We start from the raw sequence: 56988 nt of genomic DNA, 5'->3' as shown, positions 1-56988 counted from the left end.
AACCAGCTGCCATGCAGCAGCCGGACATTCGGGATCTGCAGTCGCGCGGCGTTGCGGGTGGCCATTTCGAGCGCCGGCCTCGACGCATCGATAGCGACGACGTGCGCCCGCGGACGCTCATGCGCGAGCGCCAGTGCGATGGCGCCGCTGCCGGTGCCGAGATCCGCGACGCTGGCCGCTGCTTCTGCATCGATATGCGTCAGCGCGCGCTCGACGACGAGTTCTGTTTCCGCTCGCGGGATCAGGACATCCGGGCCGACCTCGAACAGCAGCGACCAGAATTCCTCCTGTCCGCGGATGTATGCAATAGGTTCGCCCTGCATCCGGCGCTTCACGAGTTGCTGATACGACCATCCAGCCTTCACCGGCAACACGCGCTCCGGAGCGGTGCGAAAGGCCGTGCGCGACAGGCCCGTTACATGTTCGAGCAGCAGTTCGGCATCGAGTCGCGCCGAAGTGGAGACCCGGGCGAGCATGGCGGTTGCGGTATGCAGTGCGTCGGAAACAGTCTGTGATGAATCTACGGCAGGCATCGGGCGTTCAAGGTCACGTACAATCGACATAGCGTAGCTCATCCTCGCGGCAGTCGCCGCGATCTGGCCAGCGACCAGTGACCAGTCGCCCTCTTGCGGAGTCCCCTTCCCATGCATGTTTATTCCAATGCGCTCGAGATGATCGGTCGCACACCGATGATCCGCTTGAATCGCTTCGATACGGGTCCCTGCGAGCTGTACCTCAAGCTCGAGATGATGAATCCCGGCGGATCGATCAAGGATCGCATCGGCCTTTCCATGATTCGCGAAGCAGAGAAACGCGGACAGCTGAAGCCTGGCGACACGATCGTGGAAGCGACGGCCGGCAACACGGGCCTTGGCCTGGCGCTGGTCGCGGCGCAGAAGGGCTATCGCATGATCCTGGTGCTGCCCGACAAGATGAGCCAGGAGAAGATTTTCAATCTGCGCGCGATGGGGGCGGAAGTCGTGCTGACGCGCTCGGATGTCGCCAAGGGACATCCCGAGTACTACCAGGACCTCGGCGCCGCGATTGCGAAAAAAATGGGTGCTTACTTCATCAATCAGTTCGCGAATCCCGACAATCCGAAGGCGCACGAAGAGACCACGGCGCCGGAAATCCTGGAGCAGATGGGCGGCAAGCTGGATGCCGTCGTGGTGGGTGTGGGTTCGAGCGGCACGATTGCCGGGCTCGCCGCCTATTACAAGAAACATGCGCCGAACATCGAGCTGGTGCTCGCCGATCCGCAGGGTTCGATCCTCAAGGAATATATCGATACCGGTAAAATGACGCAGAAGGGCTCATGGCTGGTCGAAGGCATCGGCGAGGATTTCATTCCGTCGATCTGCGATTTTTCGATGACGCGTCGCGCCTACACCATTCCTGATAGCGAATCATTCTCCACTGCGCGGGCGCTGCTGCAGCAGGAAGGCATTCTGGCGGGATCATCGACCGGCACGCTGCTCGCAGCGGCGCTGCGCTATTGCCGCGAACAGACATCACCGCAACGCGTGGTCACATTCGCCTGCGACACCGGCTCGCGCTATCTGTCGAAACTGTTCAACGACTTCTGGATGGAAGATCAGGGGTTCACACAGCGCGAAACCTTCGGCGATCTGCGCGACCTGATCGGCCGCCCGCACGGGCAGCGCGCCACGATCACGGTCGGTCCGGACGATGCGCTGACCACGGCGCACAACCGCCTGCGCAACGCCGGTTTCTCGCAGCTTCCCGTGATCGAAAACGACGAACTGATCGGCGTCGTGACCGAAGACGACATTCTGCGCTTCGCGTTCGGTCGTCCGCAGTGCTTCAACGACCCAGTGCGCGATGCGATGACCAAAGCGTTCCTGCGCGTCGACAAGAGCACCTCGGTGAACAACCTCGTCGCCATGCTGGAGGTGAGGTCATCCGCCGCGGTAATGGATGGCGAGACGTTCCTGGGACTGATCACACGTTCGGACGTGCTCAACTACCTGCGCCGGCAAATGAAGTGCTGAAAGCAGGAAGGTACGCAAAGGAGCGCATACGGGAGCACACAGGAGCAATGGTTCGGGAGGCAGGGGACGACTGATGGGACACTCGTACCTATGTGCTTCTATGTGCTCTTTGTGGGCCTCCTTTGCGCTCTTTTGTGTAATGCCTGAATTCCTCGGTTCTGGCCTGATGCCGACGGGTTGCTTGACAGGCATCGGGCTGGCGTCAACTCTGTCATCCTCGTTTCTTGCGTTTGCCATTCATCATGTCTGATTCCAATCGCCCGCTCGGTTTCGCCACCCGCTGCATTCACGCCGGGCAGTCGCCTGATCCGTCGACTGGCGCCGTGATGCCGCCGATCTACACGACCTCGACCTACGCGCAGTCGAGCCCCGGTGTTCATAAGGGGTACGACTATTCGCGCACGCGCAATCCGACGCGTAGTGCGTGGGAGCGCTGCATTGCCGATCTCGAAGGCGGCGTCCGCGGGTTCGCGTTCGCTTCGGGCATGGCAGCGACCAGCACAGTGATCGAACTGCTCGATGCCGGCAGTCATATCGTGTCAATGGATGATCTGTACGGCGGTACCTTCCGTCTGTTCGAGCGCGTGCGTCGACGCACGGCCAACCTCGACATCACATTCGCCGATCTGTCGAAGCCGGAAGCGCTGGCTTCTGCAGTGCGTCCGGATACGAAAATGATCTGGATCGAAACGCCGACCAACCCGATGTTGCGGTTGGTCGATATCGCGCAGGTGGCGGAGTTCGCCCGCAAGCGCGACATTCTCACGGTGGTCGACAATACTTTCGCGAGTCCGTGGATTCAGCGTCCGATCGAACTGGGCGCCGACCTCGTCGTGCATTCCGCCACCAAGTATCTGAACGGCCATTCCGACATGGTGGGCGGCATCGCCGTGGCAGCGAATGAGGAACTGGCGGACAAGGTTGGATTCCTGCAGAACGCAGTTGGCGGCATCAGCGGACCATTCGACAGCTTCCTCGCACTGCGTGGGCTGAAGACGCTGCCATTGCGGATGCGTCAGGCCAGCGAAAGCTCATTGGCCATCGCGCAATGGCTGGAAAAACACCCCAACGTCTCACGCGTGCTCTATCCGGGACTGCCAAGCCATCCGCAGCACGAACTGGCGAAGCGACAGATGAAGAACGGCTCGAGCGGCATCGTCACGTTCTTCGTCAAAGGCGGCCTGGACGAAACCCGCCGTTTCCTCGAACGCCTGCGCATCTTCACGATCGCCGAGAGCCTCGGCGGTGTGGAAAGCCTGGTCGATCATCCCGGTCTCATGACGCATGCGTCCATCCCGTTGGAAAAGCGCAAGGAACTGGGCATCGACGATTCGCTGGTCCGCCTGTCAGTCGGCATCGAAGATGTCGAGGATCTGATTCGGGATTTGGCGGAAGCGTTGGGATAGTTCTGAATTTAGGGGCCAACTGGCCAACTGGCCGCTGGCCAGATTTAATCCGGTGCATCTCCCCTACGCGGGGAGAACGGAACTCAAGCAGTCACCGACTCACTCTGGCCAGTCAGCCGGTTAGCCCGTTAGCCAGTTGGCCCGTTAGCCAGCTTGCCAATTCACATTTCCCTCTCGCTTGCCTTCCTCCCCGCCGGTCCGGGATGATCGGGAGACCATGCAAGATGCATGGCTCAATATAACTAAAGGCCTGGGAGGCTCCCCGATGGCGATTCATCCCGCACAACCTCAGACGATCGGCGGCGTACTGGACACGACGTTCGAGCTCTACAAGGCATCCGTCGGACGGGTCTGGATCCTGTGCCTGATCGGCGCCATTGCGGGCGCGTTGCCCTCGATCTATATGGTGACGCAGGGCGGCATTATCACCGATCCCCTGGCCGCCTTCGGCAGGGGCTCGAGCCCGGGTTACTGGCTCGCCAACCTCGTCGCGATCATTTTGTCGCTGTGGTCGATGGGCGCGCTGTATCTCAAGATCAATGCGATCGGCGACGACGCCGGGATGGGGCTCGGCGAAGCGTTGCAGGCATCACTCCGCAAGACCCCGCTGCTGTTCCTGATGGCCATCCTCTTTGGCGTGGCCGTCGCGATCGGCTTGATTCTGCTGATCGTTCCCGGCCTCATCCTGATGGTGAGTCTCATCCTGTGCTTCAACCTGATGATGATCGAGGGCCGCGGTCCGGTGGCCGCCCTGATTGGCAGTCACGGACTGGTGTGGGGCGACTGGTGGCGGACGGCTGCAATCCTGACCGTCGGTTTCATCATCGTCCTGGTGATCTACCTCGCGGTCGGACTGGTGCTCGGCGTGGTGGTGCCGTTGCTCGCGCTGGGGGCCAGCGACCCAATGCTGATCGGCCTGATCGGCGGCGTGCTGATCGGTGTGCTGGCCAGCCTGGTGCTCACGCCGTTCTATATCGCCATGCTGATTGCCGTGTACTGGGATCTGAAGCTGCGGAAGGAGGGCGGTGACCTCGCAGCGCGCGTGGGTGCGCTCGGGACAGCCTGATACGTGCGAGCCTGTCTCGTTACACTCGTGCTGCTGGCTGCGCCGGTCGCTGGATCCCAGGAAGAGGATTCCGCGGCCGGCGCTGTCGTTGCGTCCCGCGATCTGATTGCCTCCTGCATCGAGACCAGCAGCGGCGATGAAGTAGGTCTGGCCGAACTCGAAGAGGCCTGTCCCGGCCTCGAGCATGCGATCACGCAATCGGGCTATGTCGGCTTCATTTCCGAAAACGAGATCGAGCAACTCACCAGCCACGGGCTCGTGGACTTGCAGAGCATCGTGGAGCGCTATCGACAGCCGCCCGCCGCTGCTGCGACTGATGCCGATATCGCGAGGCTCGGTCCCATCCTCGACGCGATCGAGGAAGAGCAGCGTGTCGAGCGTCCGCTGACACTCTTCGAACGCTTCAAGCGTTGGATGAATGGCCAGATGCAGCGTCCGTCACCGGAGCAGGAGACGTGGCTGAATCGCTGGTTGAAGGACTTCGATGTTCCAGAGCGCATCACCCGCACGATCGTGTATGCGTCGATCCTTGTCATCCTGCTGGCGGCGCTTGCCGTCGTGGTGAACGAACTGCGTGCGGCGGGAATCTTCCGGCGTCGCGGACGTCGCGCCTCGGTCGTGCCGATCACTGGCGAAGGCACGTTCGATCTGTCGCGCGCGACGCTTGCCGATCTCGATCGCGTACCGGCAGCCGAGCGTCCTGCGCTCTTGCTGCGTGTGCTCGTGAATACACTCCTGAACACCGGCCGGCTGCGGACCGAAAAAAGTCTCACGCATCGCGAGTTGGGTTCACGCGCCGCGTTCGATGCGGTCGATCAGCGTCACGCCTTCAATCGGGTCGCCTCGCTCAGTGAGCGCATTCTGTACGGCAGTCGCCAGGTGTCGCCCGAAGAAATCGATGCCGTCCTCGACGAGGGACGGGGACTCGACCGGCAGCTCAGCACGCCGCGGGCGAAGCCATGAAGGACCGGTTGCTGACCTTCGCACTCGCGCTTGGCGCGCTGGCGCTGTTCTATACGGTCATGGCGCCGAAGCCGGCATCGCCGCAGGAACAGGTCACTCGGCCGATCACCATCGAGAAGGGCCCCAACGGCTACCTCGCCCTCATGCGCTGGCTCGATGCGATCGGCGCACGTGCAGTATCGCTGCGCGAGCGCTTCGGTCAACTCGAGCAACTCGACGGCGTTCCTGAAACAGGCAATCTGCTGATCGCTACAGCGCCGCAGCGCTATCCGATGCGCGACGCCGAAGCTGGCCCGTTGCGGGACTGGGTGTCGGCCGGCAACACGCTCTTCGTCGTGGCCGGGCTGTCCGATACGCCCGAGTGGTCGATGGGGCAGGGCATCGACGCCGGCTTCATGAAGCGGATGGGATCCATGACGGGTCTGAGCTTCGAACAGATCGTCGACATTCCCGACGTCGAGCCGGAAACGACCGGGGAGCCGGCCGAGTCCGAGGAGTCCGGAGAAGAAGCGGTTGAAGCGCAGCCCGTTACGCTCCCGATCAATCCGTTCCGGAAGCTGGAGCCGCCGCTGCAATTCGCCATGGTGCCGAATGGCGAGCATCCATTGCTGAGCGGCGTGAAAGAAGTGAGCGCGGTGTCGGAATACGCCACGGCGAAATGGCGTGTATCTGCGTCGAGGATGTCGGATCTGGTGCTGGAGCTGGCGAGCGATCCGCAGACCGGTGAGCCGGTGCTGTGGCTGATTCGCTATGGCAAGGGACAGATCATCGTCAGTGCTTACGGCAGCATCTTCGCCAACAAGCTGCTCGGCGAGAAGGACAACGCGCGCCTGCTCGCCAATATCGTGCGCTGGTCGGTCGGCCCGCAAGGGCGTGTCCTGATCGACGATGCGCACCAGGGGCTCGTGGCGTTCTACGATCCCGCAGCGTTCTTCGGCGACAAGCGTCTGCACGCGTCGTTGTGGTGGCTGCTCGGCCTGTGGCTGGTCTTCGTCCTGGGCTCGCAACGTTTGCGTGCGCTCGACAGTCGCTGGCAGCCGGTCGATGTGACGAGCTTCGTGCGCGCCAGCGGCGGATTTCTGGCGCGCGTGCTGAAGCCGGCAACGGCGGCGCAGCAGTTGTTCACGAATTTCTTCAACGACATGCGGCGCCAGACCGGGCAGCCGGTCAACGGCGCGCCGCTGTGGGATTGGCTCGCGGGGCGCAGCTCGCTTGCCACACACGATCTCGCGCAATTGCGCGATCTGCATGAGCGCGCTCAGCGGGGCAAACGCGTGGATCTGCCGAAGCTGCAGAATCTTCTGACTCAAGTACGTCAGCAACTCACCTGATCGACTCCTCGAACTCTCAACCGGAAACTCGCATGAGCAAGGCGCTGGAATCTTTCGAACAACGGCTGCAACAGGAACTGGGCGGGGTCGTGATCGGCCTGCAGCCGGTCGTGCGGGCACTCGCCATCGCGATCGTCGCGCGTGGCCATGTGTTGCTGCAGGGCGCGCCCGGCCTTGGCAAGACGTTATTGAGCAAGGCGTTCGCGACGAGCCTGGGCGGCGTATTCAAGCGCGTGCAGGGAACCTCGGATCTGATGCCAGCCGACATCACAGGTGTGCATGTCTACGACGCGGAGCGCAAGGATTTCACGTTCCGTCACGGGCCTGTCTTCGCCGACGTGCTGCTGGTCGACGAAGTCAATCGTGCCGGGCCCAAGACGCAGTCGGCGCTGCTCGAGGCCATGGAAGAACGGCAGGTCACCGTGGATCGTCACAACTATCCGCTGCCGCCGAATTTCCTGGTGGTGGCGACGCAGAACCCGCGCGAGTTCGAAGGCACTTATCCGCTGCCCGAGTCGCAGCTCGATCGCTTCATGCTGCGAGTCGATCTCGGCTATCCGCAGCGTGACGACGAGCTGGCGATTCTCGCGCGCTACGGCAATGTCGATGCGCATTCCCCAGGTACCGCACAGCAGTCGATCGATACCGCGGTACTCGATGCGGCGCGTGCGGAGGTCGAGGCGATTCATGTCGCGCCGGAGCTGTCGGGGTATGTCGTCGACATCGCGGCCGCGTCGCGCTCACATGCGCATGTGAGCCTCGGATTGTCGACGCGCGGCGTGCTGGCGCTGTTGCGTGCCGCGAGGATTTCCGCGGGCATGCGCGGCGGCGACTTCGTGACGCCGGACGATGTGAAGCAGGTTGCGCCGCTCGTCATTCCGCATCGACTCATGCTGGCGTCCGATGCGGTGCTGGAGGGCGTCACCGAACAGATGATCACGCAGCGGCTGCTCGATCAGACCGCCGTGCCGCGATGATGACGATGCCACTCGAATGAGCCTGCGCCAGAACGCTTTCCTGCTCGTGGTGATGACGGTCCTCGTCGCCATCATGGGCGCGTGGAGCGGTGATCCGATGCTCGCCGGCGCATGGCGACTGCCGCTCGGGTTGCTGCTGCTCGGGCTCGCGTATGAAGGCTGGATCACGACACGCGCCCACCTGAGTCTCACTATCGAGCCCGGACAGCGCGGCATTCTGGGACGATCGGAATCACTGCAGCTGAGCCTGCAGCATCGGCTGCATCGCGATGCCCTGGTGGAGCTGGCGCCGGATGCGCCGGCATTGGTCGAAGTCGATCCGACGGTGCAGATGTTGCTGGCGCCTGCCGCTGCACCGGCGCGAACGCATCTGCGCATCACGCCACGCCGGCTAGGCGAACACGTCTGGCCAGGCATGCGCACGCGTATTGCCGGGCCACTGGGGCTTGCATGGTGGCCGAAACGACTCGCCACGGATTTCAAGCTGAGTGTGATGCCCGAAATACTGCGCGATGATTCGCAGCACCTGGGTGCCGTGTCCTCCGGCGCCAGGCCGCGGCAAATCTCCGGTGCCGGTTCGGAAGTCCTGCAGCTGCGCGACTATCGCAGCGGTGATCCGCAACAGCTCATCGACTGGAAGGCGACCGCGCGCAGCGGCCGTCTCGTCAGTCGCGATTTCTCCGAAGACCAGCACCTGGAGATCGTGATTGCGATCGATGCCGGTCGTACCGGCGCGCTGCGCGCGGGCGATCTGGACCGTTTCGGTCACTATGCGAATCTCGCCGCACGCTTTGCCGAACACGCGATTGCGCAGGACGATCGGGTAGGCATCGTGTTATTCGCCGACCGGCCGCTGGCAGCCCTGGCTCCCGCGCGCGGCACTGGGGCGGTGATACGAATCCGGCAATTGCTTGCAGCATCGAAGCTGGCACAGGCAGAGTCGAATCCGCTCAACGCCGCCCTGCGCATTCGTTCGCTGGTGAGGCACCGCAGTCTCGTCGTGCTGCTGACGGATCTGGATGACGCGACCGTCGCGGGCCAATTGGCTTCGGCAGCACGTTTGCTTTTGCCAAAGCACCTGCCACTGATCGCTGGATTGGCGAGCCCGGAAGCAGAGGCGCTGCGACATGCACCTGCGCACTCGTGGCTGGATCCTTACGAAGCACTGGCCGCACAAGAGTACTGCGCGCGACTCGAGCGCAACGTGCTGGCCCTGCGTGCGCTCGGTGCGCCGGCGGTGCTCGCACGACCGGATCAGCTCGAGCGCGCGGTGTTCGATGCGTATGCAGGGTTTCGGCAGCGCCGTCGCGTGTGAGGAGCAGAGTGCGGTAGCACGTTGACCGCGCGCGCCTGTCGGCCGTGCGACCGGCGAGGCCGGGTCAAGTGTCTTGGCGAGACCTTCCGTTGGTTCAGCGCAGCGTTGAAGCGGTCGCCGCAACATTGGGCCCGTGGCACCTTTGCGTACTGATTCGCTGTCGCGCACCGCGAGGGCGTCCCGCCATCCTGACTTGGGAGTGCCTACCTGCGTTGCCTTTCCCAGCACTGAGCGGGTCCGCCAAGCCCCTTGCCCCGTCCTTCCGGCCGCAAAGAGCGCACTGCAGACCGTGGTTTTATCGGTTTCTTTTTTCTTCTTCGTGAAGCTGCAAACATAAGGTGGTCGCGCGCTCTCGCGACGGGAAGGATAGGGGAAGGGGCTTGGCGGACCCGGGTGTGGCTGGGAAAACCAACGCAGATGGCTACTCTTCAGCGCAGTGGCACGAGGCAGGTGCGGTGCGCGATAGCGAATTCGACAGATGACGCTGGCACTGCACACATGCTGCGGCGACCGCTTCAACGCCGGGCTGAACCAACCGAAGGTCTCACCAACACCCTTCCCCTGTCCTCGCCCGTCGCCGGCCGACAGGCGCGCGCGGACAGGATGTGACTCAGCGTGAACAGGCCGTGGAGTCTTCAGTGCTCAGCGGACGTCCGCACCGGCCGCCGACCAAACAGCCGCCCGGTCAGCGCCGCGATCATCACCACGCCATAACCGAATCCCACGATCACTCGATTGATCATCGGAAAATCGGGATCGGGCGAGAGATAGCCTTCGATGAAGCCGCAGCCGACGAGCAGTAACGCGCAGAGTACGAGCAATCGGCTGGTGCGCGCGGTGGCATGTTGGAACGATTCGCGTCGCGTGCCGTGCGTTGGCCGGATCAGCGATTCTCCGAGCATCATGCCCGCTGCGCCGGCAATGCAGATCACCGACAGCTCGACGACACCGTGGGCCGTCACGAACTTCAACAGTTCACCGGCCATGCCGTGCTGATGAGTGAACGCAAAAATGGCGCCGAGCATCAGGCCGTTCATCGCGATGATGTAGAAGGTGCCGAGCCCGAAGAAAATACCGACGACGAAGGCGGTCAACGCAACCACGATGTTGTTCGTCAGGATGCCCACCGACAGCACCGATGAAGGCGCGACGTTCAGCATGCCTTCCGTCCACAGCTTGCCGCTCTCGACGCCGTTGATCATCTCCTCGCTCGCCAGCAGGCTGATCAATTCCGGATAGGCCGTGATCAGCCACCAGCCTGCGGCTGCGCTGAGTGCAAACAACAGGCTGACCCACTGGATGGGCGAACGCAGTTCGTGCACGACATCCGGAATCTCTTCGCGGAACAGCGTGCGCAGGCATGCACGCCAGTCGTGCGGCTTGCGATAGATAATGGCGTGCAGCTTCGCGTAGCGCGCTTCGAGGGCGCGCGTGACCCGGCTGCCGGGAAGAATGCGGCGTGCGATCGACAGGTCGCGACCAAGCGCCCGGTACATTTCAATCGCGTGCAGAGCGTCCTCGGTGGAGTGATCGCGCTGACGTTCGAGCCGATCGAGTTGCGGCAGAAGCTGCTGCCAGGTCTCGATGCGCGAATTCAGCCACGCTTGCAGGCCGGCTTCCGTGCTCACGCGGCGTTCCCTGACAGCAATGCCTGCAGATGCGAGCGCAGTTGCTGCGAGTTCTTGAGCAACAACGCCTCGGCCGAGGTGGTGGCATCGACGCGCAGGATCAGCGAGCGGGCGATATCGACGCGCTTCGTCTCCTCGAGGACCCACCAGCGATCGAGAAGTTCGTGAATGAGATCGGCGGACTGCGGCGACAGTCCATTCGCACGCGTGTCGGTACGCAAGCCGTCGAAGGATTTCACGGCGCCGGCTTCGTCATGCACCAGCAGCGTTCCGGCCGCCAGGTCGCCGATGCGAACGTGCTGCTCGGTGAAAATCACGACGGCAAGACCCAGCAGGTACGCGAAGGGGAGGTTGTCCACGATCCGGAACACGTTGCGCAACAGCAGGGCGCCGGTGCTCGGGATATCGCCGGTTCGCGAGACGATGCGGACGCCGGCCATGCGCTTGCCCGGTGTGCTGCCGCGCATGACGATTTCGAGAATGGGGTGGTACAGCAGGTAGACGGCCGCCGCTGGCGCCCAGACGATCATCTGGCTCATGCCGCGTGAGCCGATGCTGTCGAACAGATTCGCTGTGCCGGCGTACAGGAACAACGCCGTGAACAGCCACGCCAGTGCGAGGATCAGCCGGATGTGCCAGTCGATGACGAACGCATAGCTGCGGCTGCCGGCGCCGGCGATGCGCAACTCGACGTCGACGCCAGTGACGCTCTGCAGGGTGATGGTGGGCGAGGAGGGCATGGTGTGATTGTGTAAGCGACGCGTCCGCCAGCGTTCTTCTTACCCTACACGTTACACCGGGGACCCCGCACGTTCCTACTCCACGATCCTGGCCAGCTGCTCGGCCTGATATTCCTGCTGCAACGGCTGGATTACCGGTTCCAGGTCGCCGTTCATGACGTCTGCGAGCTTGTAGAGCGTCAGGTTGATGCGATGGTCCGTCACGCGGCCCTGCGGAAAGTTGTATGTGCGGATGCGCTCCGAGCGATCGCCCGAACCCACCTGCGATTTGCGCGACTGCGCTTCTGCCTGATCGCGCTTTTCCTGTTCGGCCGCCATCAGGCGCGCCTTGAGCAACGACATCGCGCGCGAACGGTTCTTGTGCTGCGAGCGTTCGTCCTGGCATTCGACCACGACGCCGGTGGGGATGTGCGTGATACGGATGGCCGAGTCGGTCTTGTTGACGTGCTGGCCGCCGGCGCCGGATGCCCGGAACGTATCGATACGCAACTCGGCGGGATTCAGGTCGGCGTTCTCGACCTCCGCGAGTTCAGGCAGGATCGCAACGGTGCAGGCGGACGTATGAATGCGTCCTTGCGCTTCGGTGGCCGGCACGCGCTGAACGCGATGCGTCCCGGCTTCGAACTTGAGGCGCGAGTAGGCGCCGCGGCCGACGATGCGGCTGATGATTTCCTTGTAGCCGCCATGCTCGCCCGGACTGTCAGAGAGGACCTCGACCCGCCAGCCTTCCCGTTCGGCGTAGCGTGAGTACATCCGGAACAGATCGCCGGCAAAGATGGCGGCTTCATCGCCGCCGGTGCCCGCGCGCACTTCCAGATAGATGTTGGCCTCGTCGCGCGCATCCCTGGGAAGCAGCAGCTTCGCCAGTTCGCTGGTCTCGCTATCGATGCGTCCGCTCAGGTCCTTGAGTTCTTCCTGGCCCAGCTCGCGCATCTCCGCGTCGTCGCCATCCGCCATTTCCTGCGCCTGCGCGCGTTCGCCCAGCAACTGCTGATAGTCGCGGTAGCGCGCGACCACCGGCTCGAGCTTCGCGTATTCCATCGACAGGTCACGAAACTTGTCGTTGTCGGCGATGATCTGCGGATCGGCGAGCAGGCCGCTCACTTCCTCCTGCCGCTCGACGAGTCTTTCCAGCTTGTTGCGAATCGAATCTTTCATTGCGGGATCAGAGAAAAGGTTTCACACAGAGATCATAGAGATCACAGAGGTCAGAAGCAGGTGAGAACAGCTAGTTCATGTCTGTTCCGATCTCTGTGACCTCTGCGATCTGTGTGTGAAATCTTCCTTCTCGTCTGTTGCGGCAGCGGATGGGCTCGACACCAGGAGTGCCCTGGCCGCTGTCACCACTTCCACATCGCCGCGTTCGGCTGCGTCGCGCAACCGCTGACTCGGGCCGTGCAGCAGGCGATTGGTGAGCGTGGTGGCAAGAAAGTCGATCACTTCGCCAGGGTCGCGTCCGGCGGCCAGCATGCGTCGGGCCTGGTCGGTCGTCTGTGAGCGCAGCGCTTCGGCGTCGCTGCGCAGCTGGCGAATGGTCGGCACGGCATCGAGCGTCTTGAGCTGCTGCTCGAACTGCGCGATTTCGGCGGCGATCATCTGGCTGGCATCGCGGGCGGCCTCGCGTCGCGATTCGATGTTCTCGTTGACGACGTTCTGCAGGTCGTCGATGGTGAACAGGTACACGTCTTCGAGTTTCGCGACCTCGGCGTCGATATCGCGCGGTACGGCGATGTCGGCCATGAACATCGGTTTGCGACGCCGTTCGCGCAGCGCGCCGCGCACGGCGTCGTAAGTGATCACGGTCGTCGGACTCGCGGTCGAGCTGATCACGATGTCTGCTTCGGAGAGGTGGCTCGCGAGCGCTTCCAGCCCGATGGCGTAGCCATCGAACTCGCGGGCCAGCTCCTGTGCGCGATCGAGACTGCGGTTGGCGATGATCATGCGGCGTAAGCCGTTGGCGTGCAGATGCCGCGCCGCCAGCGCGATCGTCTCGCCCGCGCCGACCAGCAGGGCGGTGTGCTGGTCGAGATTCTCGAAGACGGTCCGGGCCATCGCGACGGTCGCGGAGGCGACCGAGACGGCATTGGCACCGATGCGTGTTTCCGTGCGCACGCGCTTGGCGACGGAGAACGCAGTCTGCAGCAGGCGATTCAGGTACGGGCCGGTGACGCCGTGATCGAGCGCGACGCGATAGGCGTCCTTGAGCTGTCCGAGGATCTGCGGCTCGCCCAGCACCAGCGAATCCAGGCCGCACGCGACCGAGAACACATGTTCGATCGCCGTCTTGCCATGCAGCTGATACAGGGAATCCCGCAGGTCGAGTTGCTGCGCCGTCAGGTCATGCCATTCGCCGAGCCAGGAGGCCACTTGCGCGCCTGGTGTGTCGGTGAAGTGACGATCGGTAAAGCAGTACAGCTCCGTGCGATTGCACGTAGAGACGATCACGGATTCACGAACGCCCGGAACGGCGTTGAGATCCCGCAACGCTTCCGCCAGATCCGTCGCCGCGAAGACAACTTTCTCGCGGATTTCGACAGGAGCGGTGCGGTGATTGATGCCGATGACGACGAGTGTCATGTAGAGGTGTCGTGAAACGGCCGCGATTGTCCGCCGAAGGCCGGCGGGATGACAAGCTTTGAGGGGGTTCCCTGATATAGTGCCAGCACGATGCGCCAGACAGCTGAAATGCACGAACTTTCTTCCGCCCGCAGCGGTATTCGCGCTGTGACCGCGTTGTCCATCGCCTTGCTGCTGGGCGCCTGTGCAGGCACCGGCAAACAGGCGCCTGACGATACCGAGGCGCTTCCGGACGATCCGAATGCGCTGATGCTGGGCGCCGAAGTGGCGCTGCAGCGCGGCCAGTACCTGGCAGCGTCGAGCGCCTACGTCAAGGCAGCGCAGAATGCCCACGATGAAACGCTCGCCGAGCAGGCCACCAAGATTTCTTTCGAACACCACCAGTGGACGCTGGTGCTGGCCGGCGCCGAACGCTGGCTCGAACTGAATCAGACCAACGAAGAAGCGCGTCGCTACGCGGCCTTCGCGGCGTTGCATCTATATCAGATCGATCGGGCCGCCGAACACCTGACGTTCCTGCTCGATTCGGCATTCATCAATCCGCCGGCCGGCTTCCTCGCGCTGTTGCCGCAGCTGGGCAACGAGGGCTCACCGGCCGCAACCACCGCCGTGCTGCAGAAGCTGGTGCTCAAGTATCCGGACCTGACCGAGGCGCATTACGCGCTGGGTCGCGCGGCGCTGCATTCCGAGAATTTTGCGCTGGCGTTCCAGCATGCACAGAAGGCGCGTGAACTCCGTCCTTACTGGTCGCCGGCCGGATTGCTGCTGGCGCAGGTTCAGCTGATTCGCGGCGAAAACGACGCTGCGCTCGCCACGGCGAAGGCGGTGGTCGATCAGGACGGCCAGGATTCGTACCGGCTGGAATATGCATTGATGAAGCTGCAGGCCGGCCAGGAAGAGGAAGGCCGCAAGGATCTCAATGCCCTGACCGCCAGCGAAACGGTTGCCGGCGTCGCCGAGCGCGCGCTGGCCGATATCGATTTTCAGCTCGGTGATCGCGATGCCGCCGCGCAGCGCTACGGCAACCTGCTCTCGAGCGGCCGGTTCGTCTACGAATCGCTGTTCTATCTCGGCGCGGTGGCGGAGTTGCGCGACGCGCCTGATGAAGCGATGCAGATCTACAGCCGCGTCACGGGCGGCGATCTCGCGATGGCGGCGCAGACGCGCGTGGCGCGGCTGAAGCTGCAGAAGGAAGGGCTCGATGCGGGGCTGCGGCATCTCGAAGAATTCGCGAGCACCCGGCCGCAATACACGCTCGACGCCATCACTGCACGCGCCGGTCTGCTGTCGGCGAGCGGTGATTCGGCCGGCGCCATCGCCTTGCTCGACAGTGCACTGAAAGAATATCCCGACGCTGCGGAGCTGCGGTTCGCGCGCGTGTTCCAGCTCGAAGGTGCGGATCACGTCGATGAAGCGGTCCGCGAGTTGCGCAAGCTCGTTGCGGACCGTCCCGGCGATCCGGTGGCGGAAAATGCACTCGGCTACACGCTGGTCGATCGCACCGGCAAGTCCCGGGAAGGGTTGAAGCTGATCGATCAGGCGCTGTTGCAAACGCCCGATAGCGGCGCCGTCCTGGACAGCATGGGATGGGCGCTGCATCGCGTGAAGCGTGATGCAGAAGCGCTGAGCTACCTGCAGCGCGCCAAGCTTCGCATCAGCGATCCGGAAGTCGACGTGCATCTGATCGACGTGCTGATCGCGCTGGGACGCAAGGACGAAGCGCAGGCCGTGCTCAAGGAAGCGAGCGGGCGGTATCCCGATAACGAAGATCTGCAGTCGCGTCTCAAGTCGCTGCACGAGTAAGTTGCTTCATGCGATGCGCAATCCATCGTTGCGCGGTGCTGCTGGTCGTCATGACCGCGCTGGGCGCGTGCGTCAGCCAGCCCGCGCGACCACCGATTGAAATCCCTGCGAATCTGCAGGAGCTTGCGCGCTGGCAGGCGCGCGGCCGCATCGGCGTGTCGGGTGCGGACGGTGGCGGCTCCGGCTCGTTCGAGTGGCAGCAGGACGGCGATCGCGCGGATATCCAGATTCGCGGCCCGGTCGGCATTGGCAGCGTGCGGCTGCAGGTGCAGGGCGACGAAATGGATCCGCAGGTGAAACTGCAGACGGGCGACGGCGTCACGCTGGAATCGCAAGCCGCATGGGACGAACTGGAAGCGCGGCTCGGCGCACCCGTGCCGGCCGGTCATCTGCGTTTCTGGATGCTGGGGCTGGCGGCGCCTGGGGACCACGCATGGGATTCGTCCGCGGCGCAGGGTGAGAAGGCGCTCGAGCAGGACGGCTGGCGCATCGCGTACCAGCGGTATTCGAGCGAGGCGGGCACACCGCTGCCGGTGCGAATGAACGCCACGAGCGGTACGACGCGAGTACGGATCGTCGTGGATCGCTGGCAGCTGGGACAGTGAACGCTGAATCGCCCAGAGAGCCGCTCGGCCAGTCGCCTCCCTGGCCCGCACCCGCCAAGCTCAATCTCTGCCTGCATATCGTCGGGCGTCGCGCTGATGGCTATCACCTGTTGCAGACGGCGATGCAGTTCATCGACCTGTACGATGAGGTGCGATTCTTCGTGCGGCCGGCCGGCGTGGTGGAACGGTTGGGTGGGTTGTCCGACGTGCCAGCGGATCGCGATCTGGTGGTTCGCGCCGCCCGCTTGCTGGCGAGCCATGCGCAGTCCGCGGCGGGCGTTGCAATCGAACTGCAGAAGCGGATTCCTGTGCAGGCCGGCCTCGGCGGCGGCAGTTCCGACGCAGCAACGACGCTGCTCGCGCTGAATCATCTGTGGGGCACGAATCTCGCGTTGGATGAACTGGCGATGCTTGGTTTGCAGCTCGGTGCCGATGTGCCGGTCTTCATCCGGGGTCATGCGGCCTGGGCCGAGGGCGTGGGCGAGCAGCTGACCTCCATCGAGCCGCCGGAAAACGTGTTCCTGGTCATCAAACCGCAGGCCGCAGTGAGCACAGTTGAAATCTTTCAGGCCGCTGAATTGACACGTAATTCCCCCGTCACGACAATACGCGCCTTTCTCGCGGGGGGTGGCCGCAACGATTGCACTTCCACCGTGCGCGGGCGCTATCCAGAGGTCGCCGAAGCGCTTGATTGGCTTGAGGAATTTGGTGTCGCGCAACTGACCGGAACCGGGTCGTGCGTGTTCGCTGCCATGCCTTCCGAGAGTGCCGCCAGCGCCGCGTTGCGGCGCTTGCCGGCGCGCTGGTCAGGATATGTCGTACGCGGATTGAACCGTTCGCCGTTACTGGAACGGTTGCAGGTGGAGCAGAGTACGCGGAGTTAAGTTGAAGGTCGTCAGGCGGGCACAGCTCGCGGGCGACCGGTCTTTTTTTGGTCTTTTTTTCGAATTGGGGCGTCGCCAAGCGGTAAGGCAGCGGGTTTTGATCCCGCCATCCGGAGGTTCGAATCCTTCCGCCCCAGCCATCCTTCGAGAAGGCTGTGGACTATAGGCTGTAGGTTGCGGGTCGGATCAGGAGTGCAGGCGCTCTTCATCTGCCTGGAGCCTAGAGCCTAGGGTCTACAGTCTCGGGGTTTTCAATGGATCGTTCATCAATGGCGGTGTTTTCGGGCAACGCCAACCAGCAGCTCGCGCTCGAGATAGCGCGCCACTTGATGGTGCCGCTGGGGCGGGCGTCGGTCGGTCGTTTCAGCGATGGCGAGACGACGGTCGAGCTGCTGGAGAACGTGCGCGGTCGCGACGTGTACATCGTGCAGCCGACGGCACCGCCGGCGAACGACAACCTGATGGAGCTGCTGGTGATGGTCGATGCCGCGCGTCGTGCGTCGGCAGCGCGAATCACCGCAGTCGTGCCGTACTTCGGCTACGCGCGGCAGGATCGCCGCCCGCGTGCGATGCGTGCGCCCATCACCGCCAAGCTCGTGGCGAACATGATTGCCGGTGCGGGCGTCGATCGGTTGCTGACCATCGATCTGCACGCTGATCAGATCCAGGGGTTCTTCGATATCCCGGTCGACAACGTCTACGCTTCGCCGGTATTGCTGGGCGATGCGTGGAAGCAGAAGTACGAGGATCTGATCGTCGTATCGCCGGATGTCGGCGGCGTGGTGCGTGCCCGGGCGCTCGCCAAGCGGCTCGACGATGTGGATCTCGCAATCATCGACAAGCGTCGCCAGCGGGCGAACGAGTCGGAAGTGATGAATATCATCGGTGAAGTGCGCGGCAAGACCTGCGTGCTCATCGACGACCTGGTCGACACTGCGGGTACGCTGTGCCACGCGGCGAAGGCATTGAAGGACAGCGGCGCGAAGCGCGTGGTCGCCTACATCACGCACGCCGTGCTGTCGGGTCCGGCCATCGAGCGCATCTCGAAGTCGGAACTGGATGAACTGGTCGTGACGGACACGATCCCGCTGAGCGACGCCGCTCGCGCCTGCCAAAGGATCCGGCAGTTGTCCGTCGCCGGCCTGCTCGCGGAGACGATGCGTCGTATCCGCGATGAAGAGAGCGTGAGCTCGTTGTATATCGATTAGCGGTGGCGTCGGGTTGTCCGACGACATTGCTTGGTGTGCGGTGCCGGTGACTGGTCGCGGAGCCGGTATCGCTTTCAGATGAGGTGGCAGGATATGGCAGATGCGCTACGCGTATTCCCGCCCGGCAGCCCCATCGTTCTGTTCTGGAGTACTTATGAAAACGTCTTTTGATCTCGTCGCTGATCCTCGGGATGGCGAGCAGGGGAAGGGTGCGAGCCGCCGCCTGCGTCGTTCCGGCAAGGTTCCGGCGATTCTCTACGGTGGCAAGGAAGACCCGACGCGGCTGACTCTGGATCACCAGAACCTGCTGACGTTGCTGGTCAACGAGCGCTTCTATTCCACCATCCTGTCGTTGAACATCGCTGGCAAGAAGCAGGCAGCCATCCTCAAGGATGTGCAGCGTCATCCGGCCAAGAACCAGATCCTGCACATGGATCTGTTGCGCGTACGGGACGACGAGCCGGTTCGCATGTCGATTCCATTGCACTTCAAGGGTGCTGCGGGCTCGCCGGGCGTGAAGACCGAAGGCGGTATCGTGTCTCACCTGCTGAACCAGGTCGAAGTGCTGTGCTTGCCGAAGGATCTGCCGGAGTCGGTCGAAGTCGACATGTCCGAGATGCGCATCGGCGAGATGAAGCGTCTGTCGGATCTGCAGCTGCCTGAAGGCGTGCAGTTCGTGTCCCTGACTCACGGCCGCGATGAACCGGTGGTCTCGATCCATCATCCGCGTGCGGAAGAAGCTGAGTCGCCTGTGGCGGCTGCAGCTGCTGCCGCTGCTGCTGCACCTGCTGCGGGCGCAGCGGACGCGAAGAAGGACGATGCCAAGCCGGCTGCTGCGAAGGGCGGCAAGAAGTAATCCGACGCGGGCGGCCTGATCGGCCGCCCGCCGAGGTCAGTGGATAGTTGATAGTGGATAGTGGATGAGCGCTGTCGCGCTTCCTCCGTTATCAACCGTCAGCTATTCACCTTCGACTCTCTTCCTATGCTCGCCACTCCCATCAAGATCATCGTCGGTCTCGGCAATCCCGGGCCCGAGCATGTGCTTACGCGGCACAACGCCGGGTTCTGGTTCGTCGATGCGCTGGCGGCGCGGCTCGACGGTCGTTTCCGCAGTCACACGCGCTTTCACGGCGAGATCTGCCGCGTCACGATCGATGGCGAAGAAATCACGTTGCTCAAGCCGGCGACGTACATGAATCGCAGCGGGCTCGCGATCCGCGCGTTGTCCGACTATCTAAAGGTCAAGCCGCTGGAAACGCTGGTGGTTCACGATGAACTCGACCTGCCTGTCGGCGATGTGCGTTTCAAACTCGGCGGCGGTCACGGCGGCCACAATGGTCTGCGCGACACCATTACTCACATCGGTGCGGATTTCTGGCGTCTGCGCGTCGGTATCGGTCATCCCGGCGACAAGTCGCAGGTGATCGACTACGTGCTGCGGCGTGCGCCGAAGGACGAGGAAGAGAAAATCCTCACCTCGATCGCCTCGTCTCTCGATGCATTGCAGGTGTTCCTGCGCGAGGGAGCGGAGAAGGCGATGAATGGATTGCATCAGAAGAAGTGATCCACTGATCCAGTGATGAGGTGATGCCGCCGCGAATCTGCAGCGCCATCACCTGATCATCCGATCACCTTTCCACGATCCCAGTCTCAAGAGCGTTACGTACCAACCATGGGCATCAAATCCGGCATCGTAGGCCTGCCGAACGTCGGCAAGTCGACGCTCTTCAATGCGCTGACGCGCGCGCAGATCGCGGCAGAGAACTACCCGTTCTGTACGATCGATCCCAACGTCGGCATCGTGCCCGTGCCCGATCCGCGGCTCGCCGAGCTGGCGGTGATCGTGAAGCCCGAGCGCACCCTGCCGGCAACCGTCGAGTTCGTGGATATCGCCGGACTGGTCGCCGGCGCCAGCAAGGGCGAGGGACTCGGCAACAAATTCCTGTCGCACATCCGTGAAACGGATGCCATCACGCACGTCGTGCGCTGCTTCGAGAACGACGACATCGTCCACGTGGCGGGCCGCATCGGTCCGCTCGACGATATCGATGTCATCAACACCGAACTGGCGCTGGCCGACCTCGATACGGTGGAGCGCGGCATCCTGCGCGCCGAGAAAGCGGCGAAGGCAGGCGACAAGGATGCGATCAAGCTGCGCGACCTGCTGAAGCGGGTGCGTGAGCATCTCGACGCCGGCAAGCCGGCGCGGTCGCTGGTAAAGGATCCGGATGAGATCCGGATGCTGCACGAGTACCACCTGATCACGTTGAAGCCGCTCATGTACGTGGCCAACGTCGCCGAGAACGGCTTCGAGAACAATCCCTACCTCGATGCAGTGAAGGCGCGGGCGGCGGAGGAGGATTCGCAGGTCGTGGCCGTCTGTGCAGCGATCGAAGCGGAGATCGCCCAGTTGGAAGAGGCGGACCGCGCGGATTTTCTCAACGAGCTGGGGCTCGACGAGCCCGGCCTGAACCGCGTCATTCGCGCCGGTTACAAGCTGCTTGGACTGCAGACGTATTTCACGGCCGGCGAAAAGGAAGTTCGCGCATGGACCGTTCGGGTCGGCGCCACTGCGCCGCAGGCTGCCGGCGTGATCCACACCGATTTCGAGAAAGGATTCATCCGCGCCGAAGTGATTGCCTACGACGACTTCATCGCGAACAAGGGCGAACAGGGAGCGAAGGAAGCCGGCAAGCTGCGTCTGGAAGGCAAGGAATACATCGTCCGCGAAGGCGACGTGATGCACTTCAGATTCAATGTGTGAGAAGAGGCTGACTGGTCGGCTGGCCAGAGTCCGGCGCAAGCTCAATGGTACTGAGTTGAGCTTGCCGGTCCGATTTTCAGGCCTCGATTTCCAGGCTTTGTGGGTCCCACTTTAGCCAAACAGTTCTCGAGTCTCAGATGTCCGACTGAAGTCGGACCCACAGAAAAATCATCCCGCGGAGAGATTTCCCCGGAATCAGATGGTGCCGAGGAATTCCACCAGCGCCGCCGTGAACTCCTCCGCCTGCTCGATATTCGACAGATGCGCGGCCTCCAGCATCCTGAGCTTTGCTCCTGGAATGGAGTTCGCAATCAATTCCGCATCCGCCGGGGGTGTGGCTGGATCTTTCGTGCCCCCGATCACGAGCGTGGTCGTCGTGATGTCCTTGATGTCTTCGCGCAGGTCCATGTCACGAACGGCTGCGCAACAGGCTGCGTAACCCGCGGGGTTGGTGGCGAGAAGCATCTGACGCACGCGCTCGACCCGCTCAGGCTCGGCGCTGCGAAATCCCGCTGTGAACCAGCGGCCGAGGATGCCCTCGGTCAGGGCCGACATGCCTTGCGTTCGGGCCGTCTGGATGCGTGAGTCCCAGCTCTCGCGCGGTGGCATGTGAGGCGAGGTATTGCTGAGCGCGGTTTTAAGGACCCGATCCGGCCAGTGCCGGGCAATGACCATCGACGTCATGCCGCCGAGAGACAGCCCGCACAGGTGCGCTCGCGCGATTTCGCAGGCGTCCAGGACGACGAGCGCATCGCGCGCCAGCTGTTCGAGCGTGAGCTCCGTACGGCTACCCGCAGAGGATTGGCCGTGGCCACGGACGTCGTAACGCACGACTTCGAAATGCTCTTGCAGCACTTGAACCTGGTCGTCCCACATCTCCAGGCTCGTGCCCAGTGAGTTGAGCAGCAGCAGTGCCGGAGCGCCGGGGCGCGGCGCATGTTCGTAGTGCAGTTGTGCGTCATCGGTCGTTGCGACTTTCATGGCTTTCCAGACGGAGGCTGTTCCAGCTCCCCGATGACTTCCTCGGCGTGATGCATCGCGGTGTTCGCAGCCGGCATACCCGCATAAACGGCGCTGTGGATGATGAGTTCCTGCAGCTCTTCCTTCGTGATGCCGTTATTGATCGCGCCACGCGTGTGACCGCGGAATTCTTCCCAGCGGCCGAGCGCAATGCAGATCGACAGCGTGATGTAGGAGCGTGTCTTGCGGTCGAGTCCGGGCCGGTTCCATACATCCCCCCAGGCATGGCGCGTCAGGAAATTCTGGAATTCCCTGTTGAAATCGGTGAGTCGCGAGTTGGCGCGATCGACCCAGGCGTCGCCGAGCACCGCGCGGCGATGCTGCACCCCTTTGTCGTAGCGTTCCTGATCATCCATCGAAACTGGCTCCCTCTTTGCGTTGTGTCAGATAGTCGAGCGTGCGGGCTTCCGCCGCGGCGATGTCCCGATCGATCGAAAATACCTCGTCCAGCTGTTCGCGGCCAAGATTCACATTCGCCGTGGCAAGTTCCTGCACAGCCACTTCGCGCAGCGTGCGATTGCCATTGAGCGCGGTCTGCGACCACGAATGCACCAGGTCGTGCGCGACGTCGCGACCCACCGTGGGGCCGAGCGTCTCGGCGAGCGCGGTTGCACACGCAGTCCGCAGTGCGCAGGTCAGGTTCGCCTGCATGCGTTCGGTATCGATGCGCAAGCCGCGGAACGTATTCGTTACTGCGAGCAAGGCGCCATGCGTCAGGCTGCACAGCTGCGGCAATACGACCCACTCCGCGTGCCAGGCCCCTGCGGCGCGTTCATGCTCCTGCACCATCGACGCCAGCAGAGCCGCTGCGAGTTGCGGCGTAACCGTCGCCGCCGCTGCCGCGACGACGGCATCCACCGGATTGTGTTTATGTGGCATAGCCGTCGACCCACCCTTGCCAGGCGCCGCGGATTCGGCCAGTTCGCCCACCTCGGTTTGCATTCCAAGGATGACATCACGCGCGATCTTGGCGAGTTGCCCGGTCAATGCCGCGAGAGCCGATCCGCATTCGACGATCGACACGCGGTTCGTGTGCCAGCAGATCGGTGCGGCCCGCAACCCCAGGCGGACCGCGACTCCCGCCACCAGTTCGGGTGCCAGTGCTCCGGCGGTTGCCAGCGTGCCCACCGGCCCGCCGAGCTGCAGAAACAATCCGCTGCGTGAAATCTGCGCGAGGCGCGTGGCCAGCTGATCGAGGCCTGCGAGCGACGCTGCCAGCTTGTAGCCGAACGTGGTGGGAGTGGCCTGCTGCAATAGTGTTCGGGCGATCATGGGCGTGCGTGCATGCGCGAGAGCGAGCGCCGCGACGGTTTCACGCAGTTGACGCAGATCGGGCGAGATGCGGGAGAGGGTGTCGCGCATAGCCAGGGTGATGGCGGTGTCGATCACGTCCTGGCTGGTGCTGCCGTGATGTACCCAGGCGGCGGCGTGAGTGTCGACACTGGCGATGAGTGCCGTCAGTTGTTGCACGAATGGAATAGCCGCATTGCCCGCGAGCGCCGCGGGCGAGAGGTCGATGCGTGCGATCAGCTTGCGGTCCGAGCAGGCGGCCACGATGGCCCGGGAGGCGGCTGCCGGGATCAATCCCAGATCGCCCTGCACTTTCGCCAGCGCGCCTTCGAACTCGAGCATGTAGGCGAGTTGTTGCGCAGGTGCGAACAACCCTGCCACTTCGGTGCTGTGAAACTGCGAATTCAAAAGTCCCCGCAATCGGCATCGTGCCGTTCTGATTCGGCCTGATACTAAATGAGAGTCGACCGCCGGGCATCGGCGAGTGCCGCAACGCCGCTGCCATTTGCGGCTCCAGCAGCTATATCGTATAACGGTTTCGGTTGCGGGCCTTGCAGCGAAGCGCATGGAAAACACCGATTCCACACCCTCCTCGCCGATCGCCGGCCTGATCTTTCGGCGCGAACTGCGCATCGAATGGGGCGACTGCGATCCGGCGGGAATCGTTTTCTATCCGCGCTATCTAGCTTTTTTCGACGCGAATACCGCGTATCTCTTCGAGGCGGCGGGTTTGCCGAAGGCCGAGATGGTCAAGACCTACGACATCATCGGCATGCCGCTGGTCGATGTCGGTGCGAAGTTCTTCATGCCCTCACGCTTCGGCGATCGCGTCATCGTCGAAAGCAATGTCGCGGAATGGAAGCGCTCGAGCCTGACGATCGAGCACCGCATCCTGCGCGACGGCAAGCTGGCCGTGCAGGGCCATGAAAGCAGAGTCTGGGCGGGCAAGGACCCGGAGCGTCCCGGCGGCATCAAGGCCCGCGCCATTCCCGACGAAGTCATCCAACGTTTCGCGCACGCTGACCCAGCATGAAAGACCGGCCCCGGGAGTCGACCACTGCGGGCGCAAAGGCTCGCTCGAAATCATCTGCCGCCGGCTCGAAAGCGCGGCGCCGACCCGCGGCACTGGGACCGCTGTCGCACTACATCGGCTATGCGCTGCGCCGGGCGCAGCTGGTGGTGTTCGATGACTTCTTCCACACCTTCGTCGATATCGATCTGCGTCCGGCGCAATTTGGTCTGCTGGTCGTTATCAGTCAGAACCCCGGCCTGAAGCAGGCCGACGCCAGCGCAGCCTTGGGCATCCAGACCCCGAATTTCGTGGCGCTCGTCGATGCGCTCGAGCGGCGCGGCCTCGTGCAGCGCTTGCCAACACAGAACGACAGGCGTTCGCACGCGCTGCATCTAACCAGGTCCGGCGAGGCGCTGCTGAAGCGCGTGCTGATACGGCAGGCCGAGCATGAGGAGCGCATGACGGCGCGTATCGGCAAGGCGGGCAGGGAACAGTTGCTGGCGCTGCTCGACAAGCTGGCCAAGCACGACTGACGGGTGTGATCGAGTCGACGTGCTGCGGATCTCCGCGCTTGCACAAATGCGTCAACGACCTGCGGTAGTCATGAAACCATCCCATCCGTATCCACTCGAGTCGCTGCAGCACGATCCGCCGTACCTGCATCCCGATTACGTGTCGACGCGTACACGCGCGCCACGCGAGCCGTTGATCGTCCTGCCGCAGGCCTTGTCGGAGCTCACCGGTCCGGTCTTCGGTCATAGCGACTTCAAGGAGAGCGATGCTGACCTCACCGTGCAGGGCGCAGCGCAGCCGATCGGCGAACGTATCGTCGTTCACGGTCGCCTTGTCGATGACAGGGGCCGCGCGATCCCGAACTCCCTGATCGAGATCTGGCAGGCGAACTCCACCGGTCGCTACCGGCACGCGCGCGATCAGCACGATGCGCCGCTCGATCCGAATTTCTTCGGCGCTGGCCGCTGCATGACCGATGCGGAAGGGTGCTATCGATTCGTCACGATCCGGCCGGGCTCGTACCCGTGGGGCAATCATCCGAACGCATGGCGCCCGGCGCACATTCATTTCTCCCTGTTCGGGCCGTGCTTCCTCACGCGTCTGGTGACGCAGATGTACTTCCCCGGCGATCCGCTGTTTCCGTTCGATCCGATCTTTCACTCGGTGACCGATGCGCGTGCGCGCGAGCGTATGGTCGCAAAGTTCGATCTGGAGGCCACGCTTCCGAACCGGGCACTCGGTTTCCGCTTCGACATCGTGCTGCGCGGTCCGGACGAAACGCCGCTGGAGGAAGAGCGGTGAGCGTTACTCCATCGCAGACCGTCGGCCCGTTTTTCCAGATCGGACTCGCCCATGACCGGTGGACGCACCTGTGCGTCGGCGACGGAGAGCGATTGCGAATTACGGGCGTCGTCTTCGATGCCGACGGCCGACCCGTGACCGACGCCCTGCTGGAAATCTGGCAACCCGATCGCCAGGCATTCGGTCGCTTCGCGGTCGATCCGGACAGCGGCACGTTCGCGTTTGATGCAATTCGCCCGGCAAGCCTGAGCGCCGGCGAGTCGCCCCACCTCTGTGTCGGCCTGTTTGCGCGGGGTCTGTTGAAACGCCTCTATACCCGCATCTATTTCCAGGACGAGGCCGCCAATGCGATCGATCCGGTGCTCGCGCTGGTCCCGACCCAGCGGCGTGCGACGCTCATGGCCCTCCCGGCCCGCTCAGGCAGCGAATTCCGTTTCGACATCCGCCTTGCCGGCCCCGGCGAGACGGTTTTTTTCGAGTGCTGAGGCACGGAGCCCCTAAGGAAACGCGCGATTCCTTGACAGCACCGGCATCGGTCCAGACAATGCCCGCCCTTCCATCGCCGGCCGGACGCACCGAATGTCCGCCTGCGACGAAAAAGGCTAGGTAGCTCAGCTGGTTAGAGCGTGGCACTCATAATGCCGAGGTCGTGGGTTCGAGTCCCACCCTAGCCACCATTCGCGCGTCCAGTGTCATCCAGGCACTTCCGGAAAATCCCTCACGATCAGGCGCTTACACGCGTTTGACGTCCGGAGTTTTCCGTGCATTTGCGTCGAAATCCGATCTTGAGCAGGGGTACCGAATAGGGGTACCTAGGCATATCTGCCAAGGACGCTGAAATCGGTACCCCTATGACGAGGCTTTCAGACACGAAAATACGGGCTGCGAAGGCTCGGGTACGTCCGTACAAACTCTTCGATACGGACGGGCTCTTCCTGCTGATCACTCCAACCGGCCGCAAGTGGTGGCGGCAGCGATACCGCTTTGCCGGTAAGGAACGTCTGCGAGGGCTCGGCACCTACCCCGAGGTCGGCCTGGCCGAAGCACGCGAGGAGAGCCTTGCGATTCGCAAACAGCTCGCCAAGGGACTCGATCCAGCGCTTCAACGCAAAGAGGAGATGGCCGAAGAGCGACGCGCGCAGCTCAACACGCTCAAAGCGGTCGCACTGGAGTGGCACACAGCCTTCCAGCGTCAGTGGTCAGCTGGCCATGCGAGCCGGGTTCTCCAACGCCTCGAAGACAACGTGTTCCCCTGGATCGGCGATATACCGATTCGAGATGTCACGGGCGAAGACGTGCTCGTCTGTATGGATCGGATGGTCAATCGCGGCGCGATCGACACTGCGCGCCGGGTGCTGCAGATCCTCAAGAAGGTTTTCAAATGGGCGATCGGTCGCCGACTCGTGGAGCACACGCCCATTGCCCACATCGAGCCGAAGGACCACCTGCCGTCGGTCAGTGTTCAGCATCGAGCAGCAGTTCGTGATCCGCAGCTGTTGGGTGTGCTGCTTAAGAGCATCGATGCGTATCAAGGTGGGTTCGTCGTCGCTTGTGCGCTGAAGCTTCTGGCGCTCACGTTCGTCAGACCAGGAGAACTACGCCGTGCGCAGTGGCCAGAGTTTCAGCTCGAAGGCGAGAAACCCACATGGCGCATTCCTGCCGAGCGAATGAAGATGGGTGGAGCCGATCACCTGGTTCCGCTGTCACGACAGGTGGTTCAAGTCCTGCAACTGCTGCAACCCCTCACGGGCGCAGATGGCAAAGGGTATGTCTTGCCGTCGGTGCGCAATGCATCTCGTCCGATGAGCGAGAACACATTCAACGCCGCGCTTCGCACGATGGGATTTACGCAGCAGCAGCACACAGCCCACGGTTTTCGCGGGACTGCGAGCACGTTGCTCAACGAACAACAGTGGAACAAGGATGCCATCGAGCTGCAGCTGTCGCACATGCCGCGCGACAAGACGCGAGCGAGCTACAACAGCGCGGATCACCTGATGCTGCGTCGTCAGATGATGCAGTCATGGGCGGATTATCTGGATGAATTGCGGACGGCTGCGCTGCGACAGCAGGCTGGGATGCATGAGGGGGCGGTAGCTGCGTTCGAGGCGCTGCGTCTGAGGCGGCGTGAGCGATCTGGATCCGGGGTTCGACCGGCTCGGTGATTGAAAGGTCGGGAGCAAGGGGATCCTCCGGCGCTCTGGCTCTGCGTGTCGCCCTCTCTTTTAGATGTCCCTTTGGATGTCCTTTATAGGGGACGTGACAATCTGTCCCTTATGAGGGACTTCCATAACTTGTCCTTTATGAAGGGCATTTATATACTGTCCTCCATGAGGGACATTTCTATTACGACGGCTGAAGCACTTGGCTACGCCCTCCGGACTCGGAGGAAGGCTAAGCAAATGTCACAGCTCCAGCTCGCCAACCTCGTAGGCGTGGGGCGCAAGTGGGTGGTTCTTTTAGAAAAAGGCAACCCAACTGCTGAGATGTCGAGTGTGCTGAAGACGATCCAGGTGCTGGGATTGGAGCTTCGCCTGCAAGACCCGATGCGATCCACGGGCGTCGCCTCGCCGTCCAGGTTGGATGCCGTGTTCGACCAGCTGAAACCGCCCAGCAACAAGCCATGACGCAACTGCTCGTCGTTATCGAGGGGGAAATCGCGGGCCGGGTCGATAGCAACAAGCACGGGCTCTTGCGCTTCAGCTACGAACCCGCGTGGCTGGAATCCAAGCACGCCTTCCCGTTGTCGACCTCCATGCCGTTGACAGAGATCGAATACAAACAGTCGCTGATCGCGCCTTTTCTCTGGAACCTGCTTCCAGAGAACGAGCACACATTGGAGGCGCTGGCGACGGCGCACGGGCTGAAGAGCGTCAATCCATTCAGGCTCATGCTGAAGATCGGCGAGGATGTGCCGGGAGCAGCGCAGTTCGTTCCCGACGAGCACATCGACAAGTATCTGGGCGACTCGCAGCCGGAGATTGCCTGGATCTCGATGGAGGATCTCGACGACCGGATCAGGATCCTCAACAAAGACGCTGCATCGATGCGTCTGAAGAAAGACGTCGGACGCATCAGTCTTGCCGGCGCGCAAACAAAAACTTCGTTTTATTTCGATGGCGAGCGCTGGGGTGTGCCCTTCGGGCGCACACCTAACACCCACATCTTGAAGCCGGCTATTCCGGGGTATCCAGCCATCTGCGAAAACGAACATCTTTGTCTAAGCGTTGCTGCCCGATGCGGGCTACCCGCTGCACGCTCCACCGTTTTGAATCTGCCTGAACCGGTCATTGCCGTGGAGCGTTTCGACCGTCTCTGGACGAGTGAGGGTGTGCTGACACGCGTGCACGAGGAGGACTTCTGCCAAGCGCTCTCCTTGATGCCGGCCCGCAAATATCAGGAGCATGGTGGCCCCGGCATCCGCACGTGCGTTGAGCTTTTGCGGCGCGTCTCGACCCAGCCGGATCGGGATGTCGAGATCTTTCTCAAGGCGAACATGTTCAACTGGTTTGTCGGTGGCATGGACGCTCATGCCAAGAATTACTCTCTGCTGATCAGCGCGGGTGAAGTGCGTCTCGCGCCTTTATATGACCTCGCATGTCTGGCTCTCTATCAGGAGCAGGGGATTCGGCAGGAATTGTCGATGAAGGTTGGTGAGCACTATGCCGTCCGCCGCATTGGACTCGCAGACTGGCAATCCGTGGCGAAGGACTGCAGGATCGATGAGGATCAAGTGCTCGCGTGGCTGCATGAACTCGGTGAGAAGCTTCCTGATCACGTGAGAGATGCATCAAAGGAAGCGCTGAATGACAAGCTCAACGATGCGGCAGTTACGTCGGTACGAGAGGCGCTCCTGGATCACATCGAGGCGCGAGTTGGGTCGATAAAGACCAGGACCTACTGAGTCGACGTCCCCCCACTTTTCAGTAGCACGGTGATTTAGAGTCCGACCCCAAGTGAGGAGGTTGGACGTGAAGAAGCGCTACACCGAGGAGCAGATCATCGGATAGGCGTGCGACGCCGACATCGAACGCAAACGGCAGCAGTAGCGCGCAATGTGTTGAGTTGGATTGCCTGTGCCAGCTTCAATCTCTGCCAGTACGCGCGGTGCGACTCCGCAGAGTTGTGCGTATTCGCTTTGCGAGCGCTTGATGCTGAGTCGCATCTGGCGAATGACCTCGCCGATGGGCAGATCGGAGTTCGGTAGCTGCGCGCTCAAAGCGCCGCGCAGCGCGGCGACTTGCTCGGCATTCAAGCTGCGATGGACTCTACGCACGCGCGCTCGTCTCCGTTCTAGGTAACGGGGCAAGGCTCTTGGCGAACTGCTCCCTTATCTATGTAGGCCTCGATCCGGACGCTTCTTCAAGTCGCCAAAATGGCCTTCGAGTACAGCCTGGGCGCTGCGCTTGGCTTGTCGGATCCACCACGAGGTGATTTGGCCGGACTCTCGGGCCGAGAGCATGAAGGCTGTATCCACGATCTCTATCGCATAATAGGCGACCCGCTCATTGTCCTTGTGCTTCGGCAATAGAAAGAACTCGTCCAGCTTCGAGAGCAAGAACCGCGCCCGCTTGAAATCTGCATCGCGATCCAGTCGCTTGAGCTCCGGCGGCATGTGACCGCTGATGGTCAGCTTCGCGAACACCAGGTTACTGCGCTGAAAGCGCGCTGACCGATCGATCATGGTATCGAGCAGTGTCCGCCATGACTGCGTCGCTTTGCCGCGAAGCGGCCGGTTCAGCTCATCGTCATGACGCTTGCCGAGATCGCTCAGCAGGCCGCGCAGCAGCGCCGGCATGTCGGGATAGAAGAATCTGGCCGAGCCGTGCGGCACTCCGGCGTGCTGGCATACGGCGACGAAAGTAACTTCGGGAAAGTCTCGGGTCGCCAGCAGCGTCAGCGTCGCCTTCAGCAGTTGCTCGCGCCGGGCATCGCCGCGTCGTTGCGTGATCCGGGGAATCGGACTCTTTGGTGGGTTGCTGTTCATAAGGTGCTCGATTCTAGCCAAGTCCGTCGAGTTCCGCGCTGGTGAGTGCGGCCGGCGCAGGCGCCGTAACTCGCCATCTGGCGAGTGTAATAAACTCGCTAAATAGCGAGTTCGGTATTGCAAACCTCGAACGTTGCCGCGTAGTCTTTGCTGGCAGCGGCGGTTACGCCGTCACGCGGGGGGGCTTTGTGACGATCTTCAAGGCAGGGCGCAGGCCCGATCTGGTAGCCGGATTCTTATTGGTGGTCATGCTTGGCGGCGCGCCCGGCGCGAGGGCGGCCGCGCCTCCGCGGCCCGCCGAGTTCGACATTTGCCAGGGTTGTCACGGCGTGAATGGCCAAGGCAATGCCGAGTTGGGTGCGCCGCGCATTGCCGGTCTCGACGCGCAGTACATCGGCCAGCAGCTTGCGAACTTTCGTGACGGGCGGCGCGGCGCAGGGGACAGCTTCGGCCCGCAGATGGTTGCGATCGCTGCCATGCTGGATGACACGATCATCGGTCGGCTGTCCGCGTATGTCAGCGCCATGCCCGAGCAAGCGGCGCCTCGCATGCTCAAAGGCGATGAGCGCGCAGGACGGGCGGCGTTTGTGACGTGCGCCGCGTGCCACGGACCGCACGGTGAAGGCAACGCAGTCATGGGGGGACCCCGGCTCGCTGGCATGTCGGATTGGTATCTGGTGCGGCAACTCTCTGCGTTCGCCTCGGGCAAGCGCGGAACAGCAGCGGGTGACGAGCGCGGCGCCACGATGCGCGCCATCGCCGAGAGTTTGAAAAGCGAGCGCGCCGTGCGTGACGTCATCTCATACGCCGCATCGTTGCAAATATCGGCGGCCACTACGTCGAAGGAATGTGGGGATCGAGCGGGAGAAACATGCGGTTCCTCGCCCTGACGGCTCTCGCGTTGCTTGGGGCGAGCGACGTGAGTGCGCATTCATTCGCTCTCGCCGAGCATTGTCCGCCGAGTTTCGATGAAGCCGAGGATGGTCGCTGTCATCTGGCGAGCTTGTATCAGTTGTACACAGCGGAGCCGGGGCAGGGTGGCCTGCGCGTACCGCTGCCGGCGATGAAGGGCAGTTTCTCGCCGCAGCAGATCGATCTGGGCCGGCTGTTGTTCTTCGATCCTGTGCTCTCGGGCGACGGCCGCGTTTCCTGCGCGCATTGTCATCACCCAGATCTCGCCTATGGCGACGGACGAAAAAAGGGAATGGGTGGCGCGGCCACCGGCGTAGGTCCGGCACGAACCGGCGACGTGGAACTGACTCGCAATACCCCGACGCTCTGGAATGTGGGTTTTCTCGGGCGGCTGTTCTGGGATGGACGGGCCGCATCGCTGCAGGCGCAGGCGGCCGAGCCCTTGTTTGCTGCCAATGAAATGGCGAGCACACCCGAGCACGTACGCCGCACGCTCTCAGTCAACGCCACGTATCGACAGCTGTTCGCGCAGGCATTCAATCGCCCTTCGGATCGGCAGATCACGGTGGACGAAGTCACGACGGCGTTGGCGGCGTTTCAATCGTCGCTGATCTCTCTGAACAGCCGCTTCGACCGATACGCGCATGGCGATGAGAACGCCCTGAGTGACGCGGAGCTGCGCGGCTGGAATGTGTTTCGCGGCTTCGTCGGTCGCTGCGCTCAATGCCATGTTCCGCCGCTGTTCGGCAGCGATGATCTCGCTGTGATCGGCGCGCCGCCCGTGCCGGGGCGACCCTACGATCAAGGGGCAGGCGCGCTGTCGCCGATGGATGCAGCGCTGAAAGGTGCGTTCAAAGCGCCGACGCTGCGCAATGTGGCGCTCACAGCGCCTTACTTCCAGGCTGGACAGTTCGCGACGTTGAGTGAGGTCCTGGACTTCTACAACGCGCCTCGCGGCCACGCCCTGCCGGCGGGTGCGCGCGTGGAATTGCACTGGCACATCCACATGCAGAAGTCTGAGCTGTCGGCTGCGGATGTGGCCGACGTGATCGAGTTTCTCAACACGCTGACCGATACGTCGATGGCGCCGCCGGTTCCAGTCGCGGTGCCCTCGGGGCTGCCGGTCGTTCCCAGGCTCCGCTGATGACTTCACCGAATAAAGGAAACCACACCATGGGACCTGACCGCAGGCTTGCAGGGCGGGGTGTTCATGCCGCGTTCTTGCTGCTCATTGGCGTCATATCGTTGCCCGCTCACGGGCAGTCTCGGGTCGAGGAGTCGGCTGCGGATGCGGTGTACGAATGTGCGCCACCGGCAGCGGAGCAGTTTGAGGCTCGCGTAACCGAGTTGTCCGCCGCCGTGTGGGACAAGAACAGCTTGGGCTGCGCGGCCGATCTGATGTCCGCGGCTGCTGAGGGCGCGCCTGCTGAAACGGTGCTGCAACTGCAGGCGTTGCTGGCCAACGTCGCGTACCTCTCGCACGTCAATCTACTGTGGGACTTCGATCTGTATGGCATTCGTGTGCCGGAGTGGTCGGCCCGCCTGCAGCGCGCGATCGACCACGCCAAGGCGATCGACCAGCGCCTGGCCGCCGATTCCTCGGGCAATCCAGACGTGCTGTCGGCGCGCGCGCTGTACAAGTTGACGTGGCCAGTCAAAGTGGCCGACACCAAAACGGTGATGACCGAGACGCGCGCCGCTAAAGCGCTGCTCGAAACGGCGACGGCGAAAGATCCGGCAGCGCTGGGCGGAAATGCGTTGTGGATCCTGGCGCGCGTGTACTTCGATCTGCCCGAGTTCGCCGGCGGGGACGGCGTGAAGGCGTTGAAGCTGCTCGAGCAGGCGCATGCACAGACACCGAAGAACATTTCCCTGCTGCGGTATTGCGCCTACGTCCATGCGCAGGACCGTAATCCATCGATGGCGAAAGAGCGCCTGGTGGAGATCCTCGCCGTCGAGCTCGATCCGGCGGATTTGCAGACCGCGGCAGATGAATTGAAGAACGCACGCGATCTCGCGTCGCGTTTGGGGGATGCATCTCTTGCGCAGCAGTTGACCGAAAAGCGCGACGCTTTGCTGAAGGCGCACCCGCAGTTGCTTGCCCGCAAGCCCACCGCCGCCAACATGCACGGCGGCGTCGATCCTATGACTGGCAAGGAGTATTGATATGCGCCGGAGCGAGCCAATGTTCGTCCGCCTGGTGAGTGTTGCTTTGCTGATGTTTGCAACCGCGGCCACTCAGGCCGCTACCTTGACGGTGAAGGCCGGCGAATCCATTCAAGCCGCCGTCAAGCGAGCTGCGCCCGGCGATCGCATCGAAGTAGAGCCGGGCATCTACAAAGAAACCGTATTCATCGACAAGGACCGCATCGAGCTGCGCGGCATCGTGCGCGAGGGTGCGTGGGCGGTGCTGGATGGCGAAGGCCAGCGCAATGACGGCGTGCTGGTCGCCGGTCACGGTGTCAGCGTCGAACGGCTTTGGGTGAAGCGCTTCAAAGGCAACGGCATCATGACGCAGGGAGCGAACAACTATCGCATCGCATACAACGTGGTCGAGGGGCCGACCTTCTATGCCATCTTTCCCCAGTTCGGCAAGAACGGCTTGGTCGCGCACAACATCGCCTTCGGTTCCGAGGACGCCGCAATCTACGTCGGCATGTCGCAAAACGTGGATGTCGTTCACAACGAGGTGTACGAGAGCATCATCGGTATCGAAAGCGAAAACTCGCACGACATCCTGATCGAGAACAACTACGTCCACGACAACACCATCGGCATCGCGACCACGCTGCTGCCGGGCCTGCCGGTCAAGGCGTCGGACCGATTGATCGTGCGCAACAACGTGGTCGCCCGAAACAATATGAAGAACACCGCCCCCGCTGGCGCGATCACGGCCGGTGCGCCACCCGGCCTCGGCATCCTGGTGCTCGGCACGGATAACACGACTGTGGAAGGGAACCTCATCCGAGACAACCACGGCATCGGCGTGATGGTTTCGGAAACGAATTTCCTGGTCACGACTCCGGACGATCGCATGGATCCATTCCCGGACGGTACTCAGGTGCTGCGCAATTTGTTCGTCAACAACGGTCGTCAGCCGCAGGGCACGCTCAAGGATCTTCTCGAGATCGCCGGCGTCGAGCGGGGCGTGGATGTGCTCGCGACCGGCAAGGGTCGCGACAATTGCATAGCAGAGCGCGCGGCGGTCAAAACGCTCGGAACGCGCAACTTTGCCGATTGCGCAGCGAGCGCTTCGTCTGTAGCGATTGCTTCCATGCAGACGCCCACGCCGGTGGTCGCCGCTCCCTATACGGCGGATCAGAAGGGCAGGCTGACGTATCTCGCCGTCTGCACGGGTTGCCACACGTACAACTCGAAGCTGATCGGTCCGCCGATGATCGTGGTCAAGGCGCTCTACGGCAAAGATGCGCAGAAGCTCGCCGACTGGATTGCGAAACCGACGCACAAGCGCCCTGATTATCCGCAGATGCCGTCGCAGGACTACTTGCCCGAGGAAGTTCGGCTGTCGGTGGCGCGCTACATCCTCGATGAACTCAGTCACTGACTTAAACACATATTGAAACGGGGAGATGGACTATGAGCTCGGTCGTGAAGTCGTGCACCGCGATGACCGTTGCGGTGGCCGTCACAGCTGTATTGAAGACTGCGTCCGCGCAGGACGCACCATCTGCGACAGCACCGCTGGAGGAAATCACCGTCACGGCTACGCGACGTGAGGAATCCATTCAGTCGGTACCCATCTCCATCACTGCAATCAGTGGAGAAGCACTCGCGGAAGCGGGCGTGAAGGACACGCGTGACCTGGTCAACTTCGTGCCCAATTTGGCGCAACAAGGTTCCTTCGCGCATACCTCGCCCAGCTTCTTCATCCGCGGCGTCGGCTCCACACAGTTCAATCCCAACGCAAACTCGAAAGTCGGCGTTTACCTGGATGACGTCTACCTGGCTTCGCCGGCAGCGCATGGCTCGCAGATCTTCGATGTTGCCACGGTCGAGATCGCACGGGGTCCGCAGGGAACATTGTTCGGACAGAACACGACGGCCGGCCTGGTGCGAATGATCACGACGCGGCCGGACATCGGTGGTGGCACCACGGTCGATGTCCGTCTCACGGCTGGGCGCTTCGGTCAACTCGATCCGGAAGCAGCGATTGGATTTGAAACCGGCAGCAACAGCGCCGCACGACTCAGTGTGAAGCATCAGGTCCGTGATGGCTTTCAGCGCAATCAGTTGCTCGGTACGGATGACGGCGAAGTCGACTCGTTGGGCTGGCGCGGGCAGTGGCTCTGGAGCGCCAGCGACGACGTGTCGTTGCGCGTGCTCGCGCACGGCAGTCGTGATCGCAGCCAATTGGTACCGTACAAACAAGTGGGCCTCATCGATCCAACGACGTTCGAGCCGTGCGCCATGCCACGCGCGGGAGGAGGCTGCACTGACTTCTTCGGCTATTCCGACAGCGCCGACTTTCACCGAGGCGCTTGGGATGTGCGGGATCAGTATACGGATGTGAAATCTTTCGGCGGCAATGTCACGCTCGACTGGCAACTGCCGGCCTTCACGTTGACGTCCGTGACTGCCTACGAAGAGAACGAGTCCCGCGTGCACGAGGATACGGACGCGAGCCCCAGCTACGTGATGACCGGCAACTACTACGGCAAGCCGCGCCAGACCAGCCAGGAGTTCCGGCTGACTTCGCCGCAGGGAGATCTGAGCTGGATCGCCGGCGCGTATTACTTTCACGAAACAAACGACACCAGCGTGGGCTTTCCGATTCCGGGATTCGGACCGGGCGCCTTGTCCGGACTGAGCGAAGTGGTGGAAGGCTTGGGACAGATCTCTTCGATGGATACCGACAGCTATGCGCTGTTCGGCAATCTCGACATGCTGATGAGCGAGCGGATCAAGCTGAGCCTCGGCTTGCGCTACACCCACGAAACCAAGGATGTCAACTACGCCGCGTGGCTCGCCGATGTGACCGACGTGACGAATACCTTGTTGTTCGTGGGCCGGCAGATCACGGATCGCGCGCTGTTTCAGACGATCGACTTCCGCGCGGACGAGTCGTGGGGCGATGTTTCGGGTCGCGTGTCGCTGTCGTACTCGTTCACGGACGACGTGCTCGGCTATATCACCGTCTCGCGCGGCTTCAACAGCGGCAACTACAACGGCGGTGCTCTCTCGAATCAGGCCGAAGCCACGCTGGTCGATCCGGAGACGCTGCGGAGCTATGAGGTCGGCCTCAAGTCCGAGATCGGCGGCCAGCTGCGCCTCAACTTGAGCGCCTTCTACTACGACTTCACCGACCAGCAGGTGTTCGTGCTTGCATCGGGCGATGCGGGCGTGCCGGTCCAGCAACTGTCCAACGCAGCCGCATCGACGCTGTATGGATTGGAAATGGAAGCTACGTGGCACCCGCTCGACGACCTGGTGATTCAACTCGGCGCCGGCTACACGCACTCGGAGTTCGACGAATTCAATACGCCGCTCGGAGAGGACCTGAGCGGCCGCAGGCTGCCCAGCGCGCCGGAAACCAACATCAATGCCATGGCCACCTACACCATCCGAAGCGCGCTCGGTACCTGGGCGTTCGAGGTGGATGGCAAGTATCAGAGCAAGCAGTACTTCTCGGTGAACAACGATCCGATCCTGAGCCAAGGCGCTTACGCACTGGCGAACGCGCACGTCTCGTGGACTTCGCCCAGCGCGCACACGAGCGTGACCGCGTGGGTGCGCAATCTCGCCGACAAGGATTATTTGGTCGGTGCGTACGACCTGGCGTCATTCGGTTGGGATCAGTGGGTGGTCGGCGAGCCGCGCACCTACGGCGTCACGTTCGAGTATCACACGCGCTGAAAGGCGAGGGGCACACATGTTCTCTCTGAAAGGAATGACCGCCGCCATCACCGGCGGCACGTCGGGCATTGGCGAAGCCGTGGCCGCCAGGTTCACCGCCGCTGGCGCGCGCGTGGTAATCATCGGGCGTCGCGACGGTTCGGAGGTCGCCCGAAGAACCGGCGCGATTGCGGCGGTCCGCGCCGATTGTAGTGCCGAGGCCGAGGTATCGCGTGCGTTGCATGACGCCCGCGATGCACTCGGCGAGAACCTCGACGTCCTGGTCAACAACGCCGGCGTGGAGAACACTGGCCCGATGATCGCCGATGCGACCGTCGAGGAACTGAATCGCGTGTTCGCCATCAACACGTTCGCCGTGTTTCACGGTCTCAAGCAGGGAGCGCGGGTGATGAAAGACGGCGGCTCGATCATCAATACGGCCTCGATCGCGGCGCTGCTGGGGATTCCGGGTTACAGCCAATATTCTGCGTCGAAGGCAGCAGTCGTCAGCTTGACCCGCTCGGCAGCGGTGGAACTCGCGCCCCGAGGCATCCGTGTGAACTCGGTGTGTCCTGGCAGCGTATTCACGCCCATGCTGCCGCAGGATCATCCGGAGGTGCCGGTGGCTGCGAGGATGTCCCCGCTCGGCCGCGTCGGTACCACCGACGACATGGTCGGCGTCTATCACTTTCTTGCATCCGCCGAGAGCCGATACATGACCGGTCAGGCGCTGGTCGTGGATGGTGGAATCGTCGCGGGCGTGAGTCTTGGAACGCTGGAAGCGGTCGCGACGATGGCGGCCGGCGTTGTCTCCTAAATCTTCCCGCCATTCGGAAACTTTTTCCGATCAGTCGCTTAGGCTGATATGCCGGTCCGCAGGCGTTGTGCTTGATCACGCTAGGTGCGGCCTCAAGGTAGAAAGCCGAGGCTGCGCTCGCGCAAAGACCGCCGAGCAGCAGCAGCCTGCGTTCGCGCAGAATCGATCGTCGAACCGAACAGGCTCAAGCCGGATTCGGTCGTCACCCAGGCAATCTGCGCTGCACCGAGATAGGCGCAATGACTGCTCCAGGCGTACTCCTCCGGGTGTTGCACCATGTGCGCCTTCACTGGATTCAGATGGATGTAGCGCAGCAGCGTGACGAAGTACTCATCCATATCCACTAGCCAGGCTTTGGAACGGCGCTCGAATAGATGGCCGGTGGTTCGTAGTTGGCGATGCCGACACCGTGCGTAGCGGCGTGCGAAGCGTTGCATGAGGCCGCCGAGCGGCGCATTGCCTATTTGAACCAGCGCATGCAGAAGATTCGTCATCCAGCAGAATGCATGCAGGCGTGCTTGCTGCTGATCGAGCACCTCCGCCAAGATGTCGTTCAGTCGGACGCGGTCGGCATCACTGCCGAAGAGCGCTTCGCGGTGATTGCCGCGAAGGATCACGTGATAGCAACCGCCCGGCACATGTAATCGTGGTAGGCGCGGCATCCATGTCGCCTCGTTAGGAGCTTACGATCAGGCTACGTGTGTTGTGAGTCGGCGATCTGCGATTTTGTCGGCGTCCGGACACATATGCCGTATATCCTAATCCCGGTACCGGGGCCTCCTGCTGCTCCTGCCATGGACAGATTATCTGGATTCGCCTCGAGGCGAGCCGAGGGCGGGCAACTCATGGCAATGCAGCGGTTCAAGCGACGGAGCAGTAAGCCCACGCTGCGTAGTCGCAATGGTCAGTGCGACGCCGAAGAGCTGCGAGAAGAACGAACGCGCTCCGCAATCCAAGCATGAATCTCATGCTCCAGCCATCCAACGGATCGCGCACTAATCCGAATGCGGCCGGGGAATCGCTCTTCAGATTCGAGCTGATAGATCATCGAACGGCATAGCCCCGTCTGACCGCAGACCTCGGGAAGGCGGAGGATTCGCGAGGAGACGGTGACGCTGGCATCAGAGGCTTGCATGTTGTGGGCTCCTGGTCTGGTCCGGCCGAGACATCAGGAGACTAGAGTACGCAGTCCCGTTTGGTTGCTCCGTCTTAGTTTCAACGCAAAAGCAGGTGGTTACTAAAGGCAAAGTGGTTCGCACTCGAACAATGGTGTCGCACCGAGTTCCCCCATCGTGGATGGGCGGCCATGCCCCCGCATTCATTTCGCGAGACGACCTGCAGGGAGGTAAGCAGATCACCTTTACCGTTCAATGCATCAAGGACCAAAAGAAGGACCCAAGTTTTAGATCCCTTCCGAGACAAAAACGGCCGCCGGTGGATTTCGTCGAAGCAGGAGGCGAGCCGTCATGGAAGTCTTACTGGGATCGCGAGCAGCTCGTTCGCGGTCGCCGCCATCCTTGGCGAAGTCGGCTGGCAGGCCCGCCCTCTGGCGGCCATCGGTCTTCACTCCTCATGTGTGTAGTACTGCCAGCAAGCTTTCTGGTTTCACGAGGAAAAAAACGACAAAACTGCCGAATTTCGCATAAGAAAACGACCAATTTCGATTCCCCCAGCCGAGTTGCGTGCAAACTGGCGACAGTAGCGGATCGCCTTCGGTTGATTTATATGAATAAAAAAACGACATAAACTACGAATTACGTATAAAATAGCGACACATCAGGTCGTTCCGGACCTACTTACGCGGAGAATTGCGACCGTGCCTCTCAAAGTGGCAGGCGAAAACAAAGCCGAAGCCCGACGGCTTCAGCGGCTGGCCGAACAGGGTCAGCTGCGGCGTATTCACCAAGGCATTTACACCGATGATCTGGTGCAGCCCGTTGAGGCGGTCACGCGGCGTCATCTATACGAGCTGTCAGCGCTGATCGCTCCCGGCAGCATCGTCTCCCACCGCTCGGCTTTCGAGCAGCAGCGGCCGACACCGGCCGGCAACTACTATCTCACCGGCCCATACCGTCGCGACGTTGAACTGCCCGGCGTCAAGCTGCGCATTGCGGAGGGGCCGGGCCCGCTCGATTCGGATATCAAGATCCCGACTCTTCATGGCAATGCTTACATCTCGAGCCAGGCGCGAGGGTTGCTGGAGAATCTGTCGGCAAGTCGTGGTGACCCCGCAAACAAGCGCACTCTGGGCCGAGCCTATGTTGAGCAGTGGCTGGATCGTTTCATCGGGCGCGATGTCGGTGACACCACCAATCAGTTACGTGACGCCGCGCGGACCATTGCCGAGACCCTAGGCTTGACCGCCGAGTTTAAGCAGCTCGATAAGACCATCGGTGCGCTCCTGGGCACCCGTTCCGTCAAACTGACCTCGCCAGTGGCGATCGCGCGCGCGGCGCGCAAGCCCTATGACCCGGCGCGCCTGAATCTGTTCGAGACGCTGGCCGAAGAGCTGCAGCGAAATCCGCTGCAAGTCCCCCCTGCAGATCCGCGGGCGGATCCGCTGCTGCAAGCCTTCGTCGAAACGTACTTCTCGAATTACATCGAGGGCACTGAGTTCGAGATCGAGGAGGCGCACGACATCGTGGTGAATGGTCGGCCGCTGAAATATCGCGAGGACGATTCGCACGACATCCTCGGTACCTACCAGGCGATCCTGAAATCCAAGCAGGTGCCGGCGCTGCCTGAGAGTGCCGAGGCCTTCGCCAAGATGCTCCAGGACTGGAACCGACAGGTGATCGAGTCACGAAAAGAGAAATCGCCCGGTGAGTTCAAGCTCGAAGCCAATCGCGCGGGCCAGACCGTGTTTGTGCATCCACAGATGGTGGTCGGCACGCTCATCAAAGCGTTCGAGATCATCATGAGCGCGGCGACACCGGCCAACCGCGCCGCGCTCGCCTCGTTCGTAGTGTCCGAAGTGCATCCTTTCGATGATGGCAACGGGCGAACGGCGCGCGTGGCTATGAATCACTTCCTTTCGAATGCCGGCCTAACGCGCATCATCGTGCCAACGGTTTACCGCGATGACTACATCTCTGCGCTCAAGGCCATGACCAACGAGAACCCGGTGCCGCTGCCGCGCATGCTGGCGCGCGCCGCGCGCTTCAGTCGCTGGCTGGACATGAGTGCCACCACCAAGTGCTTTGCAGCTCTCGCGCAGTCCAATGCCATGGAACGTCCCGTGGATGCCAAGCTCGATTTTGATGAATCCAAGTTTCAGACCGCGCCCGAAGCGTAGGCGGCGATCCGACTGACTAAGAGTGTCGAAACCGCAGGAACGAGAGCGACGTGGTGGAAGCGATGCTCTGCTTGGCTTCAGAGCGTGCACGATTTATTACCGGTGAGGTTCTACGTGCTATGGGCGGCATGGCGGAGATGGGATTGCCTGGTGAATTTGCAGTGTGTCACATCGTTCTCGTCGTAAAGGCCTGCGCGCGGCTACGCCGTGCTCGCGAGCGCGCTACGCGCGGCCCTGACGACTGCGCTGCGTTGTGCCGAGGGATCTCCGACAGGCAATCCCGCCTGCAGAGGAGATCGATCCATGAACATTTCCAAACGCAGCGCTCGTTGTTTCAATGTCCGTTCGCATTCCGGTGCACTGCGAGTCGCCGAGCCGCGGTTCAGCGCGGGCTTCACGAGGGGAGTAGGTGAGTGTCAGGTCGAGGTCAGTGACGATGACGTCGTCGCCGCAGCCCTGCGGATCCTGTCGGCGCGAATCGTTCATTCGAGCGCGTTATCGAATCCTAGGGTGACCCGCGAATACTTGGCGGTGCGGTTTGGAGGTATCGAGCACGAGGTGTTCGCTTGTCTGTATCTCGACAATCGCAATCGGGTGACGGCGTGCCAGGAACTCTTTCGAGGCACGATCGACGGCGCGAGTATCCATCTGCGGGAAGTGGTGAAGGAGGCGCTGGCCCACAATGCGGCGGCCGTCATCTTGGTGCACAACCATCCGTCCGGCGTCGCCGAGCCATCGCAGTCCGATGAGCTGGTCACCCGCCGGATCAAGCAGGCGCTCGCGTTGGTGGACATCCGGGTCATCGATCATCTGATCGTGGGGGATGCCACGGTGGAGTCCTTTGCGGAACGTGGACTTCTCTAATATGTGGAGCTGGATGACCGGCGTGGCCGTATGCGCCGGTTTTCCGGCCGCTTGCTCCACATAGAATTCAGCCGTCCGAGTGCGACGATGCGCTATGCAGCGCCGGCCTGGACCTCCAACGCCAGGCACGCGCGCACGTCTTTCCGATGGACTTGGCCACCTACGAGGCGGGAGGGCTTCTCCTCTACTGATCAGACGTCATCGGATGGCTGCCACCCGGAGAAATAGATGTGAAGTTCTCCCGCACAATTGCACGGGAGAACCCAGCGCCAAGCGGCGCAACTCCACATTTCAGAGAAGTCCACGTTCTGCAAAAAATGGAGAGCTCAACATTTATGGCTGAACGGGGACTCTTATAGATAGGTTCCGGCCCGGCCCGGCCGTGGCGGATGGGCGTCACGGCCGGGTTGTCGCACACAACTTTGCGCTAAGCCCGGGGCGGTGGGGATTCGCGGATCAGCCATAGATCGAGGTCGTTGTGGGCCTTACGCAGAAGCTCCAGACCGTGCTGCAGGCAGGTGACCTCCGGACTGTAGAAACAGCCTTCATCTCGGGCGGTTAGTGAGGTCAGTGCGCACTGCAGGAAGTCGCGGGCATCACTGAACCGTCCCAACAATTCGGCGCCGTTCTCAGGGTCGGATTCCCGGACTGAGAATGTATGGAAGAACGTTGGTTGGAGACCGCAATGCAGCCGGTCGGGATAATTACGTAAGCCCAGGTTTGGGGCCTCGATACAATCGCGCGTAGCCATGGTCGTACCTCTTAGTCAGGTAGGGCGGTGGTTAGGCGCCCGTCGGTGTATCAGCACCGGCGGTCGCCGCTTCGACTGGGAGTTGAATCAAACCTCCTCAGAATCAGAACGCAAAGCCAAGGAAGCCAGCGTTCACCGTTGTAATAGCAAATTCGTTGCGAATAGTCTGTGGGAGTTTCGGCACGAATTGGTAGTGATTGCAGGATAACTTCGCGGCGGCTATGCGCTAACAATAGAGCCATGGCTTGCACAGAACTCATCGGCGCACGAGTCACGCCACTGACCAAGGCGCGCTTCCGCGTGCTGGCTGAACAGGAGCAGGTGAGTGAGTCGGTGCTGCTGAAGCGGCTCGTTGGGATGGCACTGCACAGCGTCAATCCAACTGAAGCCAATGCACAGTTGGGAGCGCCTCGACGCTTGCGAGGTGCGCGGCTCACGGTGCGCCTGCATCCCGATGACCAGCTACTGCTGATCGAACGCGCCGCAGCGCGACAGATGGCCACTGCGACCTACGTGTCAGTCCTGCTGCGCGCACACCTGCGCTCTCTTGCTCCATTGCCCAAGGCGGAGTTGAAAGCCCTCAAGGAGTCCCTCGCTCAACTAGGCATGCTCGGCAGAAACATGAATCAGCTCGTCCGGCTTGCGCATCAGCAAGGCAAGGTGCCGGACGTCGACACAGGGTTGCTTCAATCGATCCTGAAGGCATGCGAGGCGCTTCACGCCCACACGAAACGCTTGCTGAAAGCCAACGCGCGTTCCTGGGAGCTCGGGTATGAGACCGTTTCGTCTTGAGCGGGGTCCGTCACTGCTGAACATCGTCAGCCACGGGCGTCGCGGCCCGGGGTCGATGCATCTGAGCCCGGCGCATATCGAGCAGATACGTCGCACCGTTGGCTACGCGCCTGAGGTGATGGTCAAGGTGACCGGCGGCGCGGGTGGGTGCAGTCGGCAGGGTGTGATTGCTCACTTCAACTACATCGACAGAAAGGGCGAGCTGGAGATTGAGAGCGACGAAGGTCGGGCCTTGGGAAAGGGTACAGGTACGCATCTGTTCAACCGTTGGGATCTGGACCTCGAAGAGCATCGGAAGATGGCGGACCTCTTTGCAGTACACCGCCGGAAGCCGCCGAAACTCGTTCATCGTCTGGTGTTCTCAATGCCGCCAGGGACGCCGCCGAAGAAAGTTCTGTCGGCAGTGCGAGACTTCGCGCGTGAGGAGTTTGGACTGAAGCATCGATACGCGATGGTACTCCACACGGACGAGCCGCACCCGCATGTGCATGTGGTCGTCAAGGCGGTGAGCGAGGACGGTGTTCGCTTGAACATTCGCAAGGAGACGCTCCGAGCATGGCGCAATGAGTTCGCGCGACACTTGCGCGAACAGGGTGTTGAAGCGAACGCCACCGAGCGTGCGGTTCGCGGCAGGGAGGGGCGAACGTTGAAGGATGGACTGTATCGAGCTGCGCAGCGGCGTGCGTCGACAGTGCTCAGTTATCGAGTCCAAGACTCGACGCGACCCATGCCGAAGTCGCCAGGGGGAGAAAAGCTTGTGGAGATTCGGAAGAACGTCGAGAGCGGCTGGTACGCGGCCGCCAGCTTGCTCGAGCGCAATGGTGATCGGAGCTTGGCGGAGAGTGTCCGTCGATTTGTGGCCGGCATGCCGCCACCGCCACTCGATCGGGAGCGGCCTCCCAAACAGGTAGAAAGAGTGCCGTCCCGCGAGCAGGCGTGGACGCGTTGATAGCGGATGATTCAACTTCCGGGATGCTCGTCTGGTTCGGGCGTTAGGCCGTTGCTAGCTGTTTCCCGGACGCAACCCGATCGATCCACTGACCACTCGGCAGCTGAACCGCGCCGTACATGCGTATTCCGCCGATGTCGGCCGGTGATTCCGCGTGATGGCGGCCACCTGTTCCGGCGCATGCCGGCCGGGTGAGTCAGGGTGATGTGACTGTGGTGGATGAGTGGCGGTGGCGTCAACCGCCGTGAGCGTCGGTGGTGGCCGAGCGCTTGTGTTTTCTCATCGAGCCGCCTTTGAGATTGACCCGATAGCTGTTATGCACGAGCCGATCGAGGATGGCGTCGGCGAGGGTGGGTTCGTCGATGTAGGCGTGCCACTGATCGACGGGCAGCTGGCTGGTGATGAGCGTGGACTTCTTGTCGTAGCGATCCTCCAGGATCTCCAGCAGATCGCGCTTGGATTGATCGGCGAGTGGAGAGAGGCCGAAGTCATCGATGTACAACAGATCGACCTTGGCGAGTTGCTTCAGGAACGCCGAGCGATTGGCCTGTGCGTGATGACGCGTGAGCTCTTCGACCAACCGCGGCAGCCGATACGAGCGCACCGAGTAGTCTGCGCGACAGGCCGCATGCGCGAGTGCACTGGCGATGAAGCTCTTGCCGACGCCGCAGGGACCGGTGATCAGTACGTTGAGCTTGTCCTTGATCCAGGTGAGCGCGGTGAGCATCGCGATGAGCTTGGGATCCAGTCCGCGCGGAGTCCGCGTGTCCAGATCTTCGAGCGCCGCGGCTTGCGGCAGCTTCGCCCAGCGAAGACGCTGCGCTAAGCGCTTGGAGTCGCGTTCGGTCATCTCGTGCTGGATCATCAGGCTCATGCGTTCTTCGAAGCTCAGGCTCTGGTGTTGTGCGTTGGCGAGGAGTTGCTCTAAAGCCGCGGCCATGCCGCGCAGGCGCAACTGCTGCAGTTGCTGGATCATGGGTTCGATCAACATCAAGATCTCCGTTGTCGGTTAGTGGAAGTAGTCGGACCCGCGCACATTCTCGTGCACGAGGGATAACTGACGGGTATCGCCAGGTTCGGTGGCGGCGGGCGCGGTGATGAGCGCACGCACGCTGCGGTAGCTGCAGGCCTTGAGCGCCAGCGCGCGTTCGCAGGCGGCGGCGAGCTGCTGGGGTGAGAAGTCCTGAGCGAGACGCAAGATGCCTTGTGCCACGCGTAACGCTTCTTCGGGATGACGCTTGCGGTTGAACTGCTCGGTGAGCACCGCGGCAACGGCGGGTGCGATCACCTGCGCGCGCGCCAGCAGCCGCTCGATCGTGGTGTCGATCACGGCGCGATGGTTGGCCGGTCGATGCGCATCGAGGGTGGCGCGGGCGCCGTGCTTGAACAGGCGTGCGTGCGAGGCCAGGAGTTGGCGTCGGGCGAAGATCTCGATCATGCGCGCGGTCATGCGCACCTCCACACGCTCACCGATGTGCTTGTAGGGCACGGAGTAGTACGCGTGCTCGACCTCGATGTGATAGTCGGGATGGACCTTGGCGCACTTCCACTGCGCGTACTCGTAGGCACGGGCGGGCAGCGCTTTGAGCGCCGGCTGGTCCAGCTCGAGGAAGCGCGAGCGTCGTGAGCCATCGAGCTTCTGGAACGGCCGCTCGTTGCTCTCCATCAGCAGCGCATCGATCGCACTGTTCAGCTCCGTGATCGAGAAGAACTGCCGATCGCGCAGCCGCGCCAGGATCCAGCGCTCGAGGATCAACACGCTGTTCTCGACCTTGGCCTTGTCGCGCGGCTTTCTGACCCGTGCTGGCAGGATCGCGACGCCATAGTGTTCGGCGAACTCGGCGTAGGCGCGGTTCAGGTCCGGTTCGTAGCGATGCGCACGATCGACGCCGCTCTTGAGGTTGTCGGGAACGATCGCACCCGGGGCGCCGCCGAAGAACTCCAGCGCCCGCACATGCGCGCCCAACCAGTCCGGCAGCGTCTGCGTCCAGGTCGCCTCGGCGTAGGTGTAGTTGGAGCAGCCCAGCACGGCGACGAAGATCTGCGCTTCACGGATCTCGCCCGTGTGCCGGTCGATGATCCCCACGGTCTGGCCGGCGTAATCGACAAAGCACTTCTCGCCGGCGCGATGCTCGAAGCGCATCACCGGATCGGCGGCGGCACAGAATCGTCGATACTGATCGCAGAACGCGCTGTACTGCAGGCCGTCAGGATGCTGCGCCTTGTACTCCTGCCACAGCAGCAGGCGCGTCACGCCCGGACGGGTCAGTTCACGCTGAACCTGCGCGAAGTCGGGCAGCGCAATGTCGGGGGCGAGCGGCTTGACCGGATACAGGCGCGCTTCCAGCTGCGGATCATCGAGCTCTTCCGGCAAGGGCCAACTGATGCCCGTAGCTGCAGCCCGATCCAGGCATTCCTTCACCGTGGAGCGTGCGACGACCAGGCTCGCGGCGATCTTGCGGATGCTCAGTCCGAGATCGAACTTCAGCCGCAGCAGTTCGCGAATCTTCCGCATGGATAACCTCTCTTGCGCCATCGACTGCGCCCCTTCTGGAACTCAAAAGGGGCGCACGATAGCGACGGTTACCCTGCCTCACACGGCAAGTGTCGGATCTCCCACAGGGGGTGGCCGGCATGCCGCGGAATACCCGGCCGGCATGGCGCGGAATCGGTGGCCGGCTTGCGGCGGAATCAGTGGCCGGCATCAGGCGGAATACGCAGCCGTACACGCAGCTGCCGTCATAGCGCGTATCGACAAGCGCGTCTCAATGCACACCCTGCGCCACAGTTTCGCCACTCACCTGCTCGAGCAGAAGGTGGATATCCGCGTGATCCAGGTTCTGCTCGGGCACAAGAAGCTCGAGACCACCGCGCTGTATACCCAGGTGGCCACCGAGATCCTGCGCCAAGTTATCAGTCCCCTGCAGGCGGTCCGATCCTCGTAGGACACGTTCGTGCAACGCCCCGCCCTGGAGGTCGCGGATATCTTCCGCGATCACGGGCCAGCTTGGCGGCAACAAGCGCGTGGTCACCTGAGTCTTGGCCAGCTCAAGGTCATGTCGGCCATTGAGCAGTGTCGCAGCGCCGCCCTCGGCGGACATGCGCTGCGTTGCTCGGCCTGCGCGCAACCGCAGATCGCCTACAACTCCTGCCGCAACCGACACTGCCCGAAGTGCCAAGCGAGTGCCGCGCAACGCTGGCTCGAGGCGCGTCAAGCCGATCTGCTGCCCGTGGAGTATTACCACGTGGTCTTCACCCTGCCGGCACCGATCAGCGCCATCGCCTACACCAACAAGGTGCTCATCTATGGTTTGTTGTTCGATCTCGCCGCCGAGACACTGCGCACGATCGCCGCCGATCCTCGGTACTTGGGCGCGCGCATCGGCCTCACGCTGGTCCTGCACACCTGGGGCTCCGCACTGACTCACCATCCTCATGTGCACGGCATCGTCCCCGGCGGCGGCTTCGCGCTCGATGCCGATCGATGGGTCGCCTGCAAACCGGGATTTTTCCTTCCTGTGCGCGTGCTGTCGCGCCTATTTCGACGCCGCTTCCTCGAAGAACTCCAGAACGCTCATCGCGACGGCCGACTGACATTCTTCGGCGAGCACGCTGATCTGTCCGACACAGCGGCCTTCGCCGATTGGCTCGCGCCGCTGAGTCAGTGTGAGTGGATCGTCTACGCCAAGCGCCCATTCGCAGGACCCGAGGCAGTTCTCGCGTATCTATCGCGCTACACCCATCGTGTGGCTATCTCCAACCGACGGCTCGTCGCCTGTGACGAGCGTGGCGTCACCTTCCGTTGGAAGGACTACCGAGCCCAGGGCAGGACGCGCTACAAAACGATGACGTTAAATGCCGCAGAGTTCATGCGCCGCTTCCTGCTGCACGTGTTGCCCAGCGGTTTTCACCGCATCCGCCACTATGGTCTGCTCGCGAACGGCGGCCGCAAAAAACATATCGCCACAGCACGCGAGCTACTGCACACCTCAGCACCCGAAGCTCCCGCCAGCCCCAAGGCAGCCCACACCGGGAACGGTCCTCTGCGACCGACCTTCATTTGCCGACACTGCGGCGCGCCGATGATCGTCATCAACACACTCGAGCGCGCGCCGAACATCCGTGCTCCGCCATGCTTGCAAAGCTCACCATGAGCGTCAGGCGCTCAACACGCAGAACTTCTCCGTTGGCATTCATCGAACAGTGCCGATGCGAACGATCGTTGCCTCGTCACATGCAATGCTCGGCTTTTGCACGCCCCCGCGACGACAGAACGCAGGATCGCTTGACTTCGCAGCACACCATGGCGCTGGCACCGTTGAGTTCGACGCCACGATTAACCCTTCACACGGCACCGCGACCATTCAAATCGCCATAGCACCTCGCCGCTGCTGATCCTCATCAGCACACTCCCGCGGTTTCCTCCCTTGGGGATTGTCCAACGCCTGCCCTTCAAACTGTGTCGTGCTTGGTGAGGTCAGCTCGCACGGGCAGGCATCGAACAATCCTTAACAGAGAACAATCCTTAACAGAAGCAGACATCGCGGACTGCGAACCGGAGGCCGATATCTCACGTTCAGCTCTGCTAATCCGCACCCGGCCCGGAAACCGGCAGTCGCTTCGTCGACCGTACCCGGTGCGGGAGGCGGGCGGCATCGGATGTGTCGAAATCCGCAGCCCTAGCATCGGACGGAAAGCGCGCGGTAGTTCAGTTATTCGTCCTCGAATGGCGTGAGTAAGCTTTGTGCTTCCGAGTCCCTAAGGAATCTCGAGAAGACCTCGACCCCCGAAGCAATTTCATCGCTCTCGATTGGGTACGCCCGTTGGACCCCTCGGAAGACCCAGGAAACGGTTGCACTATCGACTAAGTAGCTGCTCGCCCGCCGCTTGCCAATCTCCTCTCCGGCGAGTACGGCATCCTCCTGCGTTGGCGTGTCAACCAGGCAGATGCTTTCCTCCCATAAAGGACTAGATCTCAAGTCCGGAGAGTGCTGACTCTCGTAAAACAGACTTACTGCGAACCACATATTTACCTACCTTTCTTGAATCTACTGTCCGTGAGCAACTTTCGCGCAGTCTGCGCATCTGGGTCGCCCCCACGAGCAAGGCGATATATTTCATTCAAAGACTTATCTCGCAAGTGGGTTGGAAACTCGCGATTCACCGAACCTTTGAGTTCCTTCGCGATGATGTCTGCGGCCCTGCTCTCCAGTCTTTGAATTCCGTTGGATATCAGCCTCGCCTGCTGCGGATTTGCGGCCTCCAGAAGCCCCTTTAGTCCCTCTACGTCACCGCGAACCGTGAGTGCTTTTATCTTTGCATCGATTGAATCTTCATGAACGGCAAGCTCTGAATCTGACGACTCAGGCATCGCAGATCCAGATTCATTTTCTATGTCCGCCGTATCGTGCGTAGGATCGCCGGCCTGGTTTTTTGTGTTCTCTGTTCGTATGAATCCAAGAACCTTGCACCCTGATGCTTCCACACCCTTGATATTCGATCCGGTACTACACGTGCCTGCGGGGTCCAACATGTTGAGCGGATCATTCCCGACATACGCATACAGATTCGCATCATCTTCATACCCAATCGGATCGGTCTGAAGGAACCTGCCGAGCGTCGGCGAGTAGAATCGCGCCTTGTAATAATACAGTCCCAAATCGGCGATCCACGCCTGCCCGGTGTACTGGAACCGCCCCAGGTTGACCGTGTTCGGGATGCCGTAAGCATCGTACGCATTGATCCCCACCGAGTTACCGTTCGGATCGGCAATACCGACGATGGATCCTTGATGATTGGCAAGCAGCCCGCGCCGCGTGGTGAGGTTGGCGCCCTCGTACCACAGCATCGGCTCATCTATTCCCGGCCCGTGCACATAGCGACGCAGCATTGCGCCGCCTGCGTTGTACTCGGCGGCGAGACTATCCCCGTCATACAGGAACTGCGTCGTGTTGCCGCCGCTGGACACCTGGAACAGCCGACCCATCGGGTCATACGTCAGCGTCGCGTTCTTCGCCCCGCTCGCCGATACCAACCGGTTCTCTGTGTCATAGACGAAGTTCGTCGCGCCATCCGAGGTTAGATTTCCGTTCAGGTCGTGCATATGAACGACGCCAGCCACGCTGGTGTACTGGTTGAGCCCGTTGACAGCGTAGCTTCGGATCGCATCCGGCGTGCTGTTCGCATACGCTGGATTGCTCTCGATCCGCGAGATCACCTGCGAGGCCGGGTTGTAGCCGAACTCCAGCACCTGATCCGCGCTGGAGCCGTTGAGTTCATGGGTCAACTTCCACAGGCGGGAGGCACCGTCGTATTCCGTGCTCATCACCGCCCCACCCAACCACGCGTCCGCGCGACGGCCCAGCGCGTCGTAGCTGACACTCACGATGGTGGTGCCGCCATCCTCAAGGATCGAACCTATCCGAGAGGCCGCGTCGTAGCCATATGTGAAGTAGTGGGCGTCCGGGAAGGTCAGCCGCGTGCGCCGGCTGCCCGCGTCGTAGCCAGACTGCAGCGTACGGCTGATGCCGCCCTGGGTATTCGTGGAAGTGAGCAGCCGACCGAAGCCATCAAACGTATTGGTGATGCCTGCGCCCGAGGTGGAGTCGAAGCGGGCAAACACCTGCAGGTCCTGCACGTCGTAGCCGTATTCAACGACGTAGCCGGCAGCACCCGTGGTCGAATTGGGCACCGTTTTTGTCTTCAGTCGATTCAGGCCGTCGTACTGGTAGGTCAGCGTCTGCCCGTCGCGCTTTCTCAGTGAGAGGCGGTTGCCCGCAGCATCGTACGTGTAGCCCTCGTAGTCGCTCTCGTCGACCGTTCCAGGCGTCGTCTTCGACGGGAACACCCAGCGGTTCTGGCGATCGTGACCGTCGTAGCGCAGCTCGGCGCGGTTGCCGTTGGCGTCCGTAATGCTCGCGCGCTGGCCGTTCGGCGTGTACGTGTAGGTGGCGTAGTTCTGTTGCAGTGCCGTGCCGTAGGCGCGCTGGATAGTGAGCAGCTGACCGGCCGCGTTGTAGAGGTTGCGCGTGATGCGGTCCGGGCCGAAGCTGCCTTCGGCGCCCAGATTGCAGGCGCCCGGCAGTGAGCCGAAGGCAGCCGGGTTCATGCGACGCGCCTCGCATTGAAGCCGACCGGCATCATCGAATGATCGATGGGTCAGGCTGTAGGTGGCGGCAGCGTCGGAGACCGTCTCGGTCGCCGGATTGCGGTGAGTGTCGTAGGTCACGTTCGTTTGCGTGGCCACCACGAGCGAGGGACTGTTCGGGTCCGTGACGGTGCCAGCTTCAGTGATGCGCAGCTTGTCGTCGGCGCTGCGATACGTGAATTTCCGGGCGTTGCGGAATCCGTTATCGCCGAGCGGCCCGATCTCCCAGGCCTTGCGGCCGTTCACGTCGTAGCGGAAGTACCTGGCGTCATTCGTGCCGGCCAGAGGGCCGTCTTCGCTGAGCACGCGTCCCGCTCCATCGTAGGCGTAGTGGGTCTCCAGGGTTTTGCCTCGGGCCGCGTCGATCCGGCGCACCACGCTGGGAAGCAAGGTGTTGCCCCAATACTCGTACTCGGTGCGAATCTCCTCGAGTGTTCCACAGTTCGTTCCCACACCGCACACGCGCACGACTTCAGGTCGGCTGATGCCGGTTGAGTTCTCATACGTGATGTACGTTTTGCGTCGGATGCCGTCGCGGTCGGCCGGATCGGTCCGCTCGGTCATCTGGCCCGCGGCGTTGTAGACGAAATCCGTCTGATTGTTGCGGGCATCGCGAAACCATTGGGGTCGATAGCACAGCGCGCTGCTGGTGGCGACGAGGCCGCAGCCGGTCAGATCATAGTAGGCCGTCTCGGAAATGGTCGCGAGGCCGGAGCCCGGCTTGGACTGCTGGGTTCGGGAGACGATGTTTCCAGAATCATCGTAGGTGACGCTGACCTGATTACCTTCAGGGTAGGTGATGCGAGTCACCCGATAACTGAGGTCGAACTCGTATGAAGTCTGACGGCCGATCGAGTCTGTGATCTGACTGATCACGTTGCGCTGATCGGACTGGATCATGTCGTAGGCGGTGTTGTAGCCGTTCGGGCCGGTAACGGTCACGCGGTCGTATACGTACGTCGTCAACGAGGTAGGAGGATGGCGAAGATTGGTATAGCTGTAGTTCCAGGCGACCCCATCCTTCGTCACGGAGGCAACCAGCGGGTCACCTGAAAGTGCCGTGACTTGCAGGGACGCCCCTTCTCCGGGCAACTGCGCCATGCCGGAGGCAGTTTCCATGTTCGTGCCGAGTGAATTCGCACAGCCCTGGCAGGAGAACACCCGTCCGCCGAGATCGGTGATCGAAGTCGTCGTGCCTGTCGTGCTGTAGGTAAGCTGCCCCAGTGGCGTGCCTGGATTCGCGCTCGCGTAGAGGGCTGCTTCGCTGACGCCACCCCAGTCATCCACGCCCAGCGTGTTGCCGTGATACGCGATCGTGATGAAGAAGCCAAGATTGCTCGTGATCTGCGTCGGTCGATAGTAGGTCACTCCCGACAGCGCCGCGGTATCGTAGGTATAGGTAATCGTCTCGCCATTCGGATACTCGATGCGCGAGGCGTAGTACATCACCGTGTTCGGATTCGAGGTCGTCGTCTTGATGTGCTTCAGGTCGAACTTGTACAGGGCGCCTGAGCCGGCCTGGCGGAAAGTGAAGGGTCCACTGCCTTTGAGTACCGAACCAGTGCCAGTCACGCTGTGGCAGTCCAGAAGATCAAGGCATTGAAATGCTTCCGACGTGCCCGTGCCGGTGTGCACCGAGTGATTGCCCGTGGCGCTGTCGCTGCCCGAAATCTTTCCCTTCACATACGGCGTCACGTTCTGAACACGGTCGAATCTCAAGTTCGGTGCGCCGGGAACCGAGAGCACCGGCACCCCGATGGTGAGCTTGCCGCCAATGACGTTCACACCGTTGTGGTCCGTCTCGGCGCGCAACGGCGAAATGACCTCTGGCACTTCCACCACCTGCGCGTGCAGCGCCGTGCTCAGCAACGCTGCGGCCACCATCACGGCGTATCGTGCACTGTTCACTTTCTTGTTCGATCTCGCTTGCATCGTGCTTTGCCTCAATCCGTGTTTACGACAATCGTCGATCATTGCGTCGTGTGTCTGACGAACTCGACGGTCACCGTGTTCTGTCCCGTATTTCCCGAACTGTCGGTCACGAGGCAGCGCCACACGGAGGTATAGGTCGCCTGCGTGTTGGGGACGCTGCGCGTCCAGGAGGTGCTGCTCGATGCCGGACTGACGGCTGTGGTCTGCGAGTCGCCGGAGACCCACTGCCATGCATAGGTATATCCGGAGCCGGAGCCGCCGGAGCCGCTACAGGTCACCGGCGGATCGATCTGGGTGGGGTTCGTATTACGCTTCACCCAGCGCCAGCTGCTGGCGCTCAAGCTGGCAGTGACAGCAGCCCAGGTAGTAGCGCTGGCGGCATTCGACTGACCTGAACTGTTGCTCGCGTTGTCGTACGCGGCGACGGAGTACGAGTAGCCCGTACTGGGCGACAGACCCGTATCGGCGAGGCTCGTTGCGGCAGGGGTCGCGATCAATGAGCCGTTCCGGTATACGCGATAGCCCGCCAAGCCCGAGCCGCCCGTGTCGCTCGACCCGCTCCACGAGAGATTGATTCGCGACGGACTGGCGGTTGTGGCGGACAGGCCCGCGGGATTCGAAGGCGGAACGTCGTCGGGCGTCGTCACGTTTCGTGCGGCGGACTGGCCTGAAAGATTTCCGGCGGCGTCATACGCGGCTACGGTGTAGCTGTAGCTGCCGCCACTCACGACGGTGGTATCCGAATAGGCCGTGCCGGCGCTGGAGGCGATGTGAGCTCCACCACGATAGAGGCGATAACCCGCGACTCCGACGTTGTCTGTCGATGCCGACCAGCTCAGATTGATCTGCGTACCGGAAGCTGCCGAGCCAGTGAGATTGGCGGGGACAGACGGCGGCGTACCGTCCGGTGTGGTTGCAGACGCACTGGCGGACTGTGCCGACTGATTGCCGGCCGCGTCATATGCAGCCACTTGATAGGTGTACGTCGTAGCGTTCACGAGCGAGGCGTCGGCGTAGGAGGTCGACGAGGTTGTACCGATCTGCGAGCCGTTGCGATAAACCCGATAGCCAACAACACCGGCGCCACCGTTGTCCGTCGCTGCGGACCACGAAAGATTGATCTGCGTGGGCGATACCGCGGTAGCTGTGAGTCCAATCGGCACCGCGGGTGGAATCGATTCGGACTTTGACGTCGTCTGGATGCGATTGCCCGCAGCATCGTAGGTGTAGGTGACGGCCGAGCCATTCGCACTGCCTTCGACCTGTACCAGACGGCCGAGCGCGTCATAGGCGTAGGTCGTGGTGGCCGCGTGCACAAGCGGGCAAACGAACACTGACAACAGCAGCACGATCGAGCGAAACACGAGCGTAGTCGCCCGCACAGAACCCTTCATAGGGAAGCTCCGCAACAGTAGTTGTTGACGACTGATTTCAGGCCAGGTCAGCCCAACCCCAGGCGAGCGATCGCCCATGGTTGATGACTGTCTTCGAGTTAATCAGTCAGCCTGAATCCTGGATTGAATAGCGCCGACAGTTCGCGCCGTTCTGCACTTGGAAGCATCAATGCCTCAAGAATCCTTCTCACAAACAATTTCTCCCAGCGTCATTCTTCTTGGTGGCGCTGATGAACTTCTGTGTTCATCAGCGCGCGCAAGCTTTGCGTGAGCAATCGTTGCGACGTCAAGAGCGCATCGATGCATTCATCGAATGGCTGAACGGTATATGCGGAGTAGTAAAAAAATCTTCGCGTGCTGTGACGGAAATCCAGAAGAAGCGACACCGGCAAATTATGTCCATGCGGCGACCCTCTGAAGTCCCACCACGCAACTCGAATCAGTCGGAGAGCTTTCCCATGAAAGACAGTGGGTGGCGAACGCGAGTGCTACGCAAAGATGGCAGCTTCGGGGCGAAGATCACGCCCCCCATACGACCCATAGGAGCCCACCACCATGGACACGAACCAGACATCTCACCGTGCGCCTTGGAACAAAGGCAAGATCGTCGGTCAAAAGGCACCTTTCAAGCTCAAGGAAGTCTGGGCAATCCGCATCCGATTGCAGTTGGCCGGACAGGTCCGCGACCTGGCAATGTGACCTGGGCATCGACAGCAAGCTTCGCGCGTGCGATCTGATGCAGCTACGAGTCAGGGATATCTGCCACGACGATCGGATCGCCGCACGAGCAATCGTCATGCAGCAGAAGACGAAGCGACCAGTCCAGTTCGAAATCACCGATCAGACCAAGGACGCCGTCGCCGCGTGGATCAAGGAGAAGCATCTAAGTTCGGATGACTTCCTGTTCCCTAGCCCTCGTCGCGGAAGATGCGGGCATCTGTCGACCCGACAGTACGCGCGAATCGTTCATACCTGGGTTCGGACGCTGGGAGTTGATCCGTCCGCATACTCGACACATTCGATGCGACGAACGAAGGCGTCGCACATCTATCGCCGAACGAAGAACCTCCGTGCTGTGCAGCTGCTCTTGGGGCATACCAAGCTCGAGAGCACGGTCCGCTATCTCGGAATTGAAGTGGATGATGCGCTCGAGATAGCTGAGCAGACCGAGGTCTGATCCGCGGGCCGGCAAGCGGCGTTGGCCCGGTCGCTTACCGGCTCCGTCCCACAGCAGGAATGTCCGCTTCACGCCCTGAGCTGTTCCGTCAAGTATTCACTGGGTTGCTCCAAGCTGTTTGAGCAACGGTGAGCCGCGGCGTTGCAGCGCGATGAGGTAGGTCGATTCATCGTAAGGCATCCGGGTCTGCCAGCAACGATAGA

Annotated in this window: 50 protein-coding genes, 2 tRNA genes and 4 pseudogenes (1 of these 56 only partly in view); 36 read left to right on the top strand and 20 right to left on the bottom strand. The window is 62.0% G+C overall.

The genetic code is table 11. From position 1 onward, the window contains the following. Window positions 1-563 carry the 5' portion of a peptide chain release factor N(5)-glutamine methyltransferase gene (gene prmC / locus VIZ63_RS18780; protein WP_414703815.1) on the bottom strand. It extends 322 nt beyond the left edge of the window, so 563 of the gene's 885 nt are visible here — the first part of the coding sequence; it begins with the start codon at window positions 561-563; its stop codon lies beyond the left edge, outside the window. Between the two features lie 81 nt (window positions 564-644). Here prmC and VIZ63_RS18775 point away from each other — a divergent pair, with 81 nt between their 5' ends. The 7 genes from VIZ63_RS18775 (at window position 645) to VIZ63_RS18745 (ending at window position 9070) form a co-directional block, all read left to right on the top strand. Further along, window positions 645-2012, top strand: a complete 1368-nt coding sequence (locus tag VIZ63_RS18775; RefSeq protein WP_331611245.1) for a cystathionine beta-synthase — start codon at window positions 645-647, stop codon at window positions 2010-2012. 242 nt (window positions 2013-2254) lie between these two features. Further along, window positions 2255-3418 carry a trans-sulfuration enzyme family protein gene (locus VIZ63_RS18770; RefSeq protein ID WP_331611244.1) on the top strand — a complete coding sequence of 388 codons (1164 nt, stop codon included), beginning with the start codon at window positions 2255-2257 and terminating at the stop codon, window positions 3416-3418. A gap of 265 nt (window positions 3419-3683) precedes the next feature. Continuing rightward, window positions 3684-4484: a hypothetical protein gene (locus VIZ63_RS18765; RefSeq protein WP_331611243.1), complete on the top strand. Its 801-nt coding sequence runs from the start codon at window positions 3684-3686 to the stop codon at window positions 4482-4484. A gap of 3 nt (window positions 4485-4487) precedes the next feature. Then, on the top strand, window positions 4488-5447 hold the full coding sequence (locus VIZ63_RS18760) for a DUF4129 domain-containing protein (protein ID WP_331611242.1): 960 nt from the start codon (window positions 4488-4490) through the stop codon (window positions 5445-5447). Beyond that, window positions 5444-6778: a DUF4350 domain-containing protein gene (locus tag VIZ63_RS18755; protein ID WP_331611241.1), complete on the top strand. Its 1335-nt coding sequence runs from the start codon at window positions 5444-5446 to the stop codon at window positions 6776-6778. Before VIZ63_RS18760 ends, VIZ63_RS18755 begins: the two co-directional genes overlap by 4 nt. A gap of 32 nt (window positions 6779-6810) precedes the next feature. Continuing rightward, window positions 6811-7755 carry a MoxR family ATPase gene (locus VIZ63_RS18750; RefSeq protein WP_331611240.1) on the top strand — a complete coding sequence of 315 codons (945 nt, stop codon included), beginning with the start codon at window positions 6811-6813 and terminating at the stop codon, window positions 7753-7755. 16 nt (window positions 7756-7771) lie between these two features. Next, a complete protein-coding gene (locus VIZ63_RS18745) occupies window positions 7772-9070 on the top strand; it encodes a DUF58 domain-containing protein (RefSeq protein ID WP_331611239.1) in 1299 nt (432 codons plus the stop codon). A gap of 635 nt (window positions 9071-9705) precedes the next feature. Here the strand turns inward: VIZ63_RS18745 and VIZ63_RS18740 are convergent. From VIZ63_RS18740 to hemA, 4 genes are all read right to left on the bottom strand, one after another. Beyond that, a complete protein-coding gene (locus VIZ63_RS18740; protein ID WP_331611238.1) occupies window positions 9706-10698 on the bottom strand; it encodes a stage II sporulation protein M in 993 nt (330 codons plus the stop codon). Continuing rightward, entirely contained in the window at window positions 10695-11438 is a 744-nt protein-coding gene (locus VIZ63_RS18735; protein ID WP_331611237.1) for an RDD family protein, read from the bottom strand. Before VIZ63_RS18735 ends, VIZ63_RS18740 begins: the two co-directional genes overlap by 4 nt. Window positions 11439-11513: 75 nt before the next feature. After that, window positions 11514-12596 carry a peptide chain release factor 1 gene (prfA, locus tag VIZ63_RS18730; RefSeq protein ID WP_331611236.1) on the bottom strand — a complete coding sequence of 361 codons (1083 nt, stop codon included), beginning with the start codon at window positions 12594-12596 and terminating at the stop codon, window positions 11514-11516. Window positions 12597-12671: 75 nt separating this feature from the next. After that, window positions 12672-14015, bottom strand: coding sequence for a glutamyl-tRNA reductase (gene hemA / locus VIZ63_RS18725; protein WP_331611234.1), 1344 nt, complete (start codon window positions 14013-14015; stop codon window positions 12672-12674). A 90-nt stretch (window positions 14016-14105) separates the two neighbouring features. Here hemA and VIZ63_RS18720 point away from each other — a divergent pair, with 90 nt between their 5' ends. The 8 genes from VIZ63_RS18720 (at window position 14106) to ychF (ending at window position 21279) form a co-directional block, all read left to right on the top strand. Further along, window positions 14106-15818, top strand: coding sequence for a tetratricopeptide repeat protein (locus VIZ63_RS18720; protein WP_331611233.1), 1713 nt, complete (start codon window positions 14106-14108; stop codon window positions 15816-15818). A gap of 8 nt (window positions 15819-15826) precedes the next feature. Beyond that, entirely contained in the window at window positions 15827-16423 is a 597-nt protein-coding gene (gene lolB, locus VIZ63_RS18715; RefSeq protein WP_331611232.1) for a lipoprotein insertase outer membrane protein LolB, read from the top strand. Next, a complete protein-coding gene (gene ispE / locus VIZ63_RS18710) occupies window positions 16420-17307 on the top strand; it encodes a 4-(cytidine 5'-diphospho)-2-C-methyl-D-erythritol kinase (RefSeq protein ID WP_331611231.1) in 888 nt (295 codons plus the stop codon). The genes lolB and ispE overlap by 4 nt, the downstream gene beginning before the upstream one ends. Before the next feature lie 65 nt (window positions 17308-17372). Next, window positions 17373-17447: transfer RNA gene (locus VIZ63_RS18705), tRNA-Gln, on the top strand. 114 nt (window positions 17448-17561) lie between these two features. Beyond that, window positions 17562-18515: a ribose-phosphate diphosphokinase gene (locus VIZ63_RS18700; protein ID WP_349261227.1), complete on the top strand. Its 954-nt coding sequence runs from the start codon at window positions 17562-17564 to the stop codon at window positions 18513-18515. A gap of 154 nt (window positions 18516-18669) precedes the next feature. Continuing rightward, window positions 18670-19371: a 50S ribosomal protein L25/general stress protein Ctc gene (locus tag VIZ63_RS18695; RefSeq protein WP_331611230.1), complete on the top strand. Its 702-nt coding sequence runs from the start codon at window positions 18670-18672 to the stop codon at window positions 19369-19371. Between the two features lie 126 nt (window positions 19372-19497). Then, on the top strand, window positions 19498-20079 hold the full coding sequence (pth, locus tag VIZ63_RS18690) for an aminoacyl-tRNA hydrolase (protein WP_331611229.1): 582 nt from the start codon (window positions 19498-19500) through the stop codon (window positions 20077-20079). A gap of 108 nt (window positions 20080-20187) precedes the next feature. Next, window positions 20188-21279, top strand: coding sequence for a redox-regulated ATPase YchF (ychF, locus tag VIZ63_RS18685; RefSeq protein ID WP_331611228.1), 1092 nt, complete (start codon window positions 20188-20190; stop codon window positions 21277-21279). A gap of 195 nt (window positions 21280-21474) precedes the next feature. Here the strand turns inward: ychF and pcaD are convergent, their stop codons facing one another. From pcaD to VIZ63_RS18670, 3 genes are read right to left on the bottom strand one after another with little or no spacing between them, the layout of a single operon-like run. After that, complete coding sequence (gene pcaD / locus VIZ63_RS18680; RefSeq protein WP_331611227.1) at window positions 21475-22260, bottom strand: 3-oxoadipate enol-lactonase; 786 nt, start codon at window positions 22258-22260, stop codon at window positions 21475-21477. After that, complete coding sequence (gene pcaC / locus VIZ63_RS18675) at window positions 22257-22655, bottom strand: 4-carboxymuconolactone decarboxylase (RefSeq protein WP_331611226.1); 399 nt, start codon at window positions 22653-22655, stop codon at window positions 22257-22259. The genes pcaD and pcaC overlap by 4 nt, the downstream gene beginning before the upstream one ends. Further along, complete coding sequence (locus VIZ63_RS18670) at window positions 22648-23997, bottom strand: lyase family protein (protein WP_331611225.1); 1350 nt, start codon at window positions 23995-23997, stop codon at window positions 22648-22650. Before VIZ63_RS18670 ends, pcaC begins: the two co-directional genes overlap by 8 nt. Before the next feature lie 157 nt (window positions 23998-24154). Between VIZ63_RS18670 and VIZ63_RS18665 the strand changes: the two genes are divergently transcribed. The 8 genes from VIZ63_RS18665 (at window position 24155) to VIZ63_RS18630 (ending at window position 29819) form a co-directional block, all read left to right on the top strand. Beyond that, a complete protein-coding gene (locus VIZ63_RS18665; RefSeq protein ID WP_331611224.1) occupies window positions 24155-24622 on the top strand; it encodes an acyl-CoA thioesterase in 468 nt (155 codons plus the stop codon). Next, entirely contained in the window at window positions 24619-25134 is a 516-nt protein-coding gene (locus VIZ63_RS18660; protein WP_331611223.1) for a MarR family winged helix-turn-helix transcriptional regulator, read from the top strand. Before VIZ63_RS18665 ends, VIZ63_RS18660 begins: the two co-directional genes overlap by 4 nt. 70 nt (window positions 25135-25204) lie before the next feature. Beyond that, window positions 25205-25915, top strand: a complete 711-nt coding sequence (pcaH, locus tag VIZ63_RS18655) for a protocatechuate 3,4-dioxygenase subunit beta (protein WP_331611222.1) — start codon at window positions 25205-25207, stop codon at window positions 25913-25915. Next, window positions 25912-26400, top strand: a complete 489-nt coding sequence (locus VIZ63_RS18650; RefSeq protein ID WP_331611221.1) for a protocatechuate 3,4-dioxygenase subunit alpha — start codon at window positions 25912-25914, stop codon at window positions 26398-26400. The genes pcaH and VIZ63_RS18650 overlap by 4 nt, the downstream gene beginning before the upstream one ends. 115 nt (window positions 26401-26515) lie before the next feature. Continuing rightward, window positions 26516-26592, top strand: a tRNA-Met gene (locus VIZ63_RS18645). Window positions 26593-26766: 174 nt separating this feature from the next. Further along, the gene (locus tag VIZ63_RS18640) at window positions 26767-28080 is read left to right on the top strand and encodes a tyrosine-type recombinase/integrase (RefSeq protein WP_331611220.1); all 1314 of its coding nucleotides are present in this window, start codon (window positions 26767-26769) and stop codon (window positions 28078-28080) included. A gap of 237 nt (window positions 28081-28317) precedes the next feature. After that, window positions 28318-28542 carry a hypothetical protein gene (locus tag VIZ63_RS18635; RefSeq protein ID WP_331611219.1) on the top strand — a complete coding sequence of 75 codons (225 nt, stop codon included), beginning with the start codon at window positions 28318-28320 and terminating at the stop codon, window positions 28540-28542. Continuing rightward, entirely contained in the window at window positions 28539-29819 is a 1281-nt protein-coding gene (locus VIZ63_RS18630) for a type II toxin-antitoxin system HipA family toxin (protein ID WP_331611218.1), read from the top strand. Before VIZ63_RS18635 ends, VIZ63_RS18630 begins: the two co-directional genes overlap by 4 nt. Window positions 29820-29897: 78 nt before the next feature. On the opposite strand, the gene VIZ63_RS18625 is transcribed toward VIZ63_RS18630, so the two are convergent. Continuing rightward, window positions 29898-30191 (bottom strand): helix-turn-helix transcriptional regulator, encoded by a 294-nt coding sequence (locus tag VIZ63_RS18625; RefSeq protein ID WP_331611217.1) that lies wholly within the window; start codon window positions 30189-30191, stop codon window positions 29898-29900. A 54-nt stretch (window positions 30192-30245) separates the two neighbouring features. Continuing rightward, window positions 30246-31025 (bottom strand): hypothetical protein, encoded by a 780-nt coding sequence (locus tag VIZ63_RS18620; protein WP_331611216.1) that lies wholly within the window; start codon window positions 31023-31025, stop codon window positions 30246-30248. 65 nt (window positions 31026-31090) lie between these two features. On the opposite strand from VIZ63_RS18620, the gene VIZ63_RS18615 reads away from it, so the two are divergent. From VIZ63_RS18615 to VIZ63_RS18590, 6 genes are read left to right on the top strand one after another with little or no spacing between them, the layout of a single operon-like run. Beyond that, window positions 31091-31792: a c-type cytochrome gene (locus tag VIZ63_RS18615; protein WP_331611215.1), complete on the top strand. Its 702-nt coding sequence runs from the start codon at window positions 31091-31093 to the stop codon at window positions 31790-31792. Further along, window positions 31774-32958 carry a cytochrome-c peroxidase gene (locus tag VIZ63_RS18610; protein ID WP_331611214.1) on the top strand — a complete coding sequence of 395 codons (1185 nt, stop codon included), beginning with the start codon at window positions 31774-31776 and terminating at the stop codon, window positions 32956-32958. Before VIZ63_RS18615 ends, VIZ63_RS18610 begins: the two co-directional genes overlap by 19 nt. 29 nt (window positions 32959-32987) lie before the next feature. Next, window positions 32988-33980, top strand: a complete 993-nt coding sequence (locus VIZ63_RS18605) for a hypothetical protein (RefSeq protein ID WP_331611213.1) — start codon at window positions 32988-32990, stop codon at window positions 33978-33980. A gap of 19 nt (window positions 33981-33999) precedes the next feature. Beyond that, on the top strand, window positions 34000-35379 hold the full coding sequence (locus VIZ63_RS18600; protein ID WP_331611212.1) for a parallel beta-helix domain-containing protein: 1380 nt from the start codon (window positions 34000-34002) through the stop codon (window positions 35377-35379). 32 nt (window positions 35380-35411) lie between these two features. Then, the gene (locus VIZ63_RS18595; protein ID WP_331611211.1) at window positions 35412-37688 is read left to right on the top strand and encodes a TonB-dependent receptor; all 2277 of its coding nucleotides are present in this window, start codon (window positions 35412-35414) and stop codon (window positions 37686-37688) included. 16 nt (window positions 37689-37704) lie between these two features. Continuing rightward, entirely contained in the window at window positions 37705-38484 is a 780-nt protein-coding gene (locus tag VIZ63_RS18590) for an SDR family oxidoreductase (protein ID WP_331611210.1), read from the top strand. 92 nt (window positions 38485-38576) lie between these two features. Here VIZ63_RS18590 and VIZ63_RS18585 read toward each other — a convergent pair whose 3' ends face one another. The 4 genes and pseudogenes from VIZ63_RS18585 to VIZ63_RS18570 all read right to left on the bottom strand — a co-directional run bounded on the left by VIZ63_RS18585 (window position 38577) and on the right by VIZ63_RS18570 (window position 40444). Beyond that, a complete protein-coding gene (locus VIZ63_RS18585; protein WP_331611209.1) occupies window positions 38577-38822 on the bottom strand; it encodes a hypothetical protein in 246 nt (81 codons plus the stop codon). Between the two features lie 21 nt (window positions 38823-38843). Beyond that, window positions 38844-39146 (bottom strand): annotated as a pseudogene (locus VIZ63_RS25690) (transposase); the annotation flags it as partial. 242 nt (window positions 39147-39388) lie between these two features. Further along, window positions 39389-39619 carry a helix-turn-helix transcriptional regulator gene (locus tag VIZ63_RS18575; RefSeq protein WP_331611206.1) on the bottom strand — a complete coding sequence of 77 codons (231 nt, stop codon included), beginning with the start codon at window positions 39617-39619 and terminating at the stop codon, window positions 39389-39391. Between the two features lie 657 nt (window positions 39620-40276). Further along, window positions 40277-40444 carry a hypothetical protein gene (locus tag VIZ63_RS18570; RefSeq protein ID WP_331611205.1) on the bottom strand — a complete coding sequence of 56 codons (168 nt, stop codon included), beginning with the start codon at window positions 40442-40444 and terminating at the stop codon, window positions 40277-40279. 234 nt (window positions 40445-40678) lie between these two features. Here VIZ63_RS18570 and VIZ63_RS18565 point away from each other — a divergent pair, with 234 nt between their 5' ends. After that, window positions 40679-41779: a Fic family protein gene (locus VIZ63_RS18565; protein ID WP_331611204.1), complete on the top strand. Its 1101-nt coding sequence runs from the start codon at window positions 40679-40681 to the stop codon at window positions 41777-41779. Window positions 41780-42187: 408 nt separating this feature from the next. Beyond that, window positions 42188-42643 (top strand): annotated as a pseudogene (gene radC, locus VIZ63_RS18560) (RadC family protein); the annotation flags it as partial. A 427-nt stretch (window positions 42644-43070) separates the two neighbouring features. On the opposite strand, the gene VIZ63_RS18555 reads toward radC, so the two are convergent. Further along, window positions 43071-43394 (bottom strand): hypothetical protein, encoded by a 324-nt coding sequence (locus VIZ63_RS18555; protein ID WP_331611202.1) that lies wholly within the window; start codon window positions 43392-43394, stop codon window positions 43071-43073. 240 nt (window positions 43395-43634) lie between these two features. Between VIZ63_RS18555 and VIZ63_RS18550 the strand changes: the two genes are divergently transcribed. Continuing rightward, entirely contained in the window at window positions 43635-44186 is a 552-nt protein-coding gene (locus tag VIZ63_RS18550; protein ID WP_331611201.1) for a hypothetical protein, read from the top strand. A 55-nt stretch (window positions 44187-44241) separates the two neighbouring features. After that, window positions 44242-45135 carry a relaxase/mobilization nuclease domain-containing protein gene (locus VIZ63_RS18545; RefSeq protein WP_331611200.1) on the top strand — a complete coding sequence of 298 codons (894 nt, stop codon included), beginning with the start codon at window positions 44242-44244 and terminating at the stop codon, window positions 45133-45135. 235 nt (window positions 45136-45370) lie between these two features. On the opposite strand, the gene istB is transcribed toward VIZ63_RS18545, so the two are convergent. After that, the gene (istB, locus tag VIZ63_RS18540) at window positions 45371-46126 is read right to left on the bottom strand and encodes an IS21-like element helper ATPase IstB (protein ID WP_331611199.1); all 756 of its coding nucleotides are present in this window, start codon (window positions 46124-46126) and stop codon (window positions 45371-45373) included. 18 nt (window positions 46127-46144) lie between these two features. Beyond that, on the bottom strand, window positions 46145-47650 hold the full coding sequence (gene istA, locus VIZ63_RS18535) for an IS21 family transposase (protein ID WP_331611198.1): 1506 nt from the start codon (window positions 47648-47650) through the stop codon (window positions 46145-46147). A gap of 205 nt (window positions 47651-47855) precedes the next feature. Here istA and VIZ63_RS18530 point away from each other — a divergent pair. Then, window positions 47856-48080, top strand: a pseudogene (locus VIZ63_RS18530) (tyrosine-type recombinase/integrase); the annotation flags it as partial. A 9-nt stretch (window positions 48081-48089) separates the two neighbouring features. Further along, window positions 48090-49289, top strand: coding sequence for an IS91 family transposase (locus VIZ63_RS18525; RefSeq protein ID WP_331611197.1), 1200 nt, complete (start codon window positions 48090-48092; stop codon window positions 49287-49289). A gap of 558 nt (window positions 49290-49847) precedes the next feature. Here the strand turns inward: VIZ63_RS18525 and VIZ63_RS25685 are convergent. The 3 genes from VIZ63_RS25685 to VIZ63_RS18515 are packed head-to-tail and all read right to left on the bottom strand — an operon-like array spanning window position 49848 to window position 55608. Continuing rightward, a complete protein-coding gene (locus VIZ63_RS25685) occupies window positions 49848-50162 on the bottom strand; it encodes a DUF4288 domain-containing protein (protein WP_414703814.1) in 315 nt (104 codons plus the stop codon). 2 nt (window positions 50163-50164) lie between these two features. Further along, window positions 50165-54214 (bottom strand): RHS repeat-associated core domain-containing protein, encoded by a 4050-nt coding sequence (locus VIZ63_RS18520; protein WP_331611196.1) that lies wholly within the window; start codon window positions 54212-54214, stop codon window positions 50165-50167. A 38-nt stretch (window positions 54215-54252) separates the two neighbouring features. Then, window positions 54253-55608 (bottom strand): fibronectin type III domain-containing protein, encoded by a 1356-nt coding sequence (locus VIZ63_RS18515; protein WP_331611195.1) that lies wholly within the window; start codon window positions 55606-55608, stop codon window positions 54253-54255. A gap of 555 nt (window positions 55609-56163) precedes the next feature. Here VIZ63_RS18515 and VIZ63_RS18505 point away from each other — a divergent pair. After that, a pseudogene (locus VIZ63_RS18505) lies at window positions 56164-56785 on the top strand (tyrosine-type recombinase/integrase). Window positions 56786-56988: the final 203 nt, after the last annotated feature.

Origin of the sequence: Povalibacter sp. (genome assembly GCF_036520495.1) — a bacterium.
GTDB lineage: Bacteria > Pseudomonadota > Gammaproteobacteria > Steroidobacterales > Steroidobacteraceae > Steroidobacter.
Note: the sequence above shows the minus strand (reverse complement) of the source record. Positions and strands in the feature narration are given on the sequence as shown.

What these genes read in the sequence shown, in the direction of transcription:
- VIZ63_RS18700 (WP_349261227.1), top strand. Translation starts at nt 17,562, where the DNA reads ATGGATCGTTCATCAATGGCGGTGTTTTCGGGCAACGCCAACCAGCAG.
- VIZ63_RS18610 (WP_331611214.1), top strand. Translation starts at nt 31,774, where the DNA reads ATGCGGTTCCTCGCCCTGACGGCTCTCGCGTTGCTTGGGGCGAGCGAC.
- istA (WP_331611198.1), bottom strand. Translation starts at nt 47,650, where the DNA reads ATGCGGAAGATTCGCGAACTGCTGCGGCTGAAGTTCGATCTCGGACTG.
- VIZ63_RS18660 (WP_331611223.1), top strand. Translation starts at nt 24,619, where the DNA reads ATGAAAGACCGGCCCCGGGAGTCGACCACTGCGGGCGCAAAGGCTCGC.
- VIZ63_RS18595 (WP_331611211.1), top strand. Translation starts at nt 35,412, where the DNA reads ATGAGCTCGGTCGTGAAGTCGTGCACCGCGATGACCGTTGCGGTGGCC.
- VIZ63_RS18640 (WP_331611220.1), top strand. Translation starts at nt 26,767, where the DNA reads ATGACGAGGCTTTCAGACACGAAAATACGGGCTGCGAAGGCTCGGGTA.
- istB (WP_331611199.1), bottom strand. Translation starts at nt 46,126, where the DNA reads ATGTTGATCGAACCCATGATCCAGCAACTGCAGCAGTTGCGCCTGCGC.
- hemA (WP_331611234.1), bottom strand. Translation starts at nt 14,015, where the DNA reads ATGACACTCGTCGTCATCGGCATCAATCACCGCACCGCTCCTGTCGAA.
- pth (WP_331611229.1), top strand. Translation starts at nt 19,498, where the DNA reads ATGCTCGCCACTCCCATCAAGATCATCGTCGGTCTCGGCAATCCCGGG.
- VIZ63_RS18575 (WP_331611206.1), bottom strand. Translation starts at nt 39,619, where the DNA reads ATGCAAGCCTCTGATGCCAGCGTCACCGTCTCCTCGCGAATCCTCCGC.
- VIZ63_RS18605 (WP_331611213.1), top strand. Translation starts at nt 32,988, where the DNA reads ATGGGACCTGACCGCAGGCTTGCAGGGCGGGGTGTTCATGCCGCGTTC.
- VIZ63_RS18770 (WP_331611244.1), top strand. Translation starts at nt 2,255, where the DNA reads ATGTCTGATTCCAATCGCCCGCTCGGTTTCGCCACCCGCTGCATTCAC.
- VIZ63_RS18550 (WP_331611201.1), top strand. Translation starts at nt 43,635, where the DNA reads ATGGCTTGCACAGAACTCATCGGCGCACGAGTCACGCCACTGACCAAG.
- VIZ63_RS18635 (WP_331611219.1), top strand. Translation starts at nt 28,318, where the DNA reads ATGTCACAGCTCCAGCTCGCCAACCTCGTAGGCGTGGGGCGCAAGTGG.
- VIZ63_RS18630 (WP_331611218.1), top strand. Translation starts at nt 28,539, where the DNA reads ATGACGCAACTGCTCGTCGTTATCGAGGGGGAAATCGCGGGCCGGGTC.
- VIZ63_RS18695 (WP_331611230.1), top strand. Translation starts at nt 18,670, where the DNA reads ATGAAAACGTCTTTTGATCTCGTCGCTGATCCTCGGGATGGCGAGCAG.
- VIZ63_RS18590 (WP_331611210.1), top strand. Translation starts at nt 37,705, where the DNA reads ATGTTCTCTCTGAAAGGAATGACCGCCGCCATCACCGGCGGCACGTCG.
- ychF (WP_331611228.1), top strand. Translation starts at nt 20,188, where the DNA reads ATGGGCATCAAATCCGGCATCGTAGGCCTGCCGAACGTCGGCAAGTCG.
- VIZ63_RS18775 (WP_331611245.1), top strand. Translation starts at nt 645, where the DNA reads ATGCATGTTTATTCCAATGCGCTCGAGATGATCGGTCGCACACCGATG.
- VIZ63_RS18720 (WP_331611233.1), top strand. Translation starts at nt 14,106, where the DNA reads ATGCGCCAGACAGCTGAAATGCACGAACTTTCTTCCGCCCGCAGCGGT.
- VIZ63_RS18520 (WP_331611196.1), bottom strand. Translation starts at nt 54,214, where the DNA reads ATGCAAGCGAGATCGAACAAGAAAGTGAACAGTGCACGATACGCCGTG.
- VIZ63_RS18665 (WP_331611224.1), top strand. Translation starts at nt 24,155, where the DNA reads ATGGAAAACACCGATTCCACACCCTCCTCGCCGATCGCCGGCCTGATC.
- VIZ63_RS18735 (WP_331611237.1), bottom strand. Translation starts at nt 11,438, where the DNA reads ATGCCCTCCTCGCCCACCATCACCCTGCAGAGCGTCACTGGCGTCGAC.
- prfA (WP_331611236.1), bottom strand. Translation starts at nt 12,596, where the DNA reads ATGAAAGATTCGATTCGCAACAAGCTGGAAAGACTCGTCGAGCGGCAG.
- VIZ63_RS25685 (WP_414703814.1), bottom strand. Translation starts at nt 50,162, where the DNA reads ATGTGGTTCGCAGTAAGTCTGTTTTACGAGAGTCAGCACTCTCCGGAC.
- pcaH (WP_331611222.1), top strand. Translation starts at nt 25,205, where the DNA reads ATGAAACCATCCCATCCGTATCCACTCGAGTCGCTGCAGCACGATCCG.
- VIZ63_RS18750 (WP_331611240.1), top strand. Translation starts at nt 6,811, where the DNA reads ATGAGCAAGGCGCTGGAATCTTTCGAACAACGGCTGCAACAGGAACTG.
- VIZ63_RS18545 (WP_331611200.1), top strand. Translation starts at nt 44,242, where the DNA reads ATGCATCTGAGCCCGGCGCATATCGAGCAGATACGTCGCACCGTTGGC.
- VIZ63_RS18755 (WP_331611241.1), top strand. Translation starts at nt 5,444, where the DNA reads ATGAAGGACCGGTTGCTGACCTTCGCACTCGCGCTTGGCGCGCTGGCG.
- VIZ63_RS18600 (WP_331611212.1), top strand. Translation starts at nt 34,000, where the DNA reads ATGTTCGTCCGCCTGGTGAGTGTTGCTTTGCTGATGTTTGCAACCGCG.
- VIZ63_RS18515 (WP_331611195.1), bottom strand. Translation starts at nt 55,608, where the DNA reads ATGAAGGGTTCTGTGCGGGCGACTACGCTCGTGTTTCGCTCGATCGTG.
- VIZ63_RS18585 (WP_331611209.1), bottom strand. Translation starts at nt 38,822, where the DNA reads ATGGATGAGTACTTCGTCACGCTGCTGCGCTACATCCATCTGAATCCA.
- VIZ63_RS18745 (WP_331611239.1), top strand. Translation starts at nt 7,772, where the DNA reads ATGAGCCTGCGCCAGAACGCTTTCCTGCTCGTGGTGATGACGGTCCTC.
- VIZ63_RS18555 (WP_331611202.1), bottom strand. Translation starts at nt 43,394, where the DNA reads ATGGCTACGCGCGATTGTATCGAGGCCCCAAACCTGGGCTTACGTAAT.
- VIZ63_RS18765 (WP_331611243.1), top strand. Translation starts at nt 3,684, where the DNA reads ATGGCGATTCATCCCGCACAACCTCAGACGATCGGCGGCGTACTGGAC.
- VIZ63_RS18570 (WP_331611205.1), bottom strand. Translation starts at nt 40,444, where the DNA reads ATGACGCCGCGTGACCGCCTCAACGGGCTGCACCAGATCATCGGTGTA.
- pcaD (WP_331611227.1), bottom strand. Translation starts at nt 22,260, where the DNA reads ATGAAAGTCGCAACGACCGATGACGCACAACTGCACTACGAACATGCG.
- lolB (WP_331611232.1), top strand. Translation starts at nt 15,827, where the DNA reads ATGCGATGCGCAATCCATCGTTGCGCGGTGCTGCTGGTCGTCATGACC.
- pcaC (WP_331611226.1), bottom strand. Translation starts at nt 22,655, where the DNA reads ATGGATGATCAGGAACGCTACGACAAAGGGGTGCAGCATCGCCGCGCG.